This window comes from Chryseobacterium phosphatilyticum, from assembly GCF_002899825.2.
Classification (GTDB): Bacteria; Bacteroidota; Bacteroidia; order Flavobacteriales; family Weeksellaceae; genus Chryseobacterium; species Chryseobacterium phosphatilyticum.
Genome location: NZ_PPED02000008.1, coordinates 57,672 through 115,342 on the forward strand (window position 1 = coordinate 57,672; position 57,671 = coordinate 115,342).

The window sequence follows — 57,671 nt, forward strand, 5'->3', positions numbered from 1 at the left end:
ACAGTCTTCGTCAGAGATTTATCGACGTTACAGTATCTCAGGCTGAATTCTTAGGGTTGACTGTTCCGGATAAAGATCTGAAATGGAATGAAGAAAGACAGCATTATGATTTTGGTGAACTTCCATGGGATGAATTCATGGAAATTTTAAAAGGAAACGGGCCTTGCAACAAGAAACGTATCGAAACCAAGAGAAAGGCTCAAAGAGAAAATTCCTGGGTAAAAGAAGCCGCTGCAGCTTTTGCAGAAAAACAACAAAAAGAAGTAATATAATTTAATGTATTAATTTGAAAATGTGCTAATTTGAAAAAATAACTATTGCAGATTAATTTTCAAATTACCTAATTCTCAAATTTTCAAATTCTCAATTAAAATATGGCAAATTTAGATATGTGGGAAGTGTTTATTCAGACTAAACCGGGATTATCCCACAAACATGTTGGAATTGTACAGGCACCAACAGCAGAAATGGCTTTACAAAATGCAAGAGACGTCTATACAAGAAGAAAAGAAGGAACTTCTGTTTGGGTAGTTCCAAGCAAATATATCGTAACTTCAGAAGGAGTGGATAAAGAAGCTTTTTTTGATCCGGCTGATGACAAACTATACCGTCATCCAACTTTTTATGAGATTCCTAACGACGTAAAAAATATGTAATTAATAAAGACTTCAAGATGTTAGATCTCAGGTATCAGACTTTTTTGTCAATCTGAAATCTAGTGTCTGAAATCTGAAATCTACTAAACAATGAACCCATTATATAATTATTTATTAAAACTAGCAGACGACAGTTTCATTATGGGACAGCGTTTGTCTGCATGGTGTGGTGAAGGTCCTTATTTGGAGGAAGATATTGCATTGACCAATATTGCGTTGGATGAGCTTGGCCAGGCAAATAACTTTTATGTTTACGCTTCAAGAGTGATTGACAACGGCAAAAGTGAAGATGATATCGCATTTTTAAGATACGAACACGAATACGTTAATGCACACTGGGTAGAACTTCCGAATGAAGATTATGCACAGACTATTCTTAAAGTATATGTATTGGCTGTATATCAGAAACTGATGTATGAAGCATTATCAAATTCTGCTAATGAAGAGCTTTCTGCGATTGCACAAAAATCTTTAAAAGAAGTAAAATATCATTATACGCATGCTTCTTCCTGGATGAAAATCTTTGCTCAGGGAACAGAAGAAAGTAAGTCACGTTTGGTAAAAGCGATTGAAAATATCTGGGAATATACAAAAGGTCTGTTTGCTAAAACAGAAGGAGAGGATGACCTTGTTGCTTTACATATTGCTCCGGATGCAGATGCTCTTTATGAAGAATTTCTTGCGATGACAAAGAAAGATTTTGCAGATTTCGGTTTAGAATATCCGGAAAACTCTTTCATGCAGCCGAAATCAAGAACAGGATATCATACAGAATATTTCGGATTTATACTTTGTGAACTTCAGTACATGCAGAGAGCATATCCTGGATGTACCTGGTAGATAATTTGAAAAAAAGCACAACGTATAAATTTTTACCTACGAAATATGTGTTTTTAAGAGATCTTTAATGTAGTATTAATAAGGTATTTCTTGTTTTATATAAAATTCTCAGGATGAAATATTTTTTAAGTGTATTATTTGGAGTTTCTTTAATGAATGCTCAAACACAGCCTGTAATAGAGAATATTCCTTCAAACTATAACAGTTCTGTTGTTGTAACAAATTCAGCGATACAAAATGTCATTGGTTTAAGTGAGACATTTAGGGGGCAAGCTAAGTTAACGTCGATTGATCCTGCTAATGGTTATCAACCACAGTATACAAATGGAAACTGGCCTTTAGGCTCTTGGTTTAGAGGATATTTTAGTGGCTTTGAATATCAGCCAAATCCAAATATTAATGGATATAAAATGTTTTATGAGAGTGATCCTGCAATACCTAGTTACTTGGCCCCATATTGGAGCAGTCATCCACAGCCTAGAGATACAGGTAAGCAGATAAGGGCGCTTATACATTTTGATAATTATTTTGGAAATAGTAGTAATTCTAATACTGTTGTTACAGGACTAGAATATTTAATTAATCAAATCCAGCCCAATGGAGGCTATATTTATTGGTGGACAAGAGGGGAGTCTCAGCCAGGAAATGCTCAAACAAGTTTTGAACAGGATGATAATGTTCAAAAACAAGGAGCTTACAATAGAATACTTATTTACGAAACAGGAAGCGCTTTAGCAGCTTTATGTGAAGGATATCTCTATCTTAAAAAAAATAATATTGCTGTACCGGAGGATTTATATAAGACTATTGTTGCGAGTGCAGAACATATATATATAAAACCTATAAATGACGACTTGGATCATCCAACGGTGCCAGATTACTCTTCATCTTATTATAATGCAGACTATAATTCTATTAATTATGTAGCATTTGGATTGTGGGGATTGTCAAAAGCCTATAAAATTACTGGTGATTGTAGATATCTGGAAAAAATTGAAGAACTAGGGAAGTGGCTTGTGAGTAGACAGCACAAAGAAAATGACCTATGTAATGGGACTTGGAATGAGGGGGAAGGGAAGTTAGATGGAACAAATATTTTGGTAAATCATGAAACTAAAATTGTTTATCATGCTATTACGTTGAGGGCACTCATAGATGCCTTGGATTGCATTCCCAAATCTGATAGGGTATTAAGAGAAAAACTAGCTTCCTCCATCAAAAAAGCAGCTAATCATATAATAAAATATCGTGTGGATTATCAAGCGGGTGGAAGTTTTGGCGCTACCAGTTATCTTCATACGGATAAAAACTGTACTCCTCTAGTTAATCCAAATTATGGATATTATTATTCAGATGATATTGTGGAGTGTATCGCATTATTAGCATATTATTCCCGATTTGCTACAGATGATTTTAATTCAGAAGAGACACGAAATTTGCGTCAATTACTTAATATAGTAGCTTCTTCTACAGGGAATTGGATTGATCCAAATACACATACTACCATAATTGATCCAGTTCAAAAGAAATATAGATCTGTAATATATATGCCTTCATTGGCATTTTATTTAGATTACAATAAAGCTATGGATAACAATACCAAAGTGTTTGAAGTAGACAATACCAACTTCTTTGATTCAGAAAAAACATCAAAACCTGTTTCCTTAGATTTTGATCATGACGGAGTAAGAGATGAGGTAGCTTATTTCAGTACCAATGGAGATAAAACATTCTTAAATGTTGCTAAAATGGCTTCTGATGGGTCCATATCTTCTGTGAAAAGTGTTTGGAAATCCACAGGATATCCACTTGAATTATTCTCGGACAGAATAGTTTCCGGAGATTTTGACAGCGATGGATATTTTGATGATATAGCTGTGATGTGTGATTATGGAGGGGGAGAAACAAGGATCCATGTGTTTGAAGGTACAGGGTCTGAGTTTATATATAGTAACCAGGATCAGGGATGGTGGAAAGAGATGGGTTATTATGCTAATCTGGTGGGTGACAGGATGGTATCCGGAGATTTTGATGGTGATGGAAATCATAATGATGTTGCAGTTTTTTACAGATATGATAGTAATAAAACAATAATACATGTATTTCAGGGCCAAGCAAATAAGTCTTTTAAGCACTTAACTGCAAATGGATGGTGGCAAAGTAATAATTATTCAACAGATAATATCATAGGCAATATTGTATCCGGAAATTTTGATAATAATGGTATACATGATGATATTGCGGTTTTTTATAAAAATAGTGATGAAGCTACCGCTGTACATGTGTTTGAAAGAGTGGGCTCAAGTTTTGTTTTCAAGAAATGGTGGGAAAATACCGGTTATCCTTTCAGTCAGTTTACCAAAAGGATTGTTTCCGGTAATTTTTATGATGGAAACAAAAGAGACGATATTGCAGTGTTGTATGAATCTGATCCGGGGCATACAAATCTGCATCTTTTTCAGGGAAAAGGAGATCATTTTAATTATTTAGGATCTACAGGATATTGGGCGTCAACTAAATATGATTCTAAAAAGATAAAAGGAAAAATTGTTGATTTCAATATTGGAAATGATACTAAATCCCAGATTTTTGCCATGTATAATGTGCCGGGTAAAGACTCCAAACTACAAGTCTTTAAAAATAATATGGATAGCTCACCACCGAATTTTGCACTCAATGAGGTAAAGGATTGGTGGAAGAATGAATGTGATGGAGATATCAATTTACAGAGCCAGTATGTACCTTCAGGGGTAGGCAGAATGGTAAATAGAACTTTAGAAAATAATACTTCAGATAAAATTGCTGATATAAAAATATATAAAGACTCCGGTTCTTATGAAGTGGTATCACAGGAGAAAATAAAAAGTATACAGATCTTTGATTTCTCAGGCAAGATGATACAGGAATACACCGGAATTCTTTCGAACCGTTATAAATTCAATATTGTAAATAAAGGAAATTATATCGTGAAAGTATCTGATATTAATAATAAAATTTCAACAAAGAAAATACTTGATTAAAGCTGTTTTCAATTTTAAAATATGCAAAACAATATTTTAAACTTATTAAAAACCATACCCGATCCGGAAATTCCCGTGATTGATATTGTGGAATTAGGTATTGTAAGAGATGCTCAGGTTACAGGTGAAAACACTTGTGAAGTGATTATTACTCCTACCTATTCTGCCTGTCCTGCGATGTTTACCATTGAAGAGGATATTATCAAAATGATGAAAGAAAACGGATGGGATGCGAAAGTAGTAACCAAGATGTTTCCAATATGGACAACAGACTGGATTACTGATGAAGCGAGAGAAAAGCTCCGTGTATACGGAATTACCCCGCCCGAAAAAGGAGCAGACGAACATCACATCGGGAAGCCGAAAAAATGTCCGCGTTGTGGTTCCGAACATACCAAACAGATCAGTAGATTCGGGTCTACTTTGTGTAAGGCTTCTTACCAATGTTTAGACTGTCTGGAACCTTTTGATTATTTTAAATGCCATTAATTCTCTTATAGCAATAATCAGAGAGAAGAGATAAAGTTTATGATTATGCAAAACATAACGAAGCTGTTGCCAGATTGTTAAATTGTTAGACTGTTACATTGATTTATATTATTAAATTAGTGCATTGTTAAATAATAAATAAAAAACTATGTATACACAACTTGATATTGAAACGCATTTTGACGGGAAGCTTAAAATCGCATATCTTAATCAACCTGAAACAATGAATGCCCTTACAAAACCTTCGCTATCGGACTTGAAAGATTTCGTTAAAGAATGTAATGAAGATAGTACTGTAAGATGTATAGCAATCTCAGGTCGGGGAAGAGCGTTCTGCTCAGGTCAAAATTTAGATGATGCTTTCGTACAAGGTAATGAGCACCATGATCACGATATCATCAGAAAAATTGTAGTAGATTACTATAATCCTTTGGTTACAGAAATTACACATTGCAAAAAACCTGTGGTGGCATTGGTAAATGGCCCTGCGGTAGGTGCAGGAGCAATGCTAGCCCTGATTTGTGATTTTGTGTTGGCTGTTGATAAATCATATTTTGCCCAGGCATTTTCCAATATAGGTTTGATTCCTGATACAGGAGGAACTTATTTCTTACCGAAGCTTTTAGGTAGACAGTTGGCCAATTATTTAGCGTTTACAGGTAAAAAACTATCTGCTGAAGAGTCTAAATCATATGGTCTTGTTGCTGAGGTTTTCAATGAAGAAGAATTTGCTCCAAAATCTATGGAGATTCTTGAAAAAATGTCAAATATGCCGACTGCAGCTCTTAAACTTACCAAAAAAGCTTTTGCTCAATCTTACCACAACACCCTGAAAGAACAATTGGAATTAGAAGGAGATTTACAGCAGGAAGCTGCAGAAACAGAAGACTTCATTGAAGGTGTAAATGCCTTTTTACAGAAAAGAAAGCCTAATTATAAAGGAAGATAAATTTCGTATTAATGTATTCATGTAAAATGTATTAATGATTTTTAAAACGATTTACATGAATACATTTTACATTAATACATAGTACAAATAAAAATGAATATTGGAATTATCGGTGCCGGAACAATGGGAATCGGCATTGCACAAGTAGCCGCAACGAACGGATGCAAGGTCTGGGTGTATGATGCCAATCCAAAACAAGTAGAAACGGCAACTGTAGGTCTGGAAAAAACATTAACCAAATTGGTTGATAAACAAAAAATTTCATCAGAAAAAATGGTTGAAATTTTATCTAACATTTCCATTGCTACAGAATTAAAGGACTTCAAAGACTGTGAACTGATCATTGAAGCGATTATCGAAAACAAAGAGATCAAGACAAAAGTGTTTACAGAACTTGAAAATTATGTTTCAGACAGCTGTATCATCAGTTCCAATACCTCATCTATTTCTATCACCTCTCTGGGTGCAGAACTAAAGAAACCGGAGCGTTTCATCGGAATTCATTTTTTTAATCCGGCTCCATTGATGCCTTTAGTGGAAGTTATTCCATCCTTATTAACAGAAAAGACTTTAGCAGAAAAACTCTATAACCTCATGAAAGAATGGGGGAAGACTCCTGTTATTGCCAAAGATATTCCCGGGTTCATTGTCAACAGAATTGCAAGACCTTATTATGGAGAAGGCTTAAGAATTGTTGAAGAAAACATTGCAACACCGGAACAGGTGGATGACGCAATGAAAACTCTGGGTAACTTCAAAATGGGTCCTTTTGAATTGATGGATCTCATTGGAGTTGATGTCAATTTTGCTGTAACAACAACCGTTTACAAAGATTATTTCTACGATCCGAAATACAAACCCTCTTTATTGCAGCAAAGAATGTCTGAAGCAAAACTTCACGGCAGAAAAACAGGAAGAGGTTTCTACGATTACAGCGAAGGAGTAGAAAACCCTGTTGCTCAGAAAGATGATGCTTTATACCAGCAGATTTTTTTAAGAATTATTTCAATGCTGATCAATGAGGCGGTTGAAGCCAAAAGATTGGGCGTTGCGAATGATGAAGATATCGAGCTGGCCATGCAGAAAGGCGTAAACTATCCAAAAGGATTATTAAACTGGGGTAAAGAAATCGGGTATGCAAAAATCTCCGAAACCCTTCAGAACCTTTACGAAGAATATCAGGAAGAAAGGTATAGACAAAGTCCTTTGCTAAGGAAAATGAATTAGATAATTTGAAAATGTGCAATTTGAAAATTGATGATAACAGGTTTTCATTTTCAAATTTTCAAAATTATTTAATTTTCAAATTAATATTATGAATATAGACGAATTCAGAGCAGAGTTAGAGACCAGACTTTCAATTGAGAAAGAGTATTTAACTCAGGAAGTTTCCTCTGCTGATGAGCAGGAAAGACTTGAGCTTTTAGGAAAGTTTAATGAGAAATATAAAGAGCTGATCAAGAGATTAGCCATGGAAAATGGAATTGATTTAAATGCTTCTTATCCCTCTGAAAATTCGTCAGATGTAGAAAGTCTTTCATATGAGCAGATTATTCTGGGTAAAACAATGAGCGTTTATGACAGGTTATCTGATGAGCTGTATGAAGAAATAACAAACATATAATAGAAATGAATCCAAGACAAGTAGCAGATTATATGTTCAATCAGGATTATTTTTCCCAATGGATGAATATTAAGATGATTGAAGTAAAAGAAAATTATTGTTTAATAGAAATGCCCATTAAAAAAGATATGATTAACGGGCTTAAAACAGTTCATGGTGGAGTTACTTTTGCTTTTGCAGACTCCGCGCTGGCATTTTCTTCCAACAATACAGGAGATGCTGCTGTAGCATTGAATTGTATCATCAATTTTACCAAAGCGGGAAAAGAAGGTGATATATTCAGAGCAGAAAGTATTTTGGTCAATGATACCAGAAAAACAGCCGTGTATGACATTCAGATTACCAATCAAAATAGTGAACTGATTGCAAAATTTGTTGGAACTGTCTATAAAATCGGGAAAAAAGTAACAGAATTATAAAGAATTTGAAAATTTGGGAATGAGGTGATTTGAAAATTATTGTACTCCATTAATTCTTTACTTGCCTGAAATTTTCAAATTCTCAAATTGACTCATTTTCAAATTAAAATTATGAACAACGTATACATCATAGATTATGTCAGAACTCCCATCTCAAAACTGCAGGGAGGTTTATCAGAAGTAAGAGCAGATGATCTGGCTGCTATTGTAATAAAAGAAGTAGTAGCAAGAAACCCTGAAGTTCCTGTGGAGGAGATTGAAGACGTTATTTTCGGATGTGCTAATCAGGCGGGGGAAGATAACAGAAATGTAGCAAGGATGGGGCTTTTATTAGCTGGTCTTCCATATAAAATCGGAGGTGAGACAGTAAACAGACTGTGTGCCTCAGGAATGTCTGCAGTAGCCAATGCATTCCGTTCCATTGCAGCAGGAGAGGGAGAAATCTATATAGCCGGAGGAGTAGAGCATATGACGCGTTCGCCTTATGTGATGTCAAAACCAAGCGCAGCTTTCGGTAGAGACAGTCAGATGTTTGATACTACTTTCGGTTGGCGTTTCATCAACCCTAAAATGAAAGAATTATACGGGGTTGACGGAATGGGAGAAACTGCAGAAAACTTAGCAGATATCCACCAGATCAATAGGGAAGATCAGGATAAATTTGCCCTTTGGTCGCAGCAAAAAGCTACACAAGCACAGGAAAGCGGAAGGCTGGCAGAAGAAATTGTAAAAGTTGAAATTCCTCAGAGAAAAGGAGATCCAATTGTTTTTGAAAAAGATGAATTCATTAAACCTACTTCATCGATGGATGGTTTGGGAAAACTTCGTCCTGCTTTCAGAAAGGAAGGAACAGTAACAGCCGGAAATGCCTCAGGAATGAATGATGGTGCCGCTGCTTTGATTTTAGCAAGCGAAGAAGCCGTTAAAAAATATGGTTTAAAACCAAAAGCGAAAATTCTGGGATCTTCCGTAGCAGGAGTAGAACCAAGAATTATGGGAATTGGACCGGTAGAAGCTACTCAAAAGCTATTAAGGAGATTGAATCTTTCTTTGGAAGATATGGACATTATTGAACTCAACGAAGCATTCGCAGCTCAGGCACTTGCAGTGACAAGAAGTTTAGGATTAAAAGATGACGACTCAAGAATAAATCCAAACGGTGGGGCTATTGCCATTGGTCATCCACTGGGAGTTTCCGGAGCAAGAATTGTAGGTTCTGCTGCAATGGAGCTTCAGAAACGGGATAAAAAATATGCATTGTGTACTCTTTGTATCGGTGTCGGACAGGGATATGCAATGGTCATCGAAAAAGTATAATTAATTTGAAAATGAGGTAATTTGAGAATTTGAAAATGTTTAAAGACATTCTTAATTTTCAAATTATCCCATTCTCAGATTTTCAAATTAAAAAATATGAACATCTACTCATACCATGGGATTCGCCCCATTATAAAACGGACTGCTTACATTCATCCACAGGCAGTTATTATCGGGAATGTAGAAATAGGTGAAGAAGTATATATTGGTCCCAATGCAGTAATCCGTGGGGACTGGGGGAAAATTATCATTAAAGACGGAGCCAATGTACAGGAAAACTGTACTTTGCACGTTTTCCCGAATATAGAAACTATATTGGAAGAATCTGCACATATCGGACATGGCGCAATTATCCATTCAGGGCATATCGGAAAAAACTGTCTGATCGGAATGAACTCCGTGGTAATGGACAAAGCCTATATAGGTGATGAAAGTATCGTCGGAGCATTAGCTTTTGTACCCGCCAATTTCAGATGTGAACCAAGAAAACTTGTTGTAGGAAGCCCTGCAAAAATTATCCGTGATGTCTCTGACGAAATGATTCACTGGAAAACAGAAGGAACAAAACTATATCAGGAGCTGGCAAGAGAAGGAAAAGAAGCCATACTTCCCTGTGAACCTTTTACAGAATATGTTCAGCAGATCCCAACGAAAATTGTTGATTACAGCATTTGGGATGATATAAAATAATAATATACGAGAAAACCTAACAGGTTTCTAAAACCTGTTAGGTTTAAAATTTTAATATCGGATTTAAAATGATTAATACAGAAAATTTTGAATTTGAAGGTACGTATCACATTTTCTCTCATGTAAATGGGATTGAAATCATTTTTCGCGAACCATCAAATTATCAATTTTTTCTGGAAAAGGTAGAAAAATACATTCTTCCGGTCGCTGATATTTATGCTTATTGTCTATTACCTAATCATTTTCATTTGTTATTAAGATTTAAGAACTTTGATGATGTGAATAGTGAAAATGAGCATCAGTTTTTAATGAAGCATTTTGGTGATTTATTGAATGCTTATGCTAAAGCTTACAACAAAAAATATAATAGAAAAGGAGCTCTTTTTCTGAATGCGGTAAAACGAAAGAAAATATCAGATGAGAAATATTTATTGAAAGTTCTCCATTATGTCCATAATAATCCGGTTAATCACGGATTTGTAAATAAAATTGATCAATGGAAGAATTCTTCGTACAATTCATATTTAAATCCTGAAAAAGAAAGTAAATTGAATAGAAAGGAAATCATGCTGTATTTTGATTCGGTGGAAGTTTTTAAAAATTATCATCAGTCTACTATTGAATATGACTTTTTAAGTTTTGAATAATTGCTAATAATCAAACCTAACGGGTTTTAAAAACCCGTTAGGTTTAACAAAAATAAATATGATTAAAAAAATTGCACTTGCATGCAGCATTATGTTGGCGGTAGGTTGTACGCTTTCAGCACAGACTGTTGCTACAAAACCGCTTACAATAGGAGAAGTTAGGACCATTAAGTCCAAAACTTTAAATGAAGACAGAACGCTGAATATTTATCTTCCACAAGGATATGATAAAACAAAAGCATATCCGGTAATCTATTTGCTGGATGGAAGTATGAATGAAGATTTTGTGCACGTGACAGGATTAGTACAATTCTTTAATCAGATGTATTCCATGCCTGAAACCATTGTGGTGGGAGTTGCTAATGTAGACAGAAAAAGAGATTTTACTTTTCATACGGATTTAAAAGATTTGCAGAAAGACTATCCTACAACAGGACACTCTGATAAGTTTATTGTTTTCCTTGAAAAAGAATTAAAGCCTTATGTTGAAAGTCAGTTTAAAACCACGGACAAATATTTGTTTGGTCAATCTTTGGGAGGGCTTCTGGCAACAGAAATACTTCTGAAAAAGCCAGAAATGTTTAACAATTATTTTATCATCAGTCCAAGTTTATGGTGGGATGATGAAAGCCTTTTAAAGCAGGCTCCTCAATTACTTTCAAAATCTTCGGATACTAAAAAGTTTGTCTATGTTTCTGTAGGAAAAGGAGAACATCCGGTGATGGTAAAAGATGCCGAAGCTTTCTACGATGTTTTGAAAAAAGCAGGAAAGAAAAACTGGACATTGGAATATAAAATGATGGAAACAGACAATCACGCAACCATCCTTCACAGAAGTTTATATGAAGGATTAGTGAAAATGTTTCCCTATCAGGAACCGAAATAAGTCAGTTTCATTTGATGAACATTCTGAAAAAATATTGGATCGTAATATTGATTTTTATAATTATTATGAATGCTCTAGGACTTTATCTGGTAAAAGAGTCAATAGGAATTTCAGATGCTTTGGAACATGTTGAATCAGATGAGGTAATTGCTAAGTTAAAACACAGAGATTATTTTTATACATTGTTTGTTGAAATTGTCATCATTTTAGACTGTTTGCTGGCACTTTTTATTCCTTATGTGATTATTAAAAGCTTTATTAAAAAGAATAATCTAAGTAAAAAGTAAAAAATTATATGGAAAAATTAAAAAACTATATCTACGGACAATGGGTAGAAGGTACCGGAAACGGAGTTCCTTTGTACAATGCCGTTACAGGAGAACAGGTAGCTGTTTCTGATACTGAAGGGCTTAATTTTGAGCAGGCTCTTGACTACGGAAGAACAATAGGATACAAAAACCTATCTTCAATGACTTTCTACGACCGTGGAGAAATGTTGAAAAAAGTGGCACTTTACCTGCTGGAAAGAAAGAAAAAGTACTACGACTTATCATACAAAACAGGAGCTACCCACGTTGATTCATGGGTGGATATCGAAGGAGGTTTTGGGACTTTCTTTACCTATTCCGGATTGGCAAAAAGAATGCTTCCCAATACTTCATTTTGGGTAGATGGAGATACTCAGAAAATTTCAGCTAACGGAACTTTTTTAGGAACCCATATTTTAACGCCTAGTGAAGGGGTTTCTGTACAGATCAATGCCTATAATTTTCCGGTGTGGGGAATGCTGGAAAAGCTTTCTACTTCCTTATTAGCAGGTGTTCCTTCTATTGTAAAACCATCTCCCTTCGGATCTTATCTTACGAATGCCGTGTTTCAGGATATGATTGAAAGCGGAGTTTTACCTGAAGGTGCTGTGCAGTTAATCTGTGGTGAACCGGGAAATATTTTAGATTATGTACAGGATGGAGACTCAGTTTTATTCACAGGTTCAGCAAATACCGGAAGAAAATTAAAATCACTTCCTTCTATCGCTGGAAATGCAGTTCGTTTCAACATGGAAGCAGATTCTCTGAACTGTTCTATCCTTGGATTGGAAGCAAAACCGGGAACACCTGAATTCGACTTATTCATCAAAGAAGTTCGTAACGAAATGACCACGAAAGCAGGACAAAAATGTACAGCAATCAGAAGAATTATCGTTCCGGAACACTTAATCGGTGATGTACAGAATGCTTTGTCTAAAGCTTTAGATCAAACGAAAATCGGAAACCCATTAAGCAGAGAAACCAAAATGGGATCTTTGGTGGGAAGACAGCAGTATGAAGAAGTTCTGAGAAAAGTAAACCTATTAAAATCGGAAACAGAGCTTGTCTATGACGGCAAGCACGAACTGGTAGATGCAGACTATGAAAACGGTGCATTTATGAGTCCGAAACTATTCCTTAACGACAAGCCTTTTGAAAAAAATATCTCTCACGATGTAGAAGCTTTCGGGCCGGTATCTACATTGATGCCATATAAAGATGCTGAAGAAGCGGCTGCACTGGCAAAAAGAGGAAAAGGAAGTTTGGTAGGATCTATCGTATCTCATGACGAGAACTTTATTGCCGAAACTTCATGGAAAATGGCTTCCCAGCACGGAAGAATCTTTGTTCTGAATAGAGATAACGCTAAAGAAAGCACTGGTCATGGTTCTCCACTTCCGACATTGATGCACGGAGGTCCTGGTAGAGCAGGTGGCGGAGAAGAAATGGGTGGTCTGAGCGGTCTTCATTTCTTCTTACAGAAAACAGCGATTCAGGGATCACCGGATGTACTGAAAGCAATTACTAAAATCTACCAGCAGGGAGCAGAGAAAAAATTCTCAGACAAACATCCTTTCCAGAAATATTTTGAGGAAGTGGAAGTGGGAGACTCTTTAGAAACAGCAGGAAGAACAGTTACTGATGCAGATATCGTCAATTTCTCCAATGTTTCATGGGACCACTTCTATGCCCATACAGATGCAACAAGCTTATCAGGAACCATTTTTGATAAAACGGTAGCCCACGGATATTTCATTCTTTCAGCAGCAGCTGGATTATTTGTTTCCGGGAAAAAAGGACCTGTTATTGCCAATTACGGATTGGAGGAATGTAGTTTCTTCAAACCTGTATATGCCGGAGATACCATCACGGTGTATTTAACAGCAAAAGAAAAAATCAACAGAGGAGTAAAAGGAAGAAATATTCCTTCCGGTGTTGTAAAATGGCTGGTTGAAGTCGTAAACCAAAGAGATGAGGTAGTCTGTGTAGCAACGATTTTAACATTGGTGGCAAAACAATCCCCTTTCATTGATCTGAATGTGAAAAATGTTCAGAAAATATTGAGTGGATTGACAGAAAAAACGACTTCTCAATGGGGTAAAATGTCACCGCAACAAATGATCGAACATCTGGAGCAGGCATTATTGGTAAGCCTGGGTGAGCCTGAGGCAGAAAAATGTTTCACTCCTGAAGAACATCTCGAAAAATGGCAGGACTCTCTTTATAACCACAGAGCAATGCCAAAAGAATTTACGGCTCCGTTTCTTCCGCAGGATGGTTCCCTTCCGGAACCAAAACACAGAAATCTGGAAGTGGCAAAACAATCATTCATGGATAACCTGAAGAGATTTGTGATCTATTACAAAGAAAATCCACAGGCAGAACACATGAATTATGTCTTCGGAAAACTGAATAAAGAAATGTGGGAACTGATGCACAAAAAGCATTTTACGCATCACTTCCAACAATTTGGATTGATTTAATTCATGAAAATATAAATTTAAAAACCCTTTCAGTAATTGAAAGGGTTTTTTTTAATGATTCACCATTTCATTCCTGTTTTTTACACCTAAAATACCCATACACCAAAGCAGGCAGTACAACGACCTGAAATAAAAAAACAAGTAGTGAAGGAATCCCTTCAAGATGACTATCATTCGCCTTCATAAAAAGTTGCTTGCCTAACGGACCATTGGAGAATACCACAATATTAAAGAAATTCCAGCCCAAATGAAGACCTATAGGGAGGTACAGGGATTTCGTTTTAGCAAAAGATATAGCCAGCATCCACCCAAAGATGAAGGTCATTACAAAAATAATTCCCATCTGGAAAGGATTTCCGAAGGCATTGTAAGAAAACCAGTGGTAAATCCCGAAGCAGACAGCAGATAAAAGGCAGGCTTTTGTAGTTCCCCATTTTTCAATAACAAGATAAAGTAGGGCTCCTCTGAAAAGTAATTCTTCAAACAATACAGACTTCAAAACCCACCATAAGCTTTTTAAAGCAGCAAAGAATGTCAATTGTTTATTCAGGATCCATCCGTTACTGATGAATGCGGTTGTCATCATATGATAAAGACTGCATATTATTGCTGCCAAAAGAAAACCTGCACCCAATATATCATTCTTGTTGGGTTAGGTTTAATTCCTAAAACAGAAAGATCCTTTTTTACAGTAAATTTAAGAAGGAGCCATGAAATGATAAGCTCAATGATAATTCCAATCATGGTTAAAAGTTTTAGTTGAATGAAAGTTGTATTTCATTGATAGCTAATGTAATAAAAAAGAAAATAGGATGGTTCAATTCCTTTTATAAGTAATTTGTTTAAAGTAACGATGAAATATTAATTCTTAGCTTCAGTCTCTTCTAAAAAAAGACTAATTTTAAAATTCAATCATAAACAAAAAGCATTCATGAACAAAACTTTTGCAGATCATGTCATTGAATTTAATAAAAATCTAAGCTACACAGGAAATCTTCCTGAAGGCTTTGAAATATTGAATCCATATTTGGATAATCCGGAAACAATGGTCGTGATGCAAAAGTTTTATCACAAATATTATAACGATTCCAACAAAAGGAAATTTATCATAGGAATCAATCCCAGCCGCCATGGAGCAGGGGTTACAGGAGTTCCGTTTACCGATACCAAAAGGCTGGAAAGTGTATGTGGTATCAAAATGAATTCAGCCCGTACCCATGAGGTTTCTTCAGTTTTTATGTATGAAATGATTGCAGAGTATGGTGGTGCAAATAAATTCTATACAGATATTTATATCAATTCCCCATTTCCTTTAGCTATTGTAAGAAAAACAAAGACTGGATTGCTGAATGCCAATTATTACGATGACAAAAAACTTTTTGAGTCGGTAAAAGAGTTCATGATTGATTCTTTGAAGAAACATATCAGCCTTAATGTCGATATCTCAGAGGTATTTATCCTGGGGAAAAAGAATGCCAATTTTATTTCTCAACTGAATAAAGAAGCAAAACTGTTTGATAAAATGACTGTCCTCGAGCATCCACGGTATATTCAGCAATATAAATCAAAAGAAAAACAATTGTATATCGATAAATATATTCTGGCGTTGAAAAAATAAAAATCCCCCAATCATCAATGATCGAGGGAATTCCCATTCATGTATTAGAATCTATCGGGACTGTGTGACTTATGTGAAAAATTTTAATCTTATTCTTTTATAATTTTGGTAGACTCTGTTGCTGTTTTAATGAAATAAATACCTTTAGGGAACTCTGAAATATTTATTTCGTTCACACCTTTTTTGATTTGTAAACTTTGTAGCAATTTTCCATCCTGACTGTACACCTGAGCCTCAGAATTTTTTTCTGTTTTGATTGAAAGTAATCCGCTTGTAGGATTTGGATAAGCACTTATGTTTTTATCGGAAGTTTTTGCTTCAGAAGTTCCTAACACAATGTTGCTGTCTTTTACCCACGTGAAAGCATCAAGAGCTACATATCTAAACGCTCCCCCTACGGTTAGTTGCAGTTCGTCAATAACGATGTTTGAGTAATTCTGGCCATTTAAGTTGGTAAGATCAAGAAGTGTGTATCCGTTCGTAGTTCCCAAGCTTGTTGCGAAACCCGTCGTTTTGGTTTGGGTAAACTTCGTTACCCCACTTAGTTTTCCGGTTACAGTCAGTGTTCCACTTACATTGAGATCCAGATTCAATGCTGAAAGATACATCCAGAACCTGTTTACCTTAAATAAATTTGAAGTAGTCTTAATGCTGAAAGATGGTGGAGATTGAGTATCGTTGGAATTGTCAATATATCTGTTGTCATTTGCTGTTCCGCTCCAACCGGTTCCCGGGAAATTTCCCTGGATGTCAAAAACACTGACATGCGAAATGATATTGAAAATGACCCCATTGTCAGTGAAGTTTGTACTTCCGTGTGATTCCGTTTCAAATTGTTCTGTACTGGTCTGCCCAAATGAGAAAATTGAAATGAGCAGACTACAAATTGTTAAAAGAGTAGTGCTTTTCATAATTTTTTTGTTTTAAATGTTAGGTTATTGTGAATATTAATCTCTTGGAGGGTAAATACCTTCAACGCAGATGATATAATTTAAACCCAGATAAGGAGGCATATTATTTACGGGTAAATTTTGCCCTACATATACAATACTTTGTGCATTAATCGCAGTGTCTGGGTTTGCATTGTTGACATAGCTTGTAACAGCATTGAAATCTCTTCCTACCTGGTTTCCTGTAATGGCAATAGATGTTGTGGCGCTAGGAGTTGATGAATTGGCATTTTTGTTAGCAACTTTCAGCTGAAACCCACTTCCAAGGCTTGGCATATTGGATGCTAAAAGAGTGTTTTGTGTAGTACCGGCTACCACTCCCAAAGGATAAAACTGGTTAGCATTTACATTTCCCGCTCCCAAAGCCATACGCCCTTTTAAGTTAGGTAAAGCGAATGTTGTAATACCGTCTCCACCATAAGTTGTTCCTAAAATAGAAAATAAAGCTGAATTTCTTGAAATAGCGATTAAACTTCCGTCGCAAAACATCCACCCTCTAGGCGCGAAATTTCCCGCAAATAATTTTACAATTCCAATGTATTCTTCCATGATAAATAGTTTTTCAGGTTTTTAATTTTCCTACTCTTTTTTGGCTTTTCGGACTTCGCCATAAGGTTTGTTTAAGTAAGTCAAAGGAACAACGAATAGAAAAACAGAACTAGAGTAGAAAATACCAAATTAAAGATTCCGTATTTCTACGTAAAGGGAATCTTATAAAAGGTTTTCTATAATGGAAATTGTTATCTTTAAGTTTCTCTGATAGAGCTGTATTTAGTATTTTTGTAAGAATCCAATAAAAATTAAAATGAACGAATTCGTAGCATCAGAAATTAAAAATAATATCGCCGAAATTACATTCGGAACTCCAAAAAGCAATTCTCTTCCCGGAGCTATTTTAGAAAAATTGGCTCATACCATTTTAGAAGAAGGAGCTAAGGGTGAAGTAAAAGCTATTTTAGTAAAAAGTGAAGGCGAAAAAGCTTTTTGTGCAGGTGCAAGTTTTGATGAACTTTTAGCTATTGACGAGCTGGAAGCTTCTACACAATTTTTTGGTGGTTTTGCCAAAGTTTTAAATGCCATGAGAAACTGTGGAAAGATTGTAGTGGTAAGAGTACAGGGAAAAACTACCGGTGGAGGAGTAGGAATTGCCTGTGGAGCAGATTACTGTTTTGCGACAAAAGATTCGGCTTTAGCACTTACCGAGATTAATTTAGGAATCGGTCCTTTTGTTATCGGCCCTTATGTAGAAAGAAAAATAGGAAAATCACAGTTTTCTGCAATGGCTATTGATGCTGACTTCAGGTCTGCAGAATGGGCTGAACAACACAATGTATATCATTCTGTTTCAGACAACATTATGGAAATGGACGAAAAGCTGGAGAAGTTTATGCATACATTAGCGTCAAGAAGCAGCGATGCATTGGCGTTGATTAAGAAAGTTTCATGGGAAGGCACAGATCATTTCAATGAATTGATGCCGGCAAGAATTCATATGAGTGCGAGTCTGATTTTAGAAGATTCTGCAAAAAAAAATATTGAAGCTATTAAAGAAAGATTGAGAGCAAAATAGTTCTTAATTTTTAAACATACTCAGCCGTTGATTACTTCAGCGGCTTTTTTCATTCATTCCCTCAAAATGATTCAAGAGTAAGAACTTCCTTGCTATACTTTAAATAAGTTACCATTACCCTTGTTCCTTTTTCATATTGATAATAAGCTGTTTTCTCAACAGGGAGCCTTATTTTGTCTCCTTTATGGCATCCCGCAAAAGTAAGGATGTATTCATCACCTTCCGTCTTATGTTTGGAAATAATAATACTTTTCAATCTGTTTTTACCATTTTTAATATCCTTTTTCCATCTCCCTTTCAAATATTGATAGATAAGCCGGTGTATCAAATAAAAAAACAGATAAAATGCTACTGCAACACCAATAAATAAAATATAATGATAGTATTTGAAATTCTTAAACTCGTTTTTCAAAAAATAAGCGGCCATAAGCATTATTATCATCATAACAGCAAGGACAACCCCTGAGAAATCTTTGAAAAAATCTCTTTTATGGCGGGTTATCCTGTTGACCTCTTCCTCGCTTAAAGGAATATTTTCCTGCAAATGTACTTGAGAATAATCAATGATAACTTTTGTCATAATAAGATAATTAAACTGGGAAGTTATTCTTTCGTTTACTTTCCCGGGATGAATACTCGTCAGTTTAGTAATTTCTATCTTTTTGATAATCTTAAAGTTAAAAATTATAAGATTATCTGGAAAAAAAATCAGTATTACTTTAAAATTTATTTTGCAGTTTAAAAATAAATTATAACTTTGTAATTCAAAGTTCTTTTTATGGATACTAAAAATTATCACGAAGATTTATCCCATATCCGTTCTATGATGGAACGTTCTTCCCGATTTATTTCTTTGAGTGGCTTATCCGGAGTTGTTGCCGGAGTGGTAGCTCTTCTTGGAGCCGGATATGCTTATTATCTTATGGAAAGTGCAAAAGTAGGTTCTGTTTACGACGGTAAACTTACTTATAGTCCGGATTTAGTTCAGGAACTAGTGATAACGGGACTTGTTGTTTTAGTTATTGCAGTCTTCAGCGGATATATTTTTACTGCCAACAAAAGTAAAAAGAAAGGACTGAAAATCTGGGATGCTACCACCAAACGGCTTATTGTTACATTTTCAGTTCCATTAGCAGCAGGTGGCATTTTTTGTGCTGCCCTTATCTTTCATCATTTATTTGTGTGGATTGCACCTGCGACATTGATTTTCTATGGTTTAGCCTTAGTCAGTGCTGAGAGATATACGTTACCGGACATAAAATATCTGGGTTATTGTGAGATTGTCCTGGGACTGATGGCTACATTTATATTAGGATGGGGGCTTGTTTTCTGGTCGGTCGGATTTGGTGTTTTGCATATTGTTTATGGGCTGATTATGCATAAAAAATATAAATAAAAGCTAAATTTGCAGCTCTTGAGTCGTTGGTTTCCATAGCCTGTTGTCTTAGGTCTGTACTATTCCCTTATTATGATAAAAATAAATCAACTCAATAAAGAATTTGAAAGTCGTGTAAGACTGGGCATTATGTCTGTTCTTATGGTGAATGATTGGGTTGACTTTTCCGAAATGAAGGGGCTATTGGAAATTACAGATGGGAATCTGGCCAGTCACAATAATGCCTTGGAAAAAAACGGATATATTGAAGTGAAAAAAGAGTTTGTAGGAAAGAAACCCAAAACTTCGTATCGTGTGACACAGAGTGGAAGACAGGCTTTTACGGATCATTTGGATGCTCTTGAAAAATTATTGGGACGATAGTCCTATATTTTTTTGAGAATTAACTTTGAATCACAAAGTACTTTATAATTTAAAACTTAAATGAAATGATAACACAAAAACAAAAAACAGTTACAATTTATGCCCTTCCATTGGTTTTACTGTGTATTCCATTGCTGGGAAATCTATTTTCTAAAGAAATAAACTGGTCCGTTTCAGATTTTCTGATAGCAGGAGCTTTACTCTTTACAACAGCTTTTTTGATCAATCTGGTCAGAAACAGAATCAAAAAACAAAGTCAGAAAGTTTTGATCTGCATTCTCATTTTGTTGGCTCTTGCATTGATCTGGATCGAACTTGCGGTAGGAATTTTCGGAAGTCCATTTGCCGGAAGCTAAAATTGGTTTTTTAATTAATTCTAAATAATAATGATAAAAGATTCAGAAATAATAGATCTAGGCAAGGCCGTATTTGGTTTTTTTTTTTCAATGGGAACTCTTTGTCTTTTAGGAGCACTCGTGACAAAGAATGATTGGTTTGCCGGAGCTGGCTATTTGTTAATCATTTTTGGAGTACCAGTCAACATATTATGCATACTTGGTTTTTTGACATATGGTGTTATAAATACATCAAGATTCAAAGAATGTATAATAGCCATACTCATTTTGACAGCCAACATTCCTATTGCATTCATTTACACTATTGTAGGTCTTAGTCTTTTCGATTAATATCCATAAATATATCAATACTATTATGAAAAAAATACGCGTTCAGTTTCTGCTTTTTGTGTACGATAAAACTCAAAAACTATACAGGAAATACTTTAAAAAGAAAAAAAGACAATGGCAGTTCAATGAAAAACAGCTGCTGGAATTTCAGGAAGATTCTCTGGGAAGAAAATTGGGAGAATTCTACAGAAAGCATGGGTTTTCAATGATTCCCAAAATGGAAAACCATGATGTACACCATCTGATTACAGGTTGCGGAACCCATTTCGAAGATGAAATTGCCATGCAGTATCTTCTTTTAGGAAATGGTAAGCTTAATGCACACCTTTTGGCTGCAATCGTTTTAGGAACAATTATCCTACCTGAATATGTGAAAATTTATATCAAAGCCTATAAAAAGGGGCAGAATATGCGTGCTTTCCATCATTGGGATTTTGAAGGGCTGTTGAGCCAGAAGTATGAACATGTAATGGACTTTATTCAACAGAAAGAAACTATTGTTCTTCATTAAAACATGTATCTGATGAGAAAAATAAAATTCAGTCCACTTGGGAAAAGGTCTTTCATCCTTTCGTTTCTGTTGGGAACGCTTCTATTGGTTGCGTTTTGGTTGATAAGAGCAGAATTTTTTATTGAACTTGGCTTTTATTATGTACTTGTAACCGCTGTGATCAATATGTTTATTCTTTTGCATGAGCTTATTATCTATCTTACTGACGTTTCAGACCAGAAGGCATCCGGCAATTCAGTTCTCCTTTTGCTTGTCAATATTCCGATAACAGCCTTATACCTCTATATAATGACACAGTTCACCTGGATCGATGAGGTTCTCAAAATTTAATTCTTTCAATCTTTTAAATATTCAAATCTCATGAAAACACATCAATATATAATCATCACAGCCCTTCTATTTGTTATTCTGTTTTATGATCAGGATATGGGGCTCAATCTCGGGATTCTTGCCATTGCCTATGCAATACTCACTTTATTCAGAACTCCGGAAAAAAACAGAACCCGAACTTTTCTGATCCTTTTTGCTACCAGTATTTTTTCAGGAATGGCCTTTGCCTGGTATGGAGATTTTCCTTCTTTTCTGGCAGTGGTGAGTTCTCTTTTGTTGTTGGCTTACAGATCGAAAAACAGGAGAATGAAAATACTATTTCTTATTCCGGTTTTTATCGTAAACTGCTGTACCTCATTCTGTCGGTTTTTCAGTTTTGATCAATGGTTACCTAAAAGAAATGTTTCAGGTTTGTGGCAGAAGACATTGGCTTTTATTTTAATTCCTTTGGTGTTGGTGTCTGTCTTTTTCGGAATCTATTCTGCCGGAAGTGATCATTTTGCTGCCCTTTTTACAGATTATGAGCTGGACATCAACCTTTGGCAACTATTCTGCCTTTCTGTTTTAGGATTTTTTATTGCCTTTAATTACTGGAATTATGCTGTAGAAAAACTCATCTATAAAAGCAATCATGTATTAGATAATGATTTCCCAAAGGATTCTCAAGTTCCAAAGTCAACCTATTCTTTCCTTGATCTCGATTCTGAAAGAATGAGCGGAGTGATCTCTTTTATTTTATTGAATATTTTGTTGGTCTTTTTTATCATAACATATAATTACGAGCAATTTTATGAAGTTCCAAAAACCCCGGTCCAGCTCTCAGAAGAAACCCATGAGAGAATCAATGCGGTGATTTTGTCTATTATTATGGCAATTTTGGTAATTATGTTTTATTTTAAATCAGGGTTTAATTTTGATCCTAAGTCCGGTTTGATGAAAGTTCTTGCCAAAGTTTGGATATTCCTCAATGCTATTCTTGTTATTTCAGCGGCTTTGAAAAATTATGAGTACATCGTTAATTATGCATTTACCTACAAAAGACTTGGCGTTTTTGCTTTCCTGCTTTTATCTCTGATCGGACTTGCTTTAACGTTTATTAAAATTCAAAAGAAAAAGAGAAATGCCTTCCTGTTCAACACGATGATCTGGTATCTTTATGGAACAATACTGATTTGCAGCTATATCAATTGGGGAGGTTTTATCACATCTCAGAATATGAAACGTAAAGATTTTGCAATAAACTATCATTTTACAGCAATTAATTTTAACGAGAAGGCACTGTTGAAATATGGCAACGAAAAAAATGATCAAAAGCTGAAAAAGCAGGTACACGATAAAATTGAAAATGAAAAGTCAAAAACCTCCCTTTCAAAGATTTTGTATTATCAAACCATAGAATAATGAATCCCGGATTAAGAATATAAACAGGAAAAATGATGAGCGGTAATAGTTGGAACAATTTTAGCATTTATTATACCTAACATCTAACAGAATGCAACTTTGAAACATTCTTAAAATTAAGTATTATGAAAAAAAGCCTGTTGTTAATTCCTTTGATTATTGTTGCCTGTAAAAAAGAACCCGCCGTAACATCGGTACAGGATAAAGATTCTACAGTTGTAACTGAAATGCCCGATTCCGTTGTAAAAACAGACTCTGTCGCATTGAGAAAAAAAGATTCAATTATTAACAATGCACCCGCTACTAAAGAAGTTTTACGTAAAGGAGTCATGAGAAGTGAAAAAGAAGGTCAGATTATAAGAACTGCAGATGCCTCCCAGCTTCCTTTTACTCTGGGGGAAGAATTTACAAAAGATGATCAGGAGCTTGTTTTAAAACTAACTCATTATGACCAGCCGAATATTAAAGCGAAAATTTCCACAAAAGCAAAGGATTTTAATATTCGTTTCAACCAGATCAAACTTCCTAATGGAGATTATGATGGCCCTTTCGGAAGAGATATTACCTATGAAACTCCCGGGAAAGGAGAAGTATGGTTAATAATTGGAAAAAGTAATATGGCTTCAGGAAATACCAAAGGGAATTTTACGGTAAGTGTTGAATAGACTCAAACGAATTTGGTACAATTTCTGCAAACTAACCTCTGAAGTTTAAATTTATTAATTATGAAAAATATAGTTCTAACAGCAATGGCCGCTTCTGCTGTACTTGTAAGTTGCGGAACCGTACAGTCGCTGGTTCAGAATACATTTCCATATACGACGAGTGTTTTGGTTTCTACAGGCGTACCTGCAGATAAAGAAGTTTCTTCCACTGCAACAGCCACAAACGTACAAACATGGTTCGGAGGAAATAATAACGCTAAAATCAAAGATGTAAGAATCTCAGAAGCAAAAATTTCTGTAGCTTCTCCTTCAGGAGGAAACCTAAGTGCTTTTAAAACCGTTAAAATCTATGTTTCATCAACCGGAACCGGCGAAAGACTGATTGCTTCACGTTCCAATATATCCACAAATTCGTCCAGCTTAAATTTGGACTTGAATGATACAGGATTTCTTGATGAGATTGTAAAAAGTACAGGACTAACCGTAAGAACCGTTTATGAACTGAAAAACCAAACGACTTCAGACATGAACATCAAAGTAGCCCTTAATTTCAGCAGTGTTCCTGCGAAATAGTTTTTATAAAAGTTTATTATAAAAAAACGTCTTTCAAATTTGAAAGACGTTTTTGATTATTGCACTACAGCTTTATGAATTTTTCGACAACTCTTCGTTGCCCTTCATTGATATTGATGATATATTGCCCTGCCTGCAGACCGGAGATATCAATCTTGTCATCAGGAGAAGCTGTACTTTTCATTACTGACCTTCCTTGTATATTAATCACTTCAAAATCCAGTTTTTTATTTTCATTACTTTGAAGACTAATAGAACTGTTGGATGGATTAGGATAAATTTTAACTTCCAATGATGGTAAAGCTTTAACTGGTGCTACTGATTTACCTTCCAGTTGGAGGATGGCACTCTTTACATTAGGAAGAGGACCTATTTTTTGATTAGCAACTGTGCCTCCCTGAGGTATTCCTGTAGAAATTAAAAGATTTTTCATAGCAGCCGGACTCAGATACTGGCCCGTAGTCTGACGATAGAAAGACTGAATCAATACTGCTGCCGATGCTACTGTAGGTGTCGCAGAGCTGGTTCCGCTGAAATAATTATACGTCCTGTTGTTATCATTATCATATTTGGCGTAGGAACCATATCCGGCAGCTAAAACACTGCTTCCCCAACCCTGTACATCCACTCTGTTTCCATAGGTACTGAAACTTAATTTTGAATGAGTTGTATTGGGAGATCCTGCTCCTACAATGATTGCTCCACTATTTCCTCGTGCCATATAAGAAGCATAAAAAGGGTCATCCAGGTTTTGATTTCCGTTTCCGGCTGCTGCAATAATAATAATACCGGAATCAGTAGCTGCTTTTGTAAGATCCCAGATTACTTTATCATATTCAGCAGGGCAATACTGACCATCTTTACCACCTGTTTGCATTTCATACAAAATAATGTCACCTGCCTGAGAGGCATTGATAGATCTGCTTACAGCTGCTGCTCTGTTGTATCCTACAGTAGTCCATTCCATATACCCCTTGATTTCAGATGCATTATATACTGCACCGGTAAGGCCGATATTGTCTTTTACAGAACCTAAAATACTTACAACTGCTGTTCCATGGTCCCTGTAGTTATTACCTGATAATCCGGAATTGGGAGAATATCCTGGCTCAAGTTGTATAGAGTTTTGATTGGCCAGCATTTCGTGAGTTTTATAAAAACCATATTCCACATCACGGATTCTGATGTTTTGTCCGGTTATTCCTCTCGACCATGCATATTTGGCATTGATACCTGGATTATCATTCAGATAAGTCTGAAGGCTTTCCAAATCAGGAGTTGCAACAAACCTATTGATTAATGGAGGTTCAATGGGGGTGCTGCTCATTACAGAAGCATATTCTATTTCAGGAAATCTTTCAAGAACCTGAGCCAGTTTCTGGGCAGATTTCTCATTTTGTAAAGGAAGATTGGCTTTGAAAATTCTTCTCAATTTTTCCACAGATTCACTGGAATTCCCATTTTCTTTGCTGCTTTTAGCCATCTCGGAAATTTTTTCGTCAGTAAAACCAAGGTCATAGGTAAATGATATTCCATTTTCTCTGGCAAATTTTTCCAGCTCGAAGTTTTGAGTGAATGCGCCTTTTTCTGAAGCAATACCTTTAGAAAAGCAAACATAGATATTGGCATTTAAATCATGATCTCCGCTCGATGGTTTTTGCCCGAAATAAAGTGAAAAACAGGATGTCAACAAGAAAATTTTAATTTTTGTTTTCATAATAATATTGTTAAATGGTTGTGGATCAATTTGATTTTTATCAAAAATAATAATAAAATGAAAACAAATCACGTTTTTGTGAAATTATTTTAAGTTGTGCTTTTTTTTAAAAAAATATGGAGGTCTCTGTCAGGAAAAAATGTAGAAATATAGGGGTTAAATAAAAAAATGTCTCCCAACGTGGGGGAGACATTTTTGATTTTTCATTCAATATATTTTAATTGTAATAATATCCTTCTGATGTGTCCGGTAATAAATGCATTGTTATTGGTAAGCCAAATAATAGAAATCTGCTTTTCAGGAATGATAATAAGATGAGATTTAAAACCTCCCTGATCTCCGGCGTGCTCAATAACCTTTACCTTTTCTTCTGTTTTTATTCCGGAATAGAACCCGTTATGAACGAACCAGGTTCCAGTATGATCGACAGCTTTTTCACTTTGCCAGTTAGCGGGTTTCCAGATGGTTTGAGATTCTTTTATAGTCTTACATTCTGCAAATTTACAGTGTTGAAGAGCTGAAATGTATTTTTTTAGATCTTCAATAGAACTCCATACCCCACCATTTCCGGCAGCTGCAAAGGTAGGAGATTCACCATAATCATATTCCTCGTAGATGTTATTCCTGAGAACATATCCATGAGCAACATCTTTATCCGGAAAACTACCATCAGTAATGGTAGTATTTGTCATCCCTGAAGGGGTGAATATATTTTCTTTAATAAAATGCTGCCATTTTCTATGACTTGTTTTTTCAATAATTAATGCAAGTCCATTATAAGCAGGATTGGAATAATTCGATTTTGTTCCCGGCTCAAACTCTAATGAGTCAGTTGATTTTAATGGATTAAAATTTTCTTCATCCTTTGCTGTAAGATAAAATATACTGTCTTTATCAACATGTCTGAGATCCGGAAGGCCGGAAGTATGACTCAGAAGGTGACGAAGCCTGATATCCGAAACAACTTTTCTATTTTTAAAATCCGGGAAAAACTTCAGGAGAGGATCTTCAAGGGACAGTTTTTTCTTATTCCGGAGAATCAGAACTCCATAAGACACAAAAGTTTTTGTGATAGAACCTAAATTAGATACAGTTTTATTGGTGAATTTTTCCTTTGTTTTGAGGTCTGCAAGTCCAAATGAATTTTCGTAAAGTATCTTATCTCCCTGTTGAATCAAGATACTGCCTCCAGGATTATTTTCGTTAAAAACCTGTGAAAAAGCGGAGTCAAGTTTTATTTTTAAAAGTTCTTCCCTTGTCTGTCCATAACAAATAAAGGTTGTGATAACAATAAGTAAAAGAGAAGCCTTTGCTTTTAAATGAAAATGAATAAACATGGTTTTTGAAATTTTAATGGTGTATGTTTTTTTATAATTCTGGCGCTTCTTTTTCTTTATGATAAAAAACACTCTTCTTATTCGTGATTTCATATTCAATTCCTATACTGTCTTTAGTAACTTTTACAAGTCTTGCCTTTTGTATAGATTGGTTTTCTCCTTCAATATCATTGGTGAAATGATCCTGAAATACCTTTTCCACAACAAACAGATAGGGAGTTTTATAAATACTTTTTTCAATAATTCCTTCTTTTTTGTAGACAAAAATCTGGGGTCTATGCAATACATTAGGACGCGTTCTTTCAATTCTGTAAGTACCATCAAGCTGAATTTGCTGATAATCATCCAATGTAGAAAAGTAATTGACTAAGGCAAAGAAAGGAATCATCATCGGCAGCATACTTAAAAGGACCGTAAAGGCCAATAGGACAAAATAAATCTTAATGATTCTTTTTCTCCAAAACCAGATAACCATAAATAAGGTCATAGCCAACCAGATCCAGTTGATGATTTTATCAGTATAATATCCGGAAAAGCTATAATGGTTAAAACTCAAAATAGCTTCGGCCAGAAAAAATAAAGAGATAACCAGGTAGAGTATAGTGATATGGGTGTTCTTCATGTTATCTTGTCATCAGCTTTTGGTGATTGAGTCCATAACAATCGTTACGGGTCCGTCGTTGGTAAGAGATACCTTCATGTCCGCCCCAAAAATTCCGCTTGATGTTTTTAATCCTGATTTTGCTATTTCCTCTTTGAAATAATCAAATAGTGGAATAGCCTTTTCCGGCTTTGCCGCTTTTATAAATGAAGGGCGATTCCCTTTTCTATAGTCTGCAATCAGGGTAAACTGGCTGATGCATAGGATTTCTGCTGAAATATCTTTTACTGAAAGATTAAGTTTACCATCTTCATCTCCAAAGATCCTGAGATTTAAAATCTTCTGTACCAACCACTCTGCGTCTGTTTTTTCATCATTCTCTTCTATGCCTACCAGAAGCATTAATCCTTTTCCTATTTCACCAACGATTTTTCCATCCACTTTTACATTGGCTTTTGAAACTCTTTGTATAACGATCTTCATTTTTTATGCTAATAGTAAATATTTAAAATTTTGGTTGTAGCATCATAATTAAACGTATTGTATGTCTTTGGGGGAAGAGAGGTTTTAGACCCGGATTCCGCTTGCCCGGTTCTGAGTATCCATCTGCTATTATCCTTAGGGCATATAATGGCAATATTATCCTTTACTTCAAGAGTTGTGTTATTGTCCGGGCATATGTGAGGGGCATTCCTGTCATATACTTTGAATGAATTTCCTACACGAACCACGATTAATCCTCTTGTTCCGGATTGTTGTTCATTCACATAAACCCAACCATTATCGTAGTTTAGGTTATTGTAGGCCGGCAGGTTTAGATTCAACGTAACGTTGATCGGATTATTAGGAAAACAACTTACTGTGTCTTCTCTGCTTCCACAAGAGTTTATGTATAATGTGCTGGAAATCAATAATATGAAAATAGATAATATCGAAAAAGTTTTTTTCATTTCAATTTAAATTTTTATATATTTGTAAAAATTAAACGATTATAATACGTAAAACATTGTCCGGCAAATGTCGGATTATTTTTTTATACTAAAACTAAATTTTGAAAATTATGGCAAGCTATGTAACAAAGGAGGGCCTGGATAAAATGAAAGCTGAGCTGGAACAGTTGGAAACTGTGGAAAGACCAAAAATTACTCAGCAGATCGCAGAAGCAAGAGACAAAGGAGATTTGTCTGAAAATGCTGAATATGATGCGGCTAAAGAGGCTCAGGGGATGCTTGAAATGAGAATTTCCAAGCTTAAAGATGTTATCTCTACTTCTAAAATTATAGACGAAAGCCAATTAGATACTTCAAAAGTTTCCATCTTAACGACAGTGAAACTTAAAAATAATGCTACCAAACAAGAGCAGGTATTTAAATTGGTACCAGATAACGAGAGTGATCTTAAAACAGGAAAGATTTCTGTAAACACTCCGATTGCAAAAGGTCTTTTAGGAAAAGCTGTAGGTGAAACTGCAGAAATTACTTTACCTAATGGAAACAAACTGTCTTTCGAGGTATTAGACATTACTTTATAGTCTGATACAACCTTTCATTTCTTATTTCTAATATCTAACTTCTAAATAAAATGAGCACTATATTCACAAAAATCATCAACGGTGACATTCCCTCCTATAAAATTGCGGAAGATGAAAACTTTATTGCATTTTTAGATGCTATGCCATTGGTGAAAGGACATACCCTGGTAGTTCCTAAAAAAGAAGTGGACTTGATTTTTGATCTTGATAGTGAAGAATATAAAAACCTTTGGGGATTTGCCCAAGTGGTAGCCAAGAAGATCAAAACTGCAATTCCATGTGTAAGGGTCGGGGTAGCAGTAGTAGGACTTGAAGTTCCTCATGCTCATATTCACCTGATCCCTTTAAACAAGATGGAAGACATGAACTTCAGAAATGAAAGATTAAAATTAACGAACGAAGAATATACAGAGATTCAAAACTCAATTATTAATTCTTAACAAACAGAAAATCGTAAAAAAGAAATTTTTTACGATTTTCTTTAACATATACATATATATTATATCATATGAATTCAAACCAGTGTTCTTTCTGCGGTAGAAAAAGAAATGAAGTACAGATGCTGATTTCCGGGCAGAACGGTTTTATTTGTGAAAATTGTATAGAGCAGGCACATGCCATCGTGAAAGATGGAGCTTCCAAAACAGGAAACTCTCCTGCAGAAACAATGGAAGAACTTAAAAAGCCAAAAGTGATCAAAGAATTTCTTGATCAGTATGTCATTGGGCAAGATCAGGCAAAAAAACAACTTGCTGTTGCTGTTTACAACCATTATAAAAGATTGCTTCATGCTCAGGATGAGAACAGGGAAGTAGAGCTTGAGAAGTCAAACATCATTATGATAGGGGAGACTGGGACAGGGAAAACTTTATTGGCAAAAACTATTGCCAGAGAATTGAATGTTCCTTTCTGTATTGTTGATGCTACCATTTTAACAGAAGCAGGATATGTAGGGGAAGATGTTGAAAGTATTCTTTCCCGACTATTGATGGTTGCTGATTATGATGTGGAAAAGGCAGAAAAAGGCATTGTCTTTATTGATGAGATTGATAAAATTGCAAGAAAATCAGATAACCCAAGCATTACCAGAGACGTCTCCGGAGAAGGAGTACAACAAGGATTACTGAAACTACTGGAAGGAAGTATCGTCAATGTTCCACCACAAGGAGGAAGAAAACATCCCGATCAAAAGTACATTCAGGTAAACACCCAAAATATACTGTTTATTGCCGGAGGTGCTTTCGACGGAATTAAAGAGATTATTGAAAGAAGAATGAACAAGCAAGCTATTGGTTTTAGCTCAGAAAAAATCAATAAAACTGATGAAGATGAATATATATTAACAAATATTAATGCAATTGATCTTCGCTCTTTCGGATTAATTCCCGAACTTTTAGGAAGATTTCCAATCATTACTTACCTCGATAAACTCACAAAAGAGACTCTGGTAAGAATCATGAGGGAACCTAAAAATTCAATTGTAAATCAATTTATTGAACTTTTTAAGATGGATGGCACAGATTTGGTAATCACAGACGGGGCAATCGAAAAAATCGTCGAAGAAACAATTGAAAAAGGATTAGGTGCAAGAGGACTTAGAGGAACCACTGAAAAGGTTCTGGAGGACTATATGTTTTCAATTGGTGAAGATAAAAAGATTGTACTTACAGAAGATAATATTTTGATTAATAGATAAAAATATTTTTTTTGTATAGAAAAAAATAATACCTTTGCGGGTGAAGATTGTATTAACACACAAATAATTTATACAATGAGAAAAAGTTTATTTGCTATAGGTCTTTTAGCAATCAGTTATTCTGTTCAGGCGCAGATATTATGTCATGTTGACACTGGTGCTAATATGTATGTGAGCGAAGGCACCCTAGTATATAGTGGGGGCGGTGTACAAACAAGAGATAATGGTCTTGTTGAGTTACACGGAAATATGATGGTTGTAGGATCAACCACAGATGCTTTTAAAACAATTACTGCTACCGGTACAGATAAAACTGACGGAGGTAATTTTGTTGTAAAGATGAATGATCCTGTCAATTATGCGACTTCAACTTACGGACAGTTATATATCGACGGATTATCCCAATCCGGTATTACTGGTATTGTAAGTAAAGAGTATAAAACTGACAAACACGGTAACGGTAATTACTACCAACAAGTAGCTCTCCCTTTCTTTGGAAAACAAGTCGGTTCTTTATCAACAGAACTGGGCAAAACCTTCAATACAGGAAGATATAGTAATCCAATTCTAAAATGGGATAATACTGGAGCAGTATCTAATCACTACACAAGTTTATCCACCACCACTAGTGATGGTTCAGGGTATTACATGCTGAAAGTTTCTAATAACGATTTTAATTCCGCTCCGGCTGGAACAGCAGTGTATACTGTTAATGGTAGGCCGTATGCTCAGTTTGCAAGTCCTGTAACTCTTCAAAACGGAGGAAATGTAAGTTTTGGAGTGGGAGGAACAGCCATTAATACTCAAAACGAAAAATTCAATTCGTACCTTCAGGATCAGTTTGACCTGCCTAATGGAGCATGGACAGGAACCTTTGGTAAAAATATTTATCAATTTGGTAACCCATTCCTGACTAATCTTGATTTATCTAAAATTGGCTTTATAGAAGCAGGAACTGTAACTGACGGAAATAATGTGAGCAACATTATGGGTATTGAATATACTGCAGGAACTGTTGTAACTAGCCCAGGTGGTTCTACTTATACAACAGGTGCTCAGATTCAGACATTTGCTCTTAATGGTGTGCCGGTTGGAGATACAGGATTAATCATTAAGCCAATGCAACCCTTTATTATTAAGCTTAGAGATAATACTGCTCAAACGCTAGACTTTAATACATTGAGAAGATTCAAAGATGTTGTTAGAGCTAATGGTACTGACTATGGCGTTAATGCAGCCAGAATGAGCAATAATACTGGAAAGTCTGATAGAGGAAGTATTAAGCAATTAGGAGTTATTGGGCTGGATGCTGATAAAAAAGAAATTGCAAGAACTTACTATGTAGTTGCACCAAGCGCAACTACTGGTCACCAGACTTCTATTGCGTCTACAGTGCAGGCAGCTGCAAGCAAAGGAAACCTGATAGGAACTTTCGAGGAAGCTGTAAACGGAGGGTATGACAATAATTATACAGGTCAGTATTGGTTATACATCAATGAAGCTAATGAAGACAATTTCCTAGGAAAAAATGTAATGTTAGTTAATTATGATGTAAATAAAGTTAAATACTACAAATTTGAAATAAAAGAGAATGCTGATATGATTCCTGCTGGATCGCACCAACTTTCTAGCGGTATTGGATTCTACTATAAAGCTGAAAATGGAACTGTACAACAGGCAAAACAAGGAGATATTGTTCCTGTAACTCACGATGAATATAACTTATACTATGGTGAGCCTAATAATGGTACGTTAGCTATTGATAAGAAAAATGCAAAACCTTCAAGAACGGCAGTGGTTTACAATCCGGCAATTACAAATTATATTGTTAGATTTGATCCAAACTGGAAAAAGGCAGACATTGAAGTTTATGATATGAGCGGTAAACTGGTAATCTCTAAAAAGGCAATTGATGCATCCAGAGATTTCGTAATCGAGCTTGATGGCTCTGTTAAGAATTCTTACATTGTAAAAATTGTCTCTGATAAGGGTGAAACTGTTAACACTAAAATCTTAAAATAAACAATATGAAAACTATTAATAAACTAGTATCCGCTATTTTTCTTCTTGCTGTGGTATTTGTTCAGGCTGCACCACCGGTACCGGGAGGTGGAGGTTCAGGAGGACATGGAACAGGAGAACCTGCATCACCAATTGATATGTATGTATATGTACTTTCAATTATTGCAGTTGCATTCATTGTATTCTTTACCAAGAAGTATAAAAACGTAAAAGCATAAAATTTTATTAAAATAATATTAAACTCTCTGATTAATCAGAGAGTTTTTTTATTTTTACTCTATGAAAAAGATTTATACATTAGCTGCAGTTTTGGCTGCATTTGCTTTGCAGGCTCAGTTTTCAGTGACTATTCAGGCTCCGGCAGATTTTAAAGATCAAGAGGCCATTCTATATACACTTAGCGGTTCAAAAGATATTGTTGTTACCAAAGAACAAAGTAAAAACAATACATGGACTTTCAAGTATCCGAATAATTATATGGGAATGATGAAGGTGTATTTTCCCACCTCTAATAATACAGTAAATTTTATTTCTGAAAATAAAAATGTAAGCCTGAAGCTGGATATTCAAAATAATAAGGTAAAAGATGTCACATATTTAGATGAAGCTAATGAACTGATGAGTAAACAACAGGAAGGTTCACAAAAGAAGGAGCTTATTCTCCCGGCTCTATCTCAAATTAAAGAATATTATAAAGAGAATACAGACTTCGGCAAAGCTTTGAAGACAGAGATCGACAGGCTTTCCGGTAATTCTGCATCTATTGATGCTGCAAAACATCCTTTTATTGCTTATTATAACAGCAATTACAGCAAGTTTTTGTCTAACTCTTCAGATCCTGCTAAAAAAGTGAATCAGGACGAAATTATTAACTTCCTGGACAAATCCAATGATATGCTGGAGTCATCTTCTTTATTGAGGCCAGTATTGGTAGCTTATCTGAATTCAGGAGGCAATACGAATGTAACAGGCTCCGTAGACAAACTTTTAGATCGTTTAAAGGTTGAAACTCCAAGAGGGCAAACTGTTTTATCTGAATTGATTGACATTTTTGATGTATATCAGATGGATGAATTTAAAACAAAATACCTGGGGCTTGCTAAGAACCTTAAATGTACTATTACCGACAGGCTTGCTTCTACTCTGAAGTCTAATGCTAATGTTGAAATGGGATCGGCTTTTCCAAACTACAAATTCCAATCGCCTGTTAATACAAATGCTAAATCAATTTATGATGTGAAGGCAGATAAAAAGGTTATTGTCTTTTGGTCATCTACCTGTTCACATTGTGAAACGGAGCTTCCGAAACTTTTGGAGAAATACAATGATTTAAAAACAAGAAATATTCAGGTTATTGCTCTTTCTTTAGATGTTGATAAGAACTCATACACCAAAAAGATTGCCGCTTTTCCTTGGGTAAATGATTCAGAATTGAGAGGATGGAACAGTAGTTATACAGAAACCTACAATGTACATGCTACTCCGACATATTTTATTTTAGATGCTAACAATAAGATAATCAATAAACCAGAGCATGTTGGTGATGTTTTGGAATATTTTAAGGTAAAATAATTTTGGTAGGTAAAATATATTTTCTATATTTGCACCACCGAAAAGGCGAGGTAGCTCAGTCGGTTAGAGCGCAGGATTCATAACCCTGAGGTCACGGGTTCAATTCCCGTCTTCGCTACAAAAAACCGCAATCATTGATTATAATGATTGCGGTTTTTAATTTTATAATATATTGATTACTCTTTATTTTTTTACTGATATTTTTTTGTTGTATCGTTCACAGTAAAATTTTGTGTGAAAATAATGTGAAATATAAGAGATAGAAATGGACAAAAAATGCCGTTTCGCAATCTGCAAAAACGGCATTTTTTCTTTTATAAGAGAATTTTATCAGGACTGATACCCGAGTAGCTTTCTGATTTGATAGAAAAACCTCTCAATAAGCCTTAAATCTTGTGTAACGATCTCTGCACTCCCTCTAAGTTCTTTGTCGAAAATAAGCGTCTTATTATAGCTTGTTTTTAATCCTTTTGGTAATACTACGTCTACATAATAATTTCCCTTATCATCAGGGATAAGAGATATATTCTGAACTTTCCCTTCAATGATACCATATTCCTGGAAACGGTAGTTATCCAATTTAATCAACACTTTTTCTCCTGGAAGAATTTTCCCTGAATTCACTGTAGGAACAGACATTCTTCCAACTAATTTCTCTTTATTCTTGGGAAGGATAGATAAAATAGGCTCTCCGACTTTTACGAATTGATTTTCACCGAAAAACTGCTGAAAGCTGGCAACTCCATCTGTAGAGGAAATAACAAGATAATTTTGTTCCCATTGCTTTAAAGATTTACGAAGTTGCTCAAATAGCTGCAACGTTTGTGAAGAGTACGTGATTTTATCTTTTTCAGTGTTGATAGCAGTTCCGCTTTTAGTTTTATTAAGATTGGAAATGCCTTCTTCTGTTTGTGATATGGAAATATTAATATTCTCAAGGTTCTGTTGAGCCTGAAGATATTTGATTTTTTCATTTTCAAGTTCCATAGAAGAAATGACTCCCTGATTATAAAGTTCCTGAGATCTCTGGAAGCTTTTCTTGGTAAGATCATATTTGGCTAACTCCAGGTTCTTTTGTTGCTTTAATGTTGTGATTCTTGTTCTGTTTTCCGAAATACTGTTATCGGCAGCAAGGTTTTCGGGAGCATAGGGTTGTAGCCGGGTAAAAAGAGCTTCATCCTGAAATGCTTTTGCAAAGCTGTTGTAATCACCCTGCAATTCTCCCAGTTTAAATCTTGAGACAAGAGCAAGAGGAAAGGATGCTATTTGATTAGGCGCAATAGAATCTACCAGCTTTTTCAGTTCCAGTACATCTTTATAGTTGGCAGCAGACTGCATTACCATTAATACTTCATTCTTCTTGACTTCCTGATGGTCTTTAATAAATATCTTTTCAATTTTGGAACCGATTCGGGCCTCCATTTTTTCAGGAGGGTTTTGAGAGGTTACAATAATGGGAGCCGGTACGAACTCCGGATATTTTATAATGTAACTCATCACCAGGATGAGTAAGAGAATAATAAATATAACTGTATTTCCCCAGCGTATCATCCAATGAGGTGGCTGGGTTAAAATATCCTGTACGCTTTCTGAGCGGAGTTCAATATTATCTAAAACGTCTTCTTTCATTTCTATGGGATAAAATTCCCCAATATTTCAGGGGAAATATAATTTAAATAAATGGGCAGTTTCCGTCGTACCATGATGGTGCAGAAGTATCTGAATCTGGTGGACATGCAATATGTTGGATGTCACAAGACATCCAACTTCCGTTGCACCACGATCCACAACACTGTCTGTCTGGATATATTACCCCGCCATTAAAGGAAAGCAAATCTTTTCGTGAAAGTTTTTTTAGATTTTTCATATTAATAGCTTTTTAAAATTTTCCTACTCTGTAAGCTTTTCGGATTCCGCTATATTAATTTCCTAATTCAAGCTGGTTTCTGACAAGTCTGTAGTATTCTCCTCTTAAATCCACCAATTCTGCATGGCTACCTTCTTCTACAACTCTTCCATTATCTAATACAATAATCTTATCTGCATGCTTTACGGTGGAAAGTCTATGGGCAATGACCACAGCCGTTTTCCCTTTAAAGAATTGTTCAAGGTTTTCCATAATGATCTTTTCATTATTGGCATCCAATGCTGAAGTAGCTTCATCAAAGAGGATGTATTGCGGAGATTTGTATACTGCTCTGGCAATAAATAGACGTTGTTTTTGACCACCACTTACGCCCACTCCTTCATTTCCGATCTTTGTATTATAACTTAGCGGAAGTCCTTCTATAAACTCTTTAATATTGGCAATTTCTACGGCGCGTCTTAATTTTTTCTTGTCAATATAATCTTCACCAACGGCAATATTATTGGCAATAGTGTCATTAAAAACATAACCTTCCTGCATTACGACACCACAATGATCTCGCCAATATCTGGGTGATATGTTTTTCAGACTGGTATTTCCAATTCTGATGTCCCCCTGATCAGGATCGTAAAATTTCATCAAAAGTTTTAATAGTGTTGTTTTTCCACTACCACTGGCTCCTACAATTGCTGTAGTTTTTTGATAAGGGATGCTAAGACTTAGATTTTCGAAAACAGGTACATCGGAACCAATATATCTGAAAGACATATTAGAGATCTCAATATCTCTTTGTGGAATTTCTGTTGCGTATTGTTCATTGAGATCTTCCTCATCTGCTTTATCATGAATTTCACCTAATCTTTCAAGGGAAATTTTAGCATCTTGACTTTGCTTTATAAAGTCGATAAGCTGTAAAAGCGGACTGTTTAGTTGTCCAATGATATACTGCACTGAAAGCATCATCCCGAGAGTAAGATTTCCACTTAATACCAATTTTGCTGAAAGGAAACTTACAAGAATGTCTTTCATCTGATTAATGAAGTTTCCTCCCACAGATTGCCATTGCTCTAAAGAAAGGGATTTTATTCTGATTTTAAATAACTTCACCTGAAGAAATTCCCAGTCCCATCGTTTTTGTTTTTCGGCATTATGCATTTTGATTTCCTGCATACCGTTGATCAGCTCAATGACTTTACTTTGCTCTTGTGAGACCTGAGAGAATCTTTTATAGTCAAGTTCTTTTCTTTTTTTAAGGAAAAAACTAATCCAACCGATGTATAATATAGCCCCTACCAGATATACAAGAAATAGTCTGTAATCATAAAAGAGCAAAACAATACTGAAAATGATAAGATTGACCAGTGAGAATAAAGTATTGAGTGACGAGCTTGTCAGAAGTTGCTCTATTCTATGATGGTCATTGATTCTCTGCATGATATCTCCCGTCATTCTGGTATCAAAAAAGCTTATCGGAAGCTTCATAAGTTTGATAAAGAAATCTGAGATGATCGAGATATTAATTCTCGCTGAAAGGTGAAGAAGGATCCAGCTTCGGATGACTTCTATTCCCATTCTGCCAAAGAAGAGCATAATCTGGGCAAGCAAAACCATGTAGATAAAATTGATATCCTGATTTTGTATTCCAACGTCTACAATACTCTGGGTAAGAAACGGAAAGATTAAGGAGAGTAAACTTCCTCCTAAAAGTCCTACAGCCAGTTGTATAACAAGCGATTTATACTTAAGAAGGTATTTGGATAGAAAGGAAAAACTGGCCTTGCTTTCATCCGTATCAAATTCGGTCTGGAAAAAAGCCGGTGTCGTCTCCAGAATAAGAATAATTCCTTCCTCTGTATTTTCATTGGCATTTTCCCCGATCCAGGATCTGATAAATTCATCCCGGGTATATGTAATCAGCCCGTAACTAGGGTCTGATATGTATACTTTGTTATTCTTGTCAATTTTATAAACAACAACAAAATGATTTTTATTCCAGTGTGCGATACATGGAAACGGAACTTCATCTACAAGGGTATTAAAGTCGATTTGGACTCCCATCGAACGGAATCCCAGATTTTCAGCAGCATCACTCAGCCCTAGCAGGCTGCTTCCCTCACGGGTAGTCTCAGAAAGGTTACGGATTTGTTGTAAAGATATGCTTCTGCCATAATATTTACTTACAATTCTAAGACAGGTAGGCCCACAGTCTTTAGTGTCTGGTTGCTTATAAAAAGGAAATTTCTTCAAAACTAATATTCATTATAAAATGTCGTCAAAAGAATGACGACATTTTTAATTTATTCAATGTTACAATTCAATTAAATGGTGAGTTAATAATAACACCATTTGTTACAAGCGTTTATTGCACCTTCCTGAGGTGGGTTTATTTTCGATTCACAATAGCTGGCTTCGCTTTGTATTCTGGCACATTCCTGAGTAATTCCTCCTTTTAGAGTCCTTAAATTCTCTCTCGAAAGTTTTTTAAGGTTTTTCATGATCAATAGTTTTTCTTTTTTCTTACTCTTTTATAGCTTTTCAGATTCCGCTTTTATTTTTCCTAAGATAGTGAAAATTTTATATTGATGATATTTATTTACTGGAAGTCTTCATCTTCTATTAATTCATCAATAAAATATACAATATCTTCACGGTCGTACTTATCCGGGAACTGGTAACCGTTGATGATAAGAATAGGAGTGAAGTTTAATCCTGCAGCACTATTTTGTTGTGACATTTCAACCAGAGGATTCAGATTTTCTGAGGTGGGAACACCACCGGATAACATATTGATTTTACTTTCATCCTTTGTTTCGAACCATTTTTCAATAGCTTGTAGGAAATCTTTTTCAGGCTTATTATTGTAAATATAAGTTAAGTCGGAAATTAGTTGAGTATATTTTTCGTTGGCTCTGTCAGGTGTATAATTGAATCTCATTTGTAAAGAAACGCTATCAGGATATTTTTCTAAAATACTTTCTGCTAGTTTATGAGCATCTTTACAGAAACCACAATAGGGGTTTGAAACAATTGAAATACGAAGATTTGAATCCTTTTTTCCTACTGAAAAAGTTTGAGTATCCTGAAATTCTATTTTTTCATTTTCCAGCAGCTGGCTTTTGAAAAGGTCATAATTTCTTTTAAATCTAAGATTTTTAGCGTTTGATTTTTGAAGGGTTTCTTTTTGTTCAAGAAGAGTAGAGAAATATAGGACCGCAGAGAAAGTTAGAATCCAAAGAATTATCGTCAGGAGAAGTGCCCCTATCCCAAATGGAGAATTCTGGAAGAAGATGTTGCTGATCACCAACTGACCAATAAGAATAGAAATAATCAAAAGACAGATTCTACAGAAAGCTTTTTCTACGAAAGCCTGGATGTATAAAGAATAGCCGATGGCTAATATAGAAACAAAAGTAAATCCTTTTACAAGATAAGCAGTTGCCGGTAAGAATAATCCTAATATGGTAAGACCTACAAAATAAATCAGAGAGAAATCTGCAAATTTCAAACCCAGGATGCTGGTTTTGTCCTGTTTAATAATTTTATCACATGAATTGGTTGTCTGGCTTGCTGCAGCACCACCGCCTCCGCCACAGATACTTCCAATTACGGTAGAAACATTACCGAATTTTTGATTAAAAATTTCCAGTGAAATATAGACTCCGGCTAAAGACAAAAGGTTGAAGATGGCTTCATATATGCTTTGGCTCAGGAAGGAATAAATAAGGATAACTGCGAAAACAGCATAAAGGATTGGTTTGAAATTGAATGCTGACTTGTTTTCAGCGTTTTCTGTTTTTTCAAATAACAGGACGAAGTCTGTGGATTTTTTGTAAAGTTCTTCCTTGTTGAGTGTTTTTGCTTTTTCAGAATATACTGAATAACTGCTTCCTGATTTTTTTACCAGCGAAAAGGAATTTTCAACAATCGCAATAAACTCTTCCGGAAGTTCATCCCAATATTCTTTATCAAGTTCATACGCATCATTTTTGACTCCCAAAAAATTTAAAGTATCACTGAATGCCAGTGCTGACGGGTAATTTGGGTGAGAGTTAAACTGGAAAATAAATTCCTGTTTGTCAAGTTTCAGATAGTTTATTAGTTTGTCAAAAATCATATTAATTTTTTTATCTAAAATACACAGATGTTTTAAATAAACAAAAATTTTTTTCTTTTATTAGTGAGATATAACCGGCTGTTGGTAGATTTAGTTTGAATTTCAATATTTTATTTTTATGAGATGAAGATTTTCATTTTACTATTTACGGTGATAAGTATAGTGCCTGTGAAATTCAATATAGGAAATTCCGGTTTTATGATGTCATTTTCTTGTGTATTCCTATGTTTATGCGATAAGTATGAATTTTATTTTATGGATTCCTGCAGTTTATAATATTATATGATCTCTGACTTAAAAAAAATGCTCCGGTAATTCTTTCATTTTTGCTTTTTGAAGATCATATTGAATTGTAATTCTAAAATGATCGTCTTTATATTTTCATAATAGTTGTAAAACTTATTTTTCAACTTTCCATAGCTAATGTCAATTATAGTAGAATAACTCTAATTTTTTATTTATTGAAAACGGAGGATAACTGGAATATTTATTTATTAAACAAATGTTTGGTTTTGCGCGTTATTTATACCTTAATTATACTTTAATTGATGTTTTATTGTTGTATCTAAGTATTAGCTATGATTAATGTTATCGTTGGGTGAACTCAAAAAAACTTAAAAAATCATAAAGTTTTCATAAAGTTTCAAAAAAGAAAAGAAATGTTTTTGTATTTATAAAATATGTCGTACTTTTACATCGCCTTGAATGAGGGAACAAGTCAAGGTAATAAATTTTTTTTCATCATTTGTGTTTTTAGAATCGTATCGCCTGATACGATTCTTTTTTATGCCTATTTTTCATAGTTTAAAAGGAGGTCAATGAAGTAAGAATAAGTAACAGAACCTTCCTGTTGATTCGTCTTTAGGAACAGATTGTTAGTGTATCCAAAGAAGTCATCCAGCCAACCCTGATGGGTAAGGGCAAATTTTTTTTCATAAGCCCGATCCTTTTTCATCGCTATAGAATAATTGTTCAGAACTGATTGCACGAACTCAGGATCATCCTCAACGATAAATCTTAAAAGACTTTTGAGAGTAAAGTATTCCGTACTGTATCTCAGATCCATATTGCCGGAATTGATCCCTATTAAATATCCTACAAAGTTGGCTTCCTGTTCTCTGGCAAATCCAAGCTGATGAGAACTTTCGTGAGCGGTAGTGAAAGGAATGAAAGTAGGGGGTAATTCAGAATTATATTGCGCCTCAGCAGTAAAGGGATTGTAATATCCAAGAATTCCTGTGAAGCTCATAATGTACTTAAATAAACTAGGTTTAATGTTCAAAATCCCTGATGTTTTTTTATCAGAGATGTATCGTGGTAACTTCGTCTGCTGAAGGAGGATTTCCTGTTGTACAGATTTCAAATCGGTAATGATAAAAATACCTTGCTTATCTTCATGCACAGATTGACGCGTGATCTTACATCTTTCAAGATAACGTAAAGCCAGTTTTTTTGCTTTTTCGGTTTCCGGCTTTTCCTGACTTGAAAGTTTCTTAATGATAGGGGTCTGAAAATAGAGCATTCCCCAAAATATTTGATAGATAAAATAAAATGCATTAAGAATAATAAGAATCTTCAGAATAGAATTATTCCTTTTTTCTTTTTTGAATAAAGAAATGATGTGATAGAAAAGCCCCCCTCCCAATATAATATAGATAAGATCTCCCACAGAAAATGGAATCCAGCTCAATAAAACCTGATGAAATCTTTTTTGAAATTCAAAAAACTTTTCGAAAAAAGAAATCATAAATGCAGACTTTGAGAAAAGGTAAAACAAAAGAAATTGGGCAAGTAATACACCTGCCCAATTTCTTTTTTTATATAGTATTTTCGTAATATTAATGACCATTGCCTTTAGATATTTGATCCAGATTGATCCCCTGAGCTTTTAAAATTCCGGTCACCCGGATTGCATAGAATGCAAGATAAGCAAAACAAAGAACACCTACGATATAACTGAATTGAATATTGATGATGTCTGCTACATATCCCTGAAGAAGACTTACAATTCCACCTCCCATAATCATCATGATCAGGTAACCGGATCCCTGGTTGGTATGCTTCCCGAGTCCATTAATTGCCAAAGCAAAAATACATGGCCATAAAGTAGAACAGAATAATCCTACACTTGTAAATGCATAGACAGAAACCATTCCTGTGGTAAACATGCCAATAAGTAAAGCCGCTATTCCGGCTAATGAAAAGATCAAAAGCATTCTCGCAGGATTACCTTTACTCATGATGTCACAAATAATCATAGCAATAATAACAAATCCATATACATAAAATGGAGACAGATCATGTTTGGCAATAGCATTTACCAATAAGAATACACCGAATGCAAGGTAAGGAGCCAGGAATCTCAGTATTTTTTTGAATCCGGCATTAACATCAAATGCCTCTACAGCACCGGTCCAACGGCCAATCATTAATGATGCCCAGTACAGTGAAACATAAGGTGCTACATCTTTCGTTTCAAACCCTAGATTTTTTTCCATAAACGCAGGAAGATTACTTGCAGTAGAAACTTCTACCCCAACATATACAAAGATGGCAATCATTCCCATAACCAATTGAGGATACTGGAATGCAGAGCTTCTATGCTCACCCGGAGTTGAATCATCTGTATCTTCAGTGTTAGTTGGAGTCACGGTAGGAAGAGAGGAAAACTTTAACATTAAAGCCACCAATACAAAGGCCACCCCTAAAATCAGGTAAGGTGTTTTTACACTTTCTATACTTGCTTCCGTATTGGCTGCAGTGGCAGAACCAAAAATCGCAAAAGCAACGATAAGCGGACCAATAGTAGTTCCCAGATTGTTTATTCCTCCGGCCATTGTTAATCTCTGAGATCCTGTTTCTTTAGGACCTACCTCAATAGCCAGGGGATTGGCAACAATTTGTTGTAACGAAAAACCTAAACCTACAATAAATAGTCCGGAGATCATCAGAGGGAAAGATTTCAAATTGGCTGCGGGGTAAAACAATAGTGTCCCTATAGCAGAGATGATAAGTCCCACGATAAGCCCGTTTTTATACCCGATTTTATTGATTAAATCCTGCTTAATTCCTTTTGATATAATCATATAAATCAGAGAGCCTACCGTGTAAGCAACGTAAAAGCAGATCTGTACGAGCATACTTTCAGTTTGCGTTAAATTGAAGGCTTTTTGGAATACCGGGATCAGAATATCATTGCTGGCCGCTACAAATCCCCAGAAGAAGAATACAGTAACCAACGGAATGAATTGTGCCCAATTGGTTTGTTTAGAATAATTTGACATATTTATTAAAGATTTCACAACAAATATAATTATTTCCTTTATATGGAATACTTAATGAGAGTTTTTTTTATTTCTTCGAAAGCTTCTGATTTTGAGTCCTTTGAGGTGGATGTAGGGTCTATGACGCCATTAAAATATACCTTTACTCTTCCGGGATAGCCCTGGGAGTTGTCAAAAGGGAACATTTTTTTCAATCCAATAAAGGTATGAACTGCAATAGGAGAGCTGTGCTTTGATGCTAAAATAAATGCTCCGTCTTTAAAATCATCCAGGATAACGGAAGTGTCGTCCGGAACTCCTCCTTCAGGGAAAATAGCAATACTGTTACCCTCTTCCATTTTTTCAGCACATCTTCGGTATACATCAGCACGACTTCTTGCACTGGCTCTGTCAACCATTACGCATATCCTCTTATAAATCGTTCCAAAAATAGGAATCTTTACAAGTTCCTTTTTTCCGACAAAACAAATAGGATGGTGTGGTGATAAAATACACACCAGCATAATATCCATAATGGACGTGTGATTGGATATAAAAACGTAAGGCTTGTTTTTATCCATTTCCTGATCGGATAATTTGATAAGATCATATCGGAAACCCATTCCGTAGAACATGCCAAAACACCAGAGACGAATAAATTTATAAGCGTATTTATAATGCTTTTTAGTAAAAGATAAAATATAAACAGGGATTCCCAGAATGATAGTTAGAAAAAAAGCTAACACCAACAGCCAGAATCGCCAAAGATAATTTAGAATTTTTGTCACCGTTTAACCGTTAAAAATTACTTTCTTTTTTACTGAATAATTAAGAATAGAAACCAATAAGATTGCTGCAATTTTACTGATCATTTCCGGGCTCAAGGTATAAAAAAATAAATTGATATTGTCTTTGAATATAAAACTGTAAAATACCTGAAAGAAACTTAAGCTTAATAAAGTAGATATAAATGATACTCCCATAAAATATGCAAATTCCTTTTTCTTGGAATGTTTTCCTCTTTCAAACACAAACCAGATACTCAGAAAGTAGTTGGTAATAATCCCGCAACAGGTTGAAAAAATGTTACTCAAAGGATAATGTATCCCATGAAAATTGGTTTCCTTAATAAATAAGTGAGGAAGATAGGTGCTGAATATTTTAAAACTGCCAATTTCTACAACAGCACTTAGTCCTCCGGCAATGATGAAGAACAGAACCTGCTTCTGGCGTAAGAGTATTTCTTTCATGTAATTAATCTAAATAGTATTCATATCATGCTTGAAATCAGGTTTTTTATATAAAAATACCCTGTTGTCAATGGTTTCAAAACAATAAATAATAGATTATCTCTATCCATCAACAGGATCTTTGAAAATATGAATATGCAAATTTATAACTATATGTTAAACACTGAAAAAAGTTGTTAAAATATTTTTTTTAATAAAAATTATTTCTAATTTTAATACACAGAATGATGTAATAACAACCTGATAATAAATTCATTTTCAAACTCTTGTGTGAATGGTTTTTTCTATCTTGTAATGCACGGTTGAAGGCATACTACTCCAACATTTTATGATCCAATTGATAATAATATTTGTATGAAACGTCAAAACAAATACAGAAAATTCCAGCTTCAACAGAAAAATATTGAAGCTCTTGAAAAAGAAAATTCTCGCTTCAAACGAGTCTATTCAGAGTACGAAAATATGTCAAATGAACTTTGGAATCTTGAAAACTCCAAAGGTGAACCCGTTCCCGATGATTTTATTAATGCTATGGTATTACAGACTTCTTATCTGGAAGATGAAATTGAAGATTGGCTCTTACAGTTCAATCAAAAAAAAACTGATATAAAACATTAGTGATTTTAAACAGCTTCGGAGTTGTTTTTAAATGCTATTTGAAGATAAATTCATAATTTAGCATCCTTAAATTAAAATCTAAAATATGGTTGCTATTGTAGATAGTGGTTCTACTAAAACGGATTGGGTGATATTGGATGACTTTAAAAAAGTTTTCCTGAAAACAGAAACCATTGGTTTCAATCCGAATTTTATCAATAGAGAACTTATCGCTCCTGAAATTCAGAAAAACAGCAACCTGATGTTGGTGAAAAATTCAATTACCAAAGTCTTTTTTTATGGTTCCGGATGTGGTGTGCAAAAAAACTGCGAAACCATTGAAGAAGAAATCAAAAAAGTATTTGGGAAAGCTGATATTATTGTAAAAGAAGATCTAATGGCTGCAGCTTATGCAGCATACAGCGGGAAGCCCGCAATCGTGTGTATTCTGGGCACAGGATCAAATTCTTGTTATTTTGACGGTGAAAATCTGAAAATAGAACTGCCATCTCTTGGGTTCCTGATTGGAGATGAGGGAAGCGGAAGTGCGATCGGAAAACAACTCGTAAGAAGGTATTTTATGAAAAAACTACCTTCGGATCTTCATAGTGAGTTTGCAACAGAATACCAACTGACTGTAGAAGATGCATTGAAAAATATGTATCATGCACCAAGACCTAATGCTTACCTAGCCAATTTTACCAAATTTGTTATCGAAAGAAAGGAGCATCCTTATTTTAAAGATATGGTTTTTGAAGAGATGAAAAACTTCTTCGAATACCAGGTTCTTCCTTATGATGAAGCAAAAGATGCCGAGATTAACTTCATCGGTTCCATTGCTTATTATTATGAAAATATTCTACGTTCTGTTGCTACAGAACTTCATTTAAATGTGGGACATGTTGTTCAGAAACCAATTGAAAGCTTAGTAGACTACCACATTAAATATATACTCTAACAAAAAACAAAATTTTATGTCAAGTAAAAACCATCGCGACGAAAAGAACTTTAGCCAGGCCGCGTTAGATTATCATAAAGCAGAACCCAAAGGAAAAATAGAAGTTATCCCATCAAAGCCTCACTCTTCTCAAAGAGATTTGTCTTTGGCTTATTCTCCGGGAGTAGCCGTTCCTTGTATGGAAATTCACGATAAACCGGAAACTGTCTATGATTATACAGGAAAAGGAAATCTTGTAGCCGTAATTTCTAATGGTACTGCAGTACTTGGATTAGGAGATATTGGTGCAGAAGCCTCTAAACCGGTAATGGAAGGGAAAGGCCTTTTGTTTAAAATATTTGCAGATATCAATGTATTCGATATTGAAATTGATGAAAAAGATCCGGATAAGTTTATTGAAATAGTAAAAGGAATTGCTCCTACCTTTGGAGGAATCAACCTTGAAGATATTAAAGCTCCTGAAGCATTTTATATCGAGCAAAAGCTGAAAGAAGAATTGAATATTCCTTTGATGCACGATGATCAGCACGGAACAGCCATTATTTCAGCTGCAGCATTGATCAACTCATTGCAGATTGCCAATAAAGATATTTCCGAAGTAAAAATGGTGGTTAACGGAGCTGGTGCAGCTGCTATCGCCTGTACCAAATTGTATATCTCATTGGGACTGAAAAAAGAAAATGTTCTGATGTGTGACAGTAAAGGAGTCATTAATCATAAAAGAGAAAATCTTACTCCTGAAAAATTAGATTTCATTGCCAATACTGACATCGAAACACTGGAAGATGCTGTAAAAGGATCTGATGTTTTTGTTGGATTGTCTAAAGGAAATGTAATGACTCCGGAGATGTTGTTAAGCATGAAGGAAAATCCTATTGTCTTTGCTTTAGCGAATCCTGATCCGGAAATTGCTTATGACCTTGCTCTTGAAACCCGTAAAGATGTGATCATGGCAACCGGAAGAAGTGATTATCCTAACCAGGTGAATAACGTATTGGGATTCCCTTATATTTTCCGTGGTGCACTAGATGTTCAGGCAACGGGGATCAATGAAGAAATGAAATTGGCTGCTGTACATGCTATTGCTGATTTGGCAAAAGAACCAGTTCCGGAAGCGGTAATTTTAGCTTATAATGTTCAAAATCTGCAATTCGGAAGAGAATATTTTATTCCAAAACCATTTGATAACAGATTGATTACGAAAGTTTCAAGTGCTGTAGCAAAAGCCGCAATTGAAAGTGGGGTAGCGAGAAAGGAGATCACGGACTTTGAAGAATATGAACACCAGCTTCTCGACAGAATGGGAAGAGATGAAAGACTGGTAAGAATGATGCAGAGCCGTGCCAAGTCTAATCCGAAAAGAATTACCCTTGGAAATGCAGAAGAATATAATGTATTGAAAGCAGCTCAGATTCTTTATGAAGAAGGAATTGCTTATCCAAGTCTTTTGGGAGATAAAAAATACATCAAGGAGCAGATGGAGCGTTACGGAATTAATCTTGATGTTCCTATCATTGATCCAAGTGATGATGATCAGAAGAAAAATAGGAAAAAGTACAGAGAAACACTTTGGAAACTTCGTCAGAGAAAAGGAATGAACGAGTACAAAGCAAAGAGATATGTTCGTCAGAGAGATTATTTCGGACCTTTGATGTTAAAACATGGAGATACAGATGGACTTATAGTAGGTTTCTCTAAAAATTATACTTCAGTACTACGCCCTATTCTGGAAGTAATAGAAAAAGATAAAGGAGTAGACAAGGTAGCGGCGATGATGATGATCTTATCTGAAAAGAAACCTATTTTCTTTGCAGACACCTCCATCAACCAGAATCCTACCTCAGAAGATCTTGTAAATATTGCTAAAATGGCAGAATTTACAGTGAAGTCTTTCGCTATCGAACCGAGAATTGCAATGCTTGGTTTTGAAAACTTTGCTGCAATCTCTGAAACCTCCAAAAAAGTAGCAAAAGCTGTGAGTATTTTGCACGAGAAATATCCTAAAATGATTGTCGACGGCGAAATCCAGCCTGATTTTGCCATGAACGCAGATCATTTAAGTGACTATCCTTTCTCAAAATTAGGAACAACCCCTGCGAATACATTTATCTTCCCGAATCTTGAAAGTGCAAACTTATCATACAAGATTCTAAGAGGAATGAAGGTGGCTCAGGTTATAGGACCAATCTTGATGGGACTAAAACAGCCGGTTCATGTACTTCAGATGCGTTCAAGCGTTGATGAGATTGTAAATCTTGCTACTATTGCAGTTCTTGATGCTCAAAGAAGAGAAAAGAAATAATAGAATAAATTTATATATTGGCATATCATAAAGCCAGAATCAAACCAGATGAATAGTCATCTGGTTTTGTTTTTATATCACAAGTAAAATTTGTGTTAAATGATAAGAGAAAAACTAAATTTTCCGTTTTTTTGAGAATAAATTAGGTTTATATTTTTACCTTTCTGGTCTTTCAATTTTAAATTATTGGTTTATTTTAAGAGTTTAAAATGTAAAATATTTAACAATATTATGTTTTCTGTAAATATTTGTTGTTTTTTAAAAGGTAATTGTATTATTTAATATCTTTGAGTTAATAAAGACACAAACGAACTAAAAAATACAAAACATAAAATACAAATGCATGAAAAAAGATATCCAGATGGGTAATATGATTCTGTTGTCAACGAATATTCATTGATATGCTCCCATTCCTCACTTAACAGGAATACACTTTTTGATATAACCACTGAGAAATTCTTTGTTTAATAAAATAACGGATGCTTTTATTCCGCTAATGATTTGTATTGTTTTTTAGGTAGTTTTTTATAAACAAGCCATTTAGGAAACACTATGAAAAAAAAGAAATTGATACAAATAGGTTCACTATTGTTCCTTTTAACAGACTCTTTATGCTTTGCGCAAAAATTTAATTTCAAATCCCACGAGCTATCTGTTAATGGATATGCCCGAACAGGTTTTGGATGGTCGGACGGTGGCCAGATGGTTAATTTTGCAACGCCGGATAATGTACATAAATTCAGAATGGGGAATGAAGCGAACCATTACGGTGAGCTTCAATTCAATTACCGATACCAAAACAAGGATTCTGTGAACCTGTACGAAGTAACGTATATGATGTCAAAATTTATTCCCTTCGGCAGTGATGCATATAAACAATTTCCGGAGACAGCGCAGCTCTATGGCAAAATAAATAAGGTTGTGAAAAATGCAAACCTATGGGTAGGGAAGAGGTATTATGATCGTAGAAATGTAGAGTCGCTGGATTATTTTTGGATCAATTCTGCTCAAAATTCACAAATAGGCCTTGGCTTAGAAAATTACCAGATTAAAAACTCTGGAAATATGAACCTGGCATTGATAAGATTTAAATATGGAAATAATGATGCACATTCCTATGTTGCAGATTTCAGGTACCTTGATCTTCCTGTTTCCGAACATTCTAAGTTGAACATTTTAGGACAATACAGCATAAAAACACAAAATGATATTACCAATACTCCCAGATCTACAGGATTTGCGTTAGGGGGATGGTGGACATATTCCCAAAAGAAAATCAGTAATACTTCTACCATTATCTTTAGGAAGGGAAGCTCAATTATCGAAAATCAATATTCCGGAAAGACAATATCTGAAAATGCAGGCAATGCAATTGTCTATGATCTGGATAAAGCAAATTCATTTGATGTCATTAATAATTTTGTGTATGATGATAAACAAAGGCATGCAGTACAGGTGTCACTTACCTATCAGTATAGAGATTTCGGAATTGGTAATACTGACGGGATGGGAAATGTTTTGGATAATAAGGTGTCTAAAAACTTCTTTAGCGTAGGTTTTCGTTATCTGTATTATATCAACAAACATTTTAATCTGGCATTAGAAGCGGGTAATGACTACATGAAAAATAATCGCTCAGGAGTAGAGGGAAGTTTACAGAAAGTTACATTTTCGCCGCAGATTTCCTGGGATTATGGCTATTATTCAAGACCGGTCTTAAGGCCCTTTATTACCTATGCACATTGGTCGAATGATTTTACCGGAAAAACAGGTGTCTCGGACTTCAATACAAGACTTATGAGTAAAAACAATGGGATATCATTCGGCCTTCAGTTGGAAATATGGTGGTAACCAATTTACAGATACCTTCAAAGCCAATTCCAAATTGTTGAAATGCTGATTTTTGAGATCTTGTATTCTTATAACAGATTGATTGAATATCACTTCAAAATTTAAGTTAAAAATCATTCTTGCATGAAATGAAAATATTAATTAGTTTAAATTACTATATTTGGGAGTTTTAAAAATTAATAATGATATTTTCTTTACAAGGCAATGTTCAAGAACTTACGCCTACTTACGCTGTAATTAATGTACAAGGGGTTGGTTACTACGTGGGGATCAGCTTAATGACCTCACAGATGCTGGTTTTGAATCAGCAGACCTTTTTATATATCCAGCAGCTCATTCGTGAAGATGCCCATCTTCTTTTTGGATTTAACACTCGTTCAGAAAAAGAAATGTTCAATCTGTTAATAAGCGTTAATGGAGTAGGAGCAGTTTCTGCCCTTATTCTGTTGTCTACTTTGAGCCTTGACGAGATTGCTTCTGCAGTACTTTCCAAGAATAGTGCACTGATTCAGAAAGCGAAAGGTATCGGAGCAAAAACAGCAGAAAGAATTATTGTGGATCTTAAAGATAAGGTACAGAAATTCAGTGGTGGAGGTGAAAACATTTCTGTGCAGGTGGATAATAAAATCAAGGAAGAATCGTTATCTGCATTAGAAGTTTTGGGGATTCCTAAGCGGATGAGTGAAAAAATTGCAGATAGAATCGTAAAGCAAAATCCAAACATCTCGGTGGAAGAACTGGTAAAACAAATTTTAAAAAACATTTAACATTTGGTGGCTAATAACAAACATTTTAACATCTTTTTGTTCCTGTCGTTCCTGTGTATGTCTGTGGGTGCATTTGCGCAACAAAAAAAGACAGACACACTGATCATAAGAAAACAATATGAAGTGGCTGACCCTACAAGGTTCGAAGCCTATTACGACATAAAAACCGGGATGTACTATGTATATCCCAAAGTCGGAAATACCATAACAGGCCCTCCCACGGCAATGTCTCCTGAAGAATATAAGGAATACATGCTTGCCACACAGACCAAGGCCTATTACAAAGAAAAATCCGATAAATATAATCTCCTGTTCAGAAAAGACAGATCTGATGCCAGAAAGAAAGGTCTCATTCCGTCATTACTCATCAACAACAAACTGTTTGAAACCATATTCGGAGGTAATAAAATTGAAATTATTCCTTCAGGATATGCATCAATAGATTTTGCAGGATTGTATCAGAAGATTGATAACCCAATGATCCTGCCACAAAACAGAACCAGTTTTACCTTTGATATCGATCAGAGAATCCAGTTGGGGTTATTAGGTAAAGTTGGAGAAAATCTGCAGCTAAAAGCCAATTATGATACCCAAAGTGGATTTGCCTTTGAAAACAGGATGAATCTCGTCTGGCAGTCAAAAGGAAGCTGGAAAGACTTACAAAATAAAGGTCTCGGAAATGTAGATAAACCAAGCGAAGGAGGAGAAGATAAAATCATCAAAAGAGTTGAATTTGGTAACGTGAATATGCCACTTTCAACCAGCCTGATTCGTGGTTCACAATCTTTGTTTGGGGTTAAAGCAGAATTTCAGCTGGGAAAAACTTTTGGAACCGTTGTCCTCTCACAGCAACAAGGAGAAGCCAGGAATATTGTAGTACAAGGAGGGGGTGTAATGAACAACTTTAAAGTCAATGCCATTGATTACGAAGAAAATCAGCACTTCTTTTTAGGACACTATTTCCTTAATAAATATGATGATGCCCTGTTGAACTATCCTCAGATTAATTCTACTATTAATATTACCAGAATGGAAGTATGGGTACTGGATCAGGGGAATAGTAATCTGGCGTATCAGAAGAGTATCATTGGGATCAGGGATTTGGGAGAAGGTGCAGGCGGTGCAATATTGCCTGAGAACTCTCTGAATGGACTATATGATGATATTTCAGCTGCCATAGGAACAAGAGAGGCCGGTAAGAACTATGTATCCCTTCTACAGGGCAAAACTTTTGCGGGAGGTACTGAGCCATATGAAAATGACGAACATTTTATCGTCAATACAAAAGCAAGAAAGCTAAATTCAAATGAATTTATATTTCAACCTCAATTAGGATACATTTCATTAAATCAAAAACTTAACGATAATCAGCTTTTAGCTGTTTCGTATTCCTATACGGTTAGCGGGAGTAGTAAGATATACAAAGTAGGGGAGTTTTCTGAGGAAAGCCCGGTGTTGGTTACCAAAGTATTGAGGGTCAATAACAAGGTAAATACAGCCTCTCCGATGTGGAAGCTGATGATGAAGAACGTATATTCTTTAGATGCCGGTCAGGTATCACCGGACGGGTTTATTCTGAATGTATTTTACAGGGATCAGAAAACAGGAGGTAAAGTAAACTATCTCCCGGATACTCCTGTAAAAGATCTGAATCTATTGAAACTATTCAATTGGGACCGCCTCAATATGAATGGAGATATTCAGAACAATAAGGATGGTACTAAAGGAGATGGCGTCTTCGATTTTGTCAATGGAATAACAATCAGACCGGAAAACGGACGGGTGATCTTTACCAAAGTTCAGCCATTCGGGGATTTTATGCAAAGTGCTTTGGGAAGTAACGATCCTAAATATGTTCTGCATGATATATATGATAAAATAAAACCTGCCTCCAATCAATCAGCTGTACCTCAATGGTATACGATTGAAGGACGATACAAAGGAGTTCAGGGACAGGGAATCTCTCTGGGTGCTGTCAACGTACCCCAAGGATCCGTAAAGGTTTCGGCTAATGGAGTACAACTTTCTGAAGGGGTAGACTATACTGTAGATTATATGCTGGGTACCGTAACGATCATCAATGAGAATGTAAAACAATCCGGACAGGCTATCAATATCTCATTAGAAAACCAGCTGACATTTAATACCCAGCGAAAAAGATTCCTGGGATTAAATTTAGAAAGAAGGTTTAATGAACACCTTATCTTAGGAGGGACGGTAATCAATTATTCAGAATCCCCGCTTACCCAGAAAGTGAACTTTGGGCAGGAAGCTGTAAATAATACAATGGCAGGAATCAACTTAATGTATAACAATCAGGCACCGTTCCTGACAAGGTTTACAGATAAACTTCCATTAATTAAAACAGAGGCTCCATCCAATATCAACTTTAAAATGGAAGGTGCTTATTTACTTCCGGGACTTAATAAAGGAACCAACAACCAGTCTTATATTGATGACTTTGAGCAGACCACTTCTAAAATATCATTAAAAGAACCTGCAGCATGGAGCCTGGCATCAAAGCCGGAAAAAAATACGGCGCCACCATTCAATACTCCTCCGGGCAACGATGATATAACAAGTGGCTACGGAAGAGGATTATTATCATGGTATACTATTGATCCGAGATTCTGGAACGTGGGAGGAAGATCACCTGCGGGAATTACACCACAGTCTGTTTCCAACCATGCTTCAAGAAGAGTACAGACTTCTGAAATTTTTAACAACAGAGACTTTGTAGCAGGAGAACAAACTTATACCAATACATTTGATATTTCTTATTATCCTAAAGAAAGAGGACCTTATAACGTGAATGCAGCAACAGAGCAGGCACAAAGCAGATGGGCAGGGATTATGAGACCGATCAGCGTTCCTAATTTCGTGAGTTCAAATATTGAATACGTTGAATTCTGGATGATGGACCCTTATGCGGATGGAAAGATCTTAGGAGATGACCCTAAACTTTTACTACAGTTAGGAAATGTTTCTGAAGATGTTTTGAAGGATGGAAAAATGTTGTATGAAAACGGACTTCCAATCCCGGGAACTCAATCCTCTACAACGACTTCAAATTGGGGCGTGCAGCCAAAACAGCCCCCTATTTTATATGCCTTCTCTAGTGAAGGAGATGACAGAAAAAGACAGGATGTCGGATATGATGGATTAAGCTCTGATCAGGAATCAATGAAATTCGGAAATACGTTTGTAAATCCGGTAACGAATATTGTAGACCCTGCGGTAGATGACTTCGTATTTTATATGTCGGATAAATTTACAGGAAATCAGGCATCTTCACTTATTGAAAGATACAAGTATTTCAGAAACCCGGATGGAAACTCTGAAGCCAACTCTCTCAATGTTTCTTCACAGACTCCGGATGCAGAAGATATCAACAGAGATTATAACCTGGATCAGACAGAAAGTTATAATCAATATTCTATAAGTCTAAAGCAACAAGATCTGGTATTAGGAACGAGTAATAATATTGTCGATGTAAAAACCGTAAAAGCGAACTTCCAAAACGGACAATCTGCTGATGTAAAATGGTTCTTATTCAGAATACCGGTTTCTGCATATGATGCGGACCAGGGAACAGCTCAGCCTTCTGTATTAAATAATGTAAGATTTGCAAGATTGATGCTGACAGGGTTTGAACAAACTTCTACCATAAGATTCGGAACCATGGATTTGGTACGATCCGATTGGAGAAAATATCCCAATAACCTTGCTCTTTATCGAATAAAGCAAGGGGGAACTGGTGGTGAGATTGTAGACCCTGCTTTAAATGAAGGAAGTACAGAGCTCATTACAAGCGACCTTAAACTTGAAGTAGGAAGTGTAAATATTGAAGAAAATGCGTTCAATAAGCCTCCATATGTATTGCCTCCTGGGATTGATCGTCAGGTATTGAGCGGGAATGCCGGAGCACAAAGACAAAATGAAGGTTCGTTGTATATGAAAACCACTGATCTTCCTAGTGGAGAGTCAAGAGGTGTTTTCAAAAATACAACGTTGGATATGAGACGATATAAAAAATTGAAACTTTTTGTTCATGGTCATGATCCGATTAATAGAGTTATAGGAATGGATCCTAAAACCAAATTTTTTATTCGTTTCGGAAATGATGCTGCCGACAATTATTATGAATATGAAGCGTCTTTGAAACTAACCGCCAATACAGCAACAGCTCCAATGGAAATCTGGCCAATGGAGAATGAAGTAGACTTGGATATTCAAAATTTTGTGGATGCAAAGATCAGAAGAGACAAAACTAATTCTGACAAAATTACACAAAGAGTACTTGATGATGTTTTTGGAGGTGGTGATAATGCAAAAAAAATCTATATCAAAGGTCGTCCAAGTTTAGGTAATGTGAACACAATAGTGATTGGTATCAGAAATGGAGAAGTAAGCGGAGGAATCGGAGGATCAATAAGCAGAATACTTTGGGTCAACGAAATTCGTCTATCTGAAATTGAAAACGATGGAGGGTATGCAGGAAATGCCAGTTTAAACTTTAATATGGGAGATTTTGCAACCGTAAATGCCAATGCTTCTTATACATCGGTTGGTTTTGGAAATATAGATTCAAAACCTGCAGAGAGAAATCAATCTACACAGTCTGCATTCAGTATTAATACTTCAATTAATGTAGATAAGCTTCTTCCGGAAAAAACAGGAATTAAAATTCCTTTAAACTATTCCTACTCACAAACGATAGAAGATCCGAAATACAACCCACTGGATACGGACGTAGAATTCAGCAAAGCACCCAACAGAGAACAACTGAAAAAGGTGGCCAGAACATACACCCAGCAAAGAAGTATCGGTGTTGTTAATATGCGTAAAGAAAGAGTGAATCAAAATAAAAAACCTAAGTTCTACGATATTGAAAACGTTTCGGTGACTGCGGTATATAATGATGATTACTTCAGAGATATTTATACAAAGAAAAACTACAGACAATATTTGAGAGGGTTTATTGATTACAACTACACATTCAAACCGTGGGTGGTAAAGCCTTTCAATAAAATGATCAGCGATACGGCAAAATCGACCAAGTATCTGAGATGGGTAAAAGAATTCAACTTTAATCCTGTTCCTACAAGATTATCTTTCAGAACAGAGATTGACAGAAATTATAATGAACTTGAATTTAGAAATGTACAGGCGATCTTAGGAGGGGACATGATGAGCAGTTTTGATGCCATCAGGAACAGAAATTTCTACTTTGGATGGCAGTACGGATTAGGGTTTAATTTCACCAAATCATTAAAACTGGAAATCAATTCTGCCACAAGAACCCTGAATGACAATATGGATGTCAATTCAATGGACAGTAAATCAATTTTCGGAAATGTATTCAGAGCGGGAAGACCGGTACTGTATAACCACAGAGTACAGTTAAACTATAAACTGCCATTCCAGTATCTTCCGTATATGGACTTTATTGATGCAGAATTAGGCTATGGATTTACCTACAACTGGAATGCAAGATCTACAGCCTTACTTTCAAGTCCTGAAGGAAGTTTGGGATCAATAGGTCAGAATACCAATGTCATTCAGGCAACGGCTTCAGCAGATCTTCCTAAGTTCTTTGGTCAGTTTAATTATTTTAAAAATATCAATGCCAAACTTCAGAAGAGAAAACAGGAGATGGATTCTTTAAACAATGTGTATACCAAGCAGTGGGAAAAGAACAGATACAGGTACAAGAAATATAAATTCAAAAACAAGCTTTCTATACCACAAAGTATAGCATTCTTTATGACTTCGTTCAAGCAGTTGAATGTCAATTATAATGAAACGAATGGGACCGTACTTCCCGGATTAATT

56 protein-coding genes and 1 tRNA gene (2 of these 57 cut by a window edge) are annotated in these 57,671 nt (G+C 35.4%); 38 read left to right on the plus strand and 19 right to left on the minus strand.

Annotated features, from left to right (window positions below; genetic code table 11):
• The 15 genes from paaA to paaZ all read left to right on the plus strand — a co-directional run.
• Positions 1-272, plus strand: the end of a protein-coding gene (paaA, locus tag C1631_RS22425) for a 1,2-phenylacetyl-CoA epoxidase subunit PaaA (RefSeq protein WP_109714328.1). Its footprint begins 667 nt before the window's first position; the window shows 272 of its 939 coding nt (coding positions 668-939); the start codon falls outside the window, past its left edge; it ends in the stop codon at positions 270-272.
• Between the two features lie 102 nt (positions 273-374).
• A complete protein-coding gene (gene paaB / locus C1631_RS22430; RefSeq protein WP_002981782.1) occupies positions 375-656 on the plus strand; it encodes a 1,2-phenylacetyl-CoA epoxidase subunit PaaB in 282 nt (93 codons plus the stop codon).
• Positions 657-746: 90 nt separating this feature from the next.
• Positions 747-1,496, plus strand: a complete 750-nt coding sequence (gene paaC / locus C1631_RS22435; protein WP_103247224.1) for a 1,2-phenylacetyl-CoA epoxidase subunit PaaC — start codon at positions 747-749, stop codon at positions 1,494-1,496.
• 113 nt (positions 1,497-1,609) lie between these two features.
• Positions 1,610-4,516, plus strand: coding sequence for a T9SS type A sorting domain-containing protein (locus C1631_RS22440; RefSeq protein ID WP_109714330.1), 2,907 nt, complete (start codon positions 1,610-1,612; stop codon positions 4,514-4,516).
• A 21-nt stretch (positions 4,517-4,537) separates the two neighbouring features.
• On the plus strand, positions 4,538-5,005 hold the full coding sequence (gene paaD, locus C1631_RS22445; RefSeq protein ID WP_103247222.1) for a 1,2-phenylacetyl-CoA epoxidase subunit PaaD: 468 nt from the start codon (positions 4,538-4,540) through the stop codon (positions 5,003-5,005).
• Between the two features lie 148 nt (positions 5,006-5,153).
• Positions 5,154-5,954 carry an enoyl-CoA hydratase/isomerase family protein gene (locus C1631_RS22450; RefSeq protein WP_103247221.1) on the plus strand — a complete coding sequence of 267 codons (801 nt, stop codon included), beginning with the start codon at positions 5,154-5,156 and terminating at the stop codon, positions 5,952-5,954.
• A 93-nt stretch (positions 5,955-6,047) separates the two neighbouring features.
• Positions 6,048-7,181: a 3-hydroxyacyl-CoA dehydrogenase NAD-binding domain-containing protein gene (locus tag C1631_RS22455; RefSeq protein ID WP_103247220.1), complete on the plus strand. Its 1,134-nt coding sequence runs from the start codon at positions 6,048-6,050 to the stop codon at positions 7,179-7,181.
• Positions 7,182-7,269: 88 nt separating this feature from the next.
• Positions 7,270-7,578 (plus strand): hypothetical protein, encoded by a 309-nt coding sequence (locus C1631_RS22460; RefSeq protein WP_103247219.1) that lies wholly within the window; start codon positions 7,270-7,272, stop codon positions 7,576-7,578.
• Between the two features lie 5 nt (positions 7,579-7,583).
• On the plus strand, positions 7,584-7,997 hold the full coding sequence (locus tag C1631_RS22465; RefSeq protein ID WP_103247218.1) for a PaaI family thioesterase: 414 nt from the start codon (positions 7,584-7,586) through the stop codon (positions 7,995-7,997).
• Positions 7,998-8,108: 111 nt separating this feature from the next.
• Positions 8,109-9,314: a 3-oxoadipyl-CoA thiolase gene (pcaF, locus tag C1631_RS22470; protein WP_103247217.1), complete on the plus strand. Its 1,206-nt coding sequence runs from the start codon at positions 8,109-8,111 to the stop codon at positions 9,312-9,314.
• Positions 9,315-9,410: 96 nt separating this feature from the next.
• The gene (locus C1631_RS22475) at positions 9,411-10,004 is read left to right on the plus strand and encodes an acyltransferase (protein ID WP_109714332.1); all 594 of its coding nucleotides are present in this window, start codon (positions 9,411-9,413) and stop codon (positions 10,002-10,004) included.
• A gap of 68 nt (positions 10,005-10,072) precedes the next feature.
• Positions 10,073-10,651, plus strand: a complete 579-nt coding sequence (locus C1631_RS22480; RefSeq protein ID WP_103247216.1) for a transposase — start codon at positions 10,073-10,075, stop codon at positions 10,649-10,651.
• A gap of 58 nt (positions 10,652-10,709) precedes the next feature.
• The gene (locus tag C1631_RS22485; protein WP_103247215.1) at positions 10,710-11,537 is read left to right on the plus strand and encodes an alpha/beta hydrolase; all 828 of its coding nucleotides are present in this window, start codon (positions 10,710-10,712) and stop codon (positions 11,535-11,537) included.
• 65 nt (positions 11,538-11,602) lie between these two features.
• Positions 11,603-11,824, plus strand: coding sequence for a hypothetical protein (locus C1631_RS22490; protein WP_109714334.1), 222 nt, complete (start codon positions 11,603-11,605; stop codon positions 11,822-11,824).
• 8 nt (positions 11,825-11,832) lie between these two features.
• A complete protein-coding gene (gene paaZ / locus C1631_RS22495) occupies positions 11,833-14,328 on the plus strand; it encodes a phenylacetic acid degradation bifunctional protein PaaZ (protein ID WP_109714336.1) in 2,496 nt (831 codons plus the stop codon).
• Between the two features lie 67 nt (positions 14,329-14,395).
• On the opposite strand, the gene C1631_RS22500 is transcribed toward paaZ, so the two are convergent.
• Positions 14,396-14,914, minus strand: coding sequence for a CPBP family intramembrane glutamic endopeptidase (locus C1631_RS22500; RefSeq protein WP_228441454.1), 519 nt, complete (start codon positions 14,912-14,914; stop codon positions 14,396-14,398).
• A gap of 17 nt (positions 14,915-14,931) precedes the next feature.
• On the minus strand, positions 14,932-15,072 hold the full coding sequence (locus C1631_RS24425) for a hypothetical protein (protein ID WP_228441456.1): 141 nt from the start codon (positions 15,070-15,072) through the stop codon (positions 14,932-14,934).
• A gap of 187 nt (positions 15,073-15,259) precedes the next feature.
• Between C1631_RS24425 and C1631_RS22505 the strand changes: the two genes are divergently transcribed.
• Complete coding sequence (locus C1631_RS22505) at positions 15,260-15,946, plus strand: SMUG2 DNA glycosylase family protein (protein ID WP_109714338.1); 687 nt, start codon at positions 15,260-15,262, stop codon at positions 15,944-15,946.
• An 89-nt stretch (positions 15,947-16,035) separates the two neighbouring features.
• Here C1631_RS22505 and C1631_RS22510 read toward each other — a convergent pair whose 3' ends face one another.
• Together C1631_RS22510 and C1631_RS22515 are read right to left on the minus strand one after the other, a co-directional pair.
• Positions 16,036-16,857 (minus strand): T9SS type A sorting domain-containing protein, encoded by an 822-nt coding sequence (locus C1631_RS22510; protein WP_103247213.1) that lies wholly within the window; start codon positions 16,855-16,857, stop codon positions 16,036-16,038.
• Between the two features lie 36 nt (positions 16,858-16,893).
• Positions 16,894-17,445 carry a phage tail protein gene (locus C1631_RS22515; RefSeq protein WP_109714340.1) on the minus strand — a complete coding sequence of 184 codons (552 nt, stop codon included), beginning with the start codon at positions 17,443-17,445 and terminating at the stop codon, positions 16,894-16,896.
• 256 nt (positions 17,446-17,701) lie between these two features.
• On the opposite strand from C1631_RS22515, the gene C1631_RS22520 reads away from it, so the two are divergent.
• On the plus strand, positions 17,702-18,466 hold the full coding sequence (locus tag C1631_RS22520; protein ID WP_109714342.1) for an enoyl-CoA hydratase/isomerase family protein: 765 nt from the start codon (positions 17,702-17,704) through the stop codon (positions 18,464-18,466).
• Between the two features lie 61 nt (positions 18,467-18,527).
• Here C1631_RS22520 and C1631_RS22525 read toward each other — a convergent pair whose 3' ends face one another.
• Entirely contained in the window at positions 18,528-19,046 is a 519-nt protein-coding gene (locus tag C1631_RS22525; RefSeq protein ID WP_123966768.1) for a hypothetical protein, read from the minus strand.
• 198 nt (positions 19,047-19,244) lie between these two features.
• On the opposite strand from C1631_RS22525, the gene C1631_RS22530 reads away from it, so the two are divergent.
• The 8 genes from C1631_RS22530 (at position 19,245) to C1631_RS22570 (ending at position 24,391) form a co-directional block, all read left to right on the plus strand.
• Positions 19,245-19,862 carry a hypothetical protein gene (locus C1631_RS22530; RefSeq protein WP_103249364.1) on the plus strand — a complete coding sequence of 206 codons (618 nt, stop codon included), beginning with the start codon at positions 19,245-19,247 and terminating at the stop codon, positions 19,860-19,862.
• A gap of 72 nt (positions 19,863-19,934) precedes the next feature.
• Entirely contained in the window at positions 19,935-20,225 is a 291-nt protein-coding gene (locus C1631_RS22535) for a winged helix-turn-helix domain-containing protein (protein ID WP_103249363.1), read from the plus strand.
• 65 nt (positions 20,226-20,290) lie between these two features.
• Complete coding sequence (locus tag C1631_RS22540) at positions 20,291-20,581, plus strand: hypothetical protein (protein ID WP_103249362.1); 291 nt, start codon at positions 20,291-20,293, stop codon at positions 20,579-20,581.
• 355 nt (positions 20,582-20,936) lie between these two features.
• Entirely contained in the window at positions 20,937-21,422 is a 486-nt protein-coding gene (locus C1631_RS22550; protein ID WP_103249360.1) for a Coq4 family protein, read from the plus strand.
• 12 nt (positions 21,423-21,434) lie between these two features.
• Positions 21,435-21,752 (plus strand): hypothetical protein, encoded by a 318-nt coding sequence (locus C1631_RS22555; protein ID WP_123966770.1) that lies wholly within the window; start codon positions 21,435-21,437, stop codon positions 21,750-21,752.
• A gap of 30 nt (positions 21,753-21,782) precedes the next feature.
• Positions 21,783-23,153 (plus strand): DUF4153 domain-containing protein, encoded by a 1,371-nt coding sequence (locus tag C1631_RS22560; RefSeq protein WP_109714346.1) that lies wholly within the window; start codon positions 21,783-21,785, stop codon positions 23,151-23,153.
• A gap of 125 nt (positions 23,154-23,278) precedes the next feature.
• Positions 23,279-23,818, plus strand: coding sequence for a hypothetical protein (locus C1631_RS22565; protein ID WP_109714347.1), 540 nt, complete (start codon positions 23,279-23,281; stop codon positions 23,816-23,818).
• Positions 23,819-23,878: 60 nt separating this feature from the next.
• Positions 23,879-24,391 carry a hypothetical protein gene (locus C1631_RS22570; RefSeq protein ID WP_103246971.1) on the plus strand — a complete coding sequence of 171 codons (513 nt, stop codon included), beginning with the start codon at positions 23,879-23,881 and terminating at the stop codon, positions 24,389-24,391.
• Positions 24,392-24,455: 64 nt separating this feature from the next.
• Here the strand turns inward: C1631_RS22570 and C1631_RS22575 are convergent, their stop codons facing one another.
• From C1631_RS22575 to C1631_RS22595, 5 genes are all read right to left on the minus strand, one after another.
• The gene (locus tag C1631_RS22575) at positions 24,456-26,108 is read right to left on the minus strand and encodes a S8 family peptidase (RefSeq protein WP_123966772.1); all 1,653 of its coding nucleotides are present in this window, start codon (positions 26,106-26,108) and stop codon (positions 24,456-24,458) included.
• 203 nt (positions 26,109-26,311) lie between these two features.
• Positions 26,312-27,445 carry a serine hydrolase domain-containing protein gene (locus tag C1631_RS22580; RefSeq protein ID WP_103246985.1) on the minus strand — a complete coding sequence of 378 codons (1,134 nt, stop codon included), beginning with the start codon at positions 27,443-27,445 and terminating at the stop codon, positions 26,312-26,314.
• Between the two features lie 31 nt (positions 27,446-27,476).
• A complete protein-coding gene (locus C1631_RS22585) occupies positions 27,477-28,067 on the minus strand; it encodes a hypothetical protein (RefSeq protein WP_103246973.1) in 591 nt (196 codons plus the stop codon).
• Between the two features lie 12 nt (positions 28,068-28,079).
• Positions 28,080-28,529 (minus strand): D-aminoacyl-tRNA deacylase, encoded by a 450-nt coding sequence (gene dtd / locus C1631_RS22590; protein WP_103246974.1) that lies wholly within the window; start codon positions 28,527-28,529, stop codon positions 28,080-28,082.
• A gap of 8 nt (positions 28,530-28,537) precedes the next feature.
• Positions 28,538-28,996, minus strand: a complete 459-nt coding sequence (locus C1631_RS22595) for a Rieske (2Fe-2S) protein (RefSeq protein ID WP_103246975.1) — start codon at positions 28,994-28,996, stop codon at positions 28,538-28,540.
• A gap of 110 nt (positions 28,997-29,106) precedes the next feature.
• Here C1631_RS22595 and greA point away from each other — a divergent pair, with 110 nt between their 5' ends.
• The 7 genes from greA (at position 29,107) to C1631_RS22630 (ending at position 34,985) form a co-directional block, all read left to right on the plus strand.
• Positions 29,107-29,577 (plus strand): transcription elongation factor GreA, encoded by a 471-nt coding sequence (greA, locus tag C1631_RS22600; protein ID WP_103246976.1) that lies wholly within the window; start codon positions 29,107-29,109, stop codon positions 29,575-29,577.
• A gap of 50 nt (positions 29,578-29,627) precedes the next feature.
• The gene (locus C1631_RS22605) at positions 29,628-30,017 is read left to right on the plus strand and encodes an HIT family protein (protein WP_103246977.1); all 390 of its coding nucleotides are present in this window, start codon (positions 29,628-29,630) and stop codon (positions 30,015-30,017) included.
• A gap of 68 nt (positions 30,018-30,085) precedes the next feature.
• Positions 30,086-31,273 carry an ATP-dependent Clp protease ATP-binding subunit ClpX gene (gene clpX, locus C1631_RS22610; RefSeq protein ID WP_103246978.1) on the plus strand — a complete coding sequence of 396 codons (1,188 nt, stop codon included), beginning with the start codon at positions 30,086-30,088 and terminating at the stop codon, positions 31,271-31,273.
• A 75-nt stretch (positions 31,274-31,348) separates the two neighbouring features.
• Complete coding sequence (locus tag C1631_RS22615) at positions 31,349-33,295, plus strand: T9SS type A sorting domain-containing protein (protein ID WP_109714351.1); 1,947 nt, start codon at positions 31,349-31,351, stop codon at positions 33,293-33,295.
• A 5-nt stretch (positions 33,296-33,300) separates the two neighbouring features.
• The gene (locus C1631_RS22620; protein ID WP_103246980.1) at positions 33,301-33,513 is read left to right on the plus strand and encodes a signal peptidase; all 213 of its coding nucleotides are present in this window, start codon (positions 33,301-33,303) and stop codon (positions 33,511-33,513) included.
• A gap of 61 nt (positions 33,514-33,574) precedes the next feature.
• Positions 33,575-34,867, plus strand: a complete 1,293-nt coding sequence (locus C1631_RS22625) for a TlpA family protein disulfide reductase (protein ID WP_103246981.1) — start codon at positions 33,575-33,577, stop codon at positions 34,865-34,867.
• A gap of 44 nt (positions 34,868-34,911) precedes the next feature.
• Positions 34,912-34,985, plus strand: a tRNA-Met gene (locus tag C1631_RS22630).
• 212 nt (positions 34,986-35,197) lie between these two features.
• Here C1631_RS22630 and C1631_RS22635 read toward each other — a convergent pair.
• From C1631_RS22635 to C1631_RS22665, 9 genes are all read right to left on the minus strand, one after another.
• The gene (locus C1631_RS22635; RefSeq protein WP_185144695.1) at positions 35,198-36,496 is read right to left on the minus strand and encodes an HlyD family secretion protein; all 1,299 of its coding nucleotides are present in this window, start codon (positions 36,494-36,496) and stop codon (positions 35,198-35,200) included.
• Between the two features lie 43 nt (positions 36,497-36,539).
• Positions 36,540-36,734 (minus strand): hypothetical protein, encoded by a 195-nt coding sequence (locus C1631_RS23875; protein WP_123966774.1) that lies wholly within the window; start codon positions 36,732-36,734, stop codon positions 36,540-36,542.
• A 54-nt stretch (positions 36,735-36,788) separates the two neighbouring features.
• The gene (locus C1631_RS22640; protein ID WP_103246983.1) at positions 36,789-38,981 is read right to left on the minus strand and encodes a peptidase domain-containing ABC transporter; all 2,193 of its coding nucleotides are present in this window, start codon (positions 38,979-38,981) and stop codon (positions 36,789-36,791) included.
• Between the two features lie 83 nt (positions 38,982-39,064).
• Positions 39,065-39,229, minus strand: coding sequence for a bacteriocin-like protein (locus C1631_RS25135; RefSeq protein ID WP_438502082.1), 165 nt, complete (start codon positions 39,227-39,229; stop codon positions 39,065-39,067).
• Positions 39,230-39,327: 98 nt separating this feature from the next.
• Complete coding sequence (locus C1631_RS22645; protein WP_109714353.1) at positions 39,328-40,848, minus strand: thioredoxin domain-containing protein; 1,521 nt, start codon at positions 40,846-40,848, stop codon at positions 39,328-39,330.
• A gap of 790 nt (positions 40,849-41,638) precedes the next feature.
• On the minus strand, positions 41,639-42,595 hold the full coding sequence (locus C1631_RS22650) for a DUF3810 domain-containing protein (protein WP_306461421.1): 957 nt from the start codon (positions 42,593-42,595) through the stop codon (positions 41,639-41,641).
• Between the two features lie 91 nt (positions 42,596-42,686).
• Entirely contained in the window at positions 42,687-44,132 is a 1,446-nt protein-coding gene (locus C1631_RS22655; protein ID WP_109714355.1) for a sugar MFS transporter, read from the minus strand.
• Positions 44,133-44,170: 38 nt separating this feature from the next.
• On the minus strand, positions 44,171-44,899 hold the full coding sequence (locus C1631_RS22660) for a lysophospholipid acyltransferase family protein (RefSeq protein ID WP_109714357.1): 729 nt from the start codon (positions 44,897-44,899) through the stop codon (positions 44,171-44,173).
• 3 nt (positions 44,900-44,902) lie between these two features.
• Positions 44,903-45,361, minus strand: coding sequence for a GtrA family protein (locus tag C1631_RS22665; protein WP_103247498.1), 459 nt, complete (start codon positions 45,359-45,361; stop codon positions 44,903-44,905).
• Positions 45,362-45,715: 354 nt separating this feature from the next.
• On the opposite strand from C1631_RS22665, the gene C1631_RS22670 reads away from it, so the two are divergent.
• The 6 genes from C1631_RS22670 to sov all read left to right on the plus strand — a co-directional run.
• Positions 45,716-45,979, plus strand: a complete 264-nt coding sequence (locus tag C1631_RS22670; RefSeq protein ID WP_103247497.1) for a hypothetical protein — start codon at positions 45,716-45,718, stop codon at positions 45,977-45,979.
• 85 nt (positions 45,980-46,064) lie between these two features.
• Positions 46,065-46,916, plus strand: coding sequence for a BadF/BadG/BcrA/BcrD ATPase family protein (locus C1631_RS22675; RefSeq protein WP_109714359.1), 852 nt, complete (start codon positions 46,065-46,067; stop codon positions 46,914-46,916).
• Between the two features lie 16 nt (positions 46,917-46,932).
• Complete coding sequence (locus C1631_RS22680) at positions 46,933-49,218, plus strand: NADP-dependent malic enzyme (RefSeq protein WP_103247495.1); 2,286 nt, start codon at positions 46,933-46,935, stop codon at positions 49,216-49,218.
• A 552-nt stretch (positions 49,219-49,770) separates the two neighbouring features.
• Complete coding sequence (locus tag C1631_RS22685; RefSeq protein ID WP_103247494.1) at positions 49,771-51,069, plus strand: carbohydrate porin; 1,299 nt, start codon at positions 49,771-49,773, stop codon at positions 51,067-51,069.
• 182 nt (positions 51,070-51,251) lie between these two features.
• Positions 51,252-51,836: a Holliday junction branch migration protein RuvA gene (gene ruvA, locus C1631_RS22690; protein ID WP_109714361.1), complete on the plus strand. Its 585-nt coding sequence runs from the start codon at positions 51,252-51,254 to the stop codon at positions 51,834-51,836.
• A gap of 6 nt (positions 51,837-51,842) precedes the next feature.
• On the plus strand, positions 51,843-57,671 hold the 5' portion of the coding sequence (gene sov, locus C1631_RS22695) for a T9SS outer membrane translocon Sov/SprA (RefSeq protein WP_497707253.1). It continues 1,299 nt past the right edge of the window; the window shows 5,829 of its 7,128 coding nt (coding positions 1-5,829); it begins with the start codon at positions 51,843-51,845; its stop codon lies beyond the right edge, outside the window.

Excerpts from the sequence above, each read along its gene's own strand:
- paaB (WP_002981782.1), top strand. The coding sequence starts at position 375 with ATGGCAAATTTAGATATGTGGGAAGTGTTTATTCAGACTAAACCGGGA.
- paaC (WP_103247224.1), top strand. The coding sequence starts at position 747 with ATGAACCCATTATATAATTATTTATTAAAACTAGCAGACGACAGTTTC.
- C1631_RS22440 (WP_109714330.1), top strand. The coding sequence starts at position 1,610 with ATGAAATATTTTTTAAGTGTATTATTTGGAGTTTCTTTAATGAATGCT.
- paaD (WP_103247222.1), top strand. The coding sequence starts at position 4,538 with ATGCAAAACAATATTTTAAACTTATTAAAAACCATACCCGATCCGGAA.
- C1631_RS22450 (WP_103247221.1), top strand. The coding sequence starts at position 5,154 with ATGTATACACAACTTGATATTGAAACGCATTTTGACGGGAAGCTTAAA.
- C1631_RS22455 (WP_103247220.1), top strand. The coding sequence starts at position 6,048 with ATGAATATTGGAATTATCGGTGCCGGAACAATGGGAATCGGCATTGCA.
- C1631_RS22460 (WP_103247219.1), top strand. The coding sequence starts at position 7,270 with ATGAATATAGACGAATTCAGAGCAGAGTTAGAGACCAGACTTTCAATT.
- C1631_RS22465 (WP_103247218.1), top strand. The coding sequence starts at position 7,584 with ATGAATCCAAGACAAGTAGCAGATTATATGTTCAATCAGGATTATTTT.
- pcaF (WP_103247217.1), top strand. The coding sequence starts at position 8,109 with ATGAACAACGTATACATCATAGATTATGTCAGAACTCCCATCTCAAAA.
- C1631_RS22475 (WP_109714332.1), top strand. The coding sequence starts at position 9,411 with ATGAACATCTACTCATACCATGGGATTCGCCCCATTATAAAACGGACT.
- C1631_RS22480 (WP_103247216.1), top strand. The coding sequence starts at position 10,073 with ATGATTAATACAGAAAATTTTGAATTTGAAGGTACGTATCACATTTTC.
- C1631_RS22485 (WP_103247215.1), top strand. The coding sequence starts at position 10,710 with ATGATTAAAAAAATTGCACTTGCATGCAGCATTATGTTGGCGGTAGGT.
- C1631_RS22490 (WP_109714334.1), top strand. The coding sequence starts at position 11,603 with ATGAATGCTCTAGGACTTTATCTGGTAAAAGAGTCAATAGGAATTTCA.
- paaZ (WP_109714336.1), top strand. The coding sequence starts at position 11,833 with ATGGAAAAATTAAAAAACTATATCTACGGACAATGGGTAGAAGGTACC.
- C1631_RS22500 (WP_228441454.1), bottom strand. The coding sequence starts at position 14,914 with ATGATGACAACCGCATTCATCAGTAACGGATGGATCCTGAATAAACAA.
- C1631_RS24425 (WP_228441456.1), bottom strand. The coding sequence starts at position 15,072 with ATGATTGGAATTATCATTGAGCTTATCATTTCATGGCTCCTTCTTAAA.
- C1631_RS22505 (WP_109714338.1), top strand. The coding sequence starts at position 15,260 with ATGAACAAAACTTTTGCAGATCATGTCATTGAATTTAATAAAAATCTA.
- C1631_RS22510 (WP_103247213.1), bottom strand. The coding sequence starts at position 16,857 with ATGAAAAGCACTACTCTTTTAACAATTTGTAGTCTGCTCATTTCAATT.
- C1631_RS22515 (WP_109714340.1), bottom strand. The coding sequence starts at position 17,445 with ATGGAAGAATACATTGGAATTGTAAAATTATTTGCGGGAAATTTCGCG.
- C1631_RS22520 (WP_109714342.1), top strand. The coding sequence starts at position 17,702 with ATGAACGAATTCGTAGCATCAGAAATTAAAAATAATATCGCCGAAATT.
- C1631_RS22525 (WP_123966768.1), bottom strand. The coding sequence starts at position 19,046 with ATGACAAAAGTTATCATTGATTATTCTCAAGTACATTTGCAGGAAAAT.
- C1631_RS22530 (WP_103249364.1), top strand. The coding sequence starts at position 19,245 with ATGGATACTAAAAATTATCACGAAGATTTATCCCATATCCGTTCTATG.
- C1631_RS22535 (WP_103249363.1), top strand. The coding sequence starts at position 19,935 with ATGATAAAAATAAATCAACTCAATAAAGAATTTGAAAGTCGTGTAAGA.
- C1631_RS22540 (WP_103249362.1), top strand. The coding sequence starts at position 20,291 with ATGATAACACAAAAACAAAAAACAGTTACAATTTATGCCCTTCCATTG.
- C1631_RS22550 (WP_103249360.1), top strand. The coding sequence starts at position 20,937 with ATGAAAAAAATACGCGTTCAGTTTCTGCTTTTTGTGTACGATAAAACT.
- C1631_RS22555 (WP_123966770.1), top strand. The coding sequence starts at position 21,435 with ATGAGAAAAATAAAATTCAGTCCACTTGGGAAAAGGTCTTTCATCCTT.
- C1631_RS22560 (WP_109714346.1), top strand. The coding sequence starts at position 21,783 with ATGAAAACACATCAATATATAATCATCACAGCCCTTCTATTTGTTATT.
- C1631_RS22565 (WP_109714347.1), top strand. The coding sequence starts at position 23,279 with ATGAAAAAAAGCCTGTTGTTAATTCCTTTGATTATTGTTGCCTGTAAA.
- C1631_RS22570 (WP_103246971.1), top strand. The coding sequence starts at position 23,879 with ATGAAAAATATAGTTCTAACAGCAATGGCCGCTTCTGCTGTACTTGTA.
- C1631_RS22575 (WP_123966772.1), bottom strand. The coding sequence starts at position 26,108 with ATGAAAACAAAAATTAAAATTTTCTTGTTGACATCCTGTTTTTCACTT.
- C1631_RS22580 (WP_103246985.1), bottom strand. The coding sequence starts at position 27,445 with ATGTTTATTCATTTTCATTTAAAAGCAAAGGCTTCTCTTTTACTTATT.
- C1631_RS22585 (WP_103246973.1), bottom strand. The coding sequence starts at position 28,067 with ATGAAGAACACCCATATCACTATACTCTACCTGGTTATCTCTTTATTT.
- dtd (WP_103246974.1), bottom strand. The coding sequence starts at position 28,529 with ATGAAGATCGTTATACAAAGAGTTTCAAAAGCCAATGTAAAAGTGGAT.
- C1631_RS22595 (WP_103246975.1), bottom strand. The coding sequence starts at position 28,996 with ATGAAAAAAACTTTTTCGATATTATCTATTTTCATATTATTGATTTCC.
- greA (WP_103246976.1), top strand. The coding sequence starts at position 29,107 with ATGGCAAGCTATGTAACAAAGGAGGGCCTGGATAAAATGAAAGCTGAG.
- C1631_RS22605 (WP_103246977.1), top strand. The coding sequence starts at position 29,628 with ATGAGCACTATATTCACAAAAATCATCAACGGTGACATTCCCTCCTAT.
- clpX (WP_103246978.1), top strand. The coding sequence starts at position 30,086 with ATGAATTCAAACCAGTGTTCTTTCTGCGGTAGAAAAAGAAATGAAGTA.
- C1631_RS22615 (WP_109714351.1), top strand. The coding sequence starts at position 31,349 with ATGAGAAAAAGTTTATTTGCTATAGGTCTTTTAGCAATCAGTTATTCT.
- C1631_RS22620 (WP_103246980.1), top strand. The coding sequence starts at position 33,301 with ATGAAAACTATTAATAAACTAGTATCCGCTATTTTTCTTCTTGCTGTG.
- C1631_RS22625 (WP_103246981.1), top strand. The coding sequence starts at position 33,575 with ATGAAAAAGATTTATACATTAGCTGCAGTTTTGGCTGCATTTGCTTTG.
- C1631_RS22635 (WP_185144695.1), bottom strand. The coding sequence starts at position 36,496 with ATGAAAGAAGACGTTTTAGATAATATTGAACTCCGCTCAGAAAGCGTA.
- C1631_RS23875 (WP_123966774.1), bottom strand. The coding sequence starts at position 36,734 with ATGAAAAATCTAAAAAAACTTTCACGAAAAGATTTGCTTTCCTTTAAT.
- C1631_RS25135 (WP_438502082.1), bottom strand. The coding sequence starts at position 39,229 with ATGAAAAACCTTAAAAAACTTTCGAGAGAGAATTTAAGGACTCTAAAA.
- C1631_RS22645 (WP_109714353.1), bottom strand. The coding sequence starts at position 40,848 with ATGATTTTTGACAAACTAATAAACTATCTGAAACTTGACAAACAGGAA.
- C1631_RS22650 (WP_306461421.1), bottom strand. The coding sequence starts at position 42,595 with ATGATTTCTTTTTTCGAAAAGTTTTTTGAATTTCAAAAAAGATTTCAT.
- C1631_RS22655 (WP_109714355.1), bottom strand. The coding sequence starts at position 44,132 with ATGTCAAATTATTCTAAACAAACCAATTGGGCACAATTCATTCCGTTG.
- C1631_RS22665 (WP_103247498.1), bottom strand. The coding sequence starts at position 45,361 with ATGAAAGAAATACTCTTACGCCAGAAGCAGGTTCTGTTCTTCATCATT.
- C1631_RS22670 (WP_103247497.1), top strand. The coding sequence starts at position 45,716 with ATGAAACGTCAAAACAAATACAGAAAATTCCAGCTTCAACAGAAAAAT.
- C1631_RS22675 (WP_109714359.1), top strand. The coding sequence starts at position 46,065 with ATGGTTGCTATTGTAGATAGTGGTTCTACTAAAACGGATTGGGTGATA.
- C1631_RS22680 (WP_103247495.1), top strand. The coding sequence starts at position 46,933 with ATGTCAAGTAAAAACCATCGCGACGAAAAGAACTTTAGCCAGGCCGCG.
- C1631_RS22685 (WP_103247494.1), top strand. The coding sequence starts at position 49,771 with ATGAAAAAAAAGAAATTGATACAAATAGGTTCACTATTGTTCCTTTTA.
- ruvA (WP_109714361.1), top strand. The coding sequence starts at position 51,252 with ATGATATTTTCTTTACAAGGCAATGTTCAAGAACTTACGCCTACTTAC.